Below are 42781 nucleotides of genomic sequence, written 5' to 3' on the forward strand. Positions count from 1 at the left end.
AGGACGACGTAGTCCTTGTTCGGCCCGCAGCCGCGGCCCTGCAGCACCTCCTGGACCATCGACCGGGCGACGATGTCGCGCGGCGCGAGGTCCTTGATGGTGGGGGCGTAGCGCTCCATGAACCGCTCGCCGTCGGCGTTGCGGAGGATGCCGCCCTCGCCGCGCACCGCCTCGGAGATCAGGATGCCGAGGCCGGCGAGGCCGGTCGGGTGGAACTGGAAGAACTCCATGTCCTCCAGCGGAAGGCCCTTGCGGAAGATGATGCCGAGGCCGTCGCCGGTGAGGGTGTGCGCGTTCGAGGTGGTCTTGAAGATCTTGCCCGCGCCGCCGGTGGCGAACACGATCGACTTCGCCTGGAACACGTGCAGTTCGCCGGTGGCCAGCTCGTAGGCGACCACGCCGGAGGCAATCGGGTTGCCGTCCTCGCCCTCGGACAGCACCAGGTCGAGCACGTAGAACTCGTTGAAGAACTCGGTGCCGTGCTTGACGCAGTTTTGGTACAGCGTCTGGAGAATCATGTGCCCGGTGCGGTCCGCGGCGTAGCAGGCGCGGCGCACCGCGGCCTTGCCGTGGTCGCGGGTGTGCCCGCCGAACCGGCGCTGGTCGATCTTGCCCTCGGGCGTCCGGTTGAACGGAAGGCCCATCTTCTCCAGGTCGAGGACGGCGTCGATGGCCTCTTTGGCCATGATCTCCGCGGCGTCCTGGTCGACCAGGTAGTCACCGCCCTTGACGGTGTCGAAGGTGTGCCACTCCCAGTTGTCCTCTTCGACGTTCGCCAGCGCGGCGCACATGCCGCCCTGTGCCGCGCCGGTGTGGGACCGGGTCGGGTACAGCTTGGTGAGGACCGCGGTGCGGGCGCGCTGGCCGGACTCGATGGCCGCGCGCATGCCGGCGCCGCCCGCGCCGACGATCACCACGTCGTACTTGTGGAACTGCATAGGGAAAGACTCCGCTAGCTAGTGGTGGGTGCGCCTCAGGAGGCAGGCATCTCGGGGTCGAACGTGAAGATCACCATCGTGCCGACGGCCAGGATGAGCGCCATCGAGACGTACAGCAGGATCTTCAGCCAGAACCGGGTGGAGTCCTTGCGCGCGTAGTCGTCGATGATCGTGCGCAGGCCGTTGCCGCCGTGGATCTCGGCGAGCCACAGCATCGCCAGGTCCCAGAACTGCCAGAACGGCGAGGCCCAGCGGCCGGCGACGAAGCCCCAGTTGATGCGGTGCACGCCGCCGTCGAGGATGTTCATGATGAACAGGTGGCCCAGCACCAGGATGATCAGCGCGAGCCCGGAGATGCGCATGAACAGCCAGCTGTAGAGCTCGAAGTTGCTGCGCCGGGCGGACGGACGCCGCGGCGAGCGCGGCTTGTCGAGGATCAGAGCGTCGGCCATGGGATCAGGCACCCCCGAAAAGCGTCTCGACGGTGCGCTTCAGCATGAAGAACGCACCCGGAACCATCACGACCACCCACACGACGCCGATGACCCAGAGCATCGTCTTCTGGTACTTCGGGCCCTTGGCCCAGAAGTCGACCAGCAGGACGCGCAGCCCGTTGAGCGCGTGGAACAGCACCGCGCCGACAAGGCCGACCTCGAGCAGGTTCACGATCGGCGTCTTGTACGTCTCGATGACCTGGTCGTAGGTGTTCGGCGACACGCGCACGAGCGCGGTGTCGAGCACGTGCACGAACAGGAAGAAAAAGGTCAGCACGCCGGTGATGCGGTGAAGCACCCAGGACCACATGCCGGGGTCGCCCCGGTAGAAAGTTCCCTGCCGGCGTGAGGCACCCGCCCGATCGCTAGCTCCTGCCCCGCTTTCGGTGGCAGTGCTCGCCGTGGTGGACATCGGTGAACGGCCTCCAACGTCATGACTGTCGTGCCCGGGTGACCGGTGAGGTCCGCACCCGCGGCCGGGGTCGGTCCACTGGGGACAACTCCGGCGACGGTGCCGAGATCAGGGGCCATCGAGCGTGGATGCATGGATGCTAGACCCGACCCATACGCGCGGCTCACCTCCGGGTTCCTCTCTGTGATGGACCAGACACCGGTGACCACGGCAGACCACTCGGACGTGTGGTCTGGAGCACGTCTGAGCTGGCTGTGAAGGGCTCCTTCCGGGAATCAGATTCCCTCAAGGAGTCCTTCACGGACCCTTCCCGGGCGGAAGCGGGGCCACGGTGCGTGATCGCGGAGGGCGGGGCGGCGGCTCTTGATCACGGTCGGCGCCGGAATGGTCGCGGATCGAGCCTCCGAGTAAACGTTTGTGTTACGTAGCGTGCCGTTCCTATGGCGGTTACCCGGCGGTTGGGTACGGTCTGCCAGTTGAGCCCGGGCGACCGTGACCGGGCCGTTCCTGGATCGTCCGCTGGATCAGCGGGGAGGGAGACACACGTTGCGTCGCATGCGTGGAACCGCGCTGGCCGCCGCGACCATGGCTGGGGTGCTTGCACTGGCCGGGTGCGCGAAGGACACCGGGGGAAGCAACAACAACGCGTCCGGTTCGGACGGCAACGCGGGCTCGAACTGCATTACCGCCCCGAAGCCGCCCGCCGCTCCGGCCGCCGCCACGAGCAGCAGCGCGGCCTCGGGCAAGGTCGACGGCAGCAAGCTCAAGGTCGGCCTGGCCTTCGACGTCGGCGGTCGCGGTGACGCTTCCTTCAACGACGCGGCCGCCGCGGGCACCGACCGGGCGAAGTCCGACCTCGGCGTCCCGACCGTCAACGAGAGCACCGCGAGCGCGAGCGAGAGCGAAGCCGCCAAGCAGCAGCGCCTCGAGCAGATGGCGCAGCAGGGCCTGAACCCGATCGTCGCGGTCGGTTTCGCCTACGCGCAGTCGGTCAAGGCCGTCGCCACCAAGTACCCGAACACCAAGTTCGCGATCGTCGACGACGACTCGATCACCCTGCCGAACGTCACGCCGCTGGTCTTCGCCGAGGAGCAGGGCTCGTTCCTGGCCGGCGTCGCCGCCGCGTACAAGAGCAAGAAGTGCCACGTCGGCTTCGTCGGCGGCGTGAACACCCCGCTGATCCAGAAGTTCGAGGCGGGCTTCCTGCAGGGCGCGAAGGCCGTTTCGAGCAAGATCAAGGTCGAGGACGAGTACCTGACGCCGGCCGGCGACTTCTCCGGTTTCCAGGACCCGCCGAAGGGCAACGCGAAGGCCGCCGCCGAGATCTCGCGCGGCGCGGACGTCGTCTACCACGCCGCCGGCGCCTCCGGTAAGGGCGTGTTCGACGCGGCCAAGCAGAACAACGCGCTGGCCATCGGCGTCGACTCCGACCAGTACAACCAGAAGACGGTCGCCGCCGACAAGGACATCATCATCACCTCGATGATCAAGCGCGTCGACGTCGCGGTGTTCGAGTACCTGCAGGCCGTCGCGAAGGGCGACCTGAGCACGGTGCCGAAGCGCTTCGACCTCAAGTCCGACGGTGTCGGCTACTCCACCTCCGGTGGCAAGGTCGACGACATCAAGGACGTGCTCGACGGGTACAAGGCCCAGATCGTGTCCGGCGCCATCAAGGTTTCGGACAAGCCGGCCAAGTAAACGCTCACGACGCGGCAGGGCTCGGAAGGATCTTCCTTCCGAGCCCTCACGCGTTTCGACAGAACGGGATGTCCCCTCCGATGACCGAGATCGAGGCCGAAGCCGTCCCCGACCGGGGCGTGCCGGCCGTTCAGTTGACCGGGATCACCAAGCGGTTCCCCGGCGTCGTCGCGAACTCCGACGTCAACCTCACCGTCGCGGCGGGCGAGGTGCACGCGCTGTGCGGCGAGAACGGCGCGGGCAAGTCGACTCTGATGAAGATCCTGTACGGCATGCAGCAGCCCGACGAGGGCAGCATCGCCATCAACGGCGCCGAGGTGAAACTGCGCAACCCGCAGGACGCCATCCGCACCGGGATCGGCATGGTGCACCAGCACTTCATGCTCGCCGACAACCTGACCGTCGCGGAAAACGTGTTCCTCGGCGCGGAGCCGCTGCACGGCATCGGCCGCGCGGCGCGGGCGCGGCTGGCGGAACTGTCGAAGCGGACCGGGCTGCACGCGAAGCCGGACGCGCTGCTGGAGGAACTCGGCGTCGCCGACCGCCAGCGCGTCGAGATCGTCAAAGTCCTTTACCGCGGCGCGAAAATCATCATCCTCGACGAGCCGACCGCCGTGCTCGTGCCGCAGGAAGTCGACGCGCTCTTCGCGACCGTCCGCGAGATGCAGGCCGACGGGTACACGTTCCTCTTCATCTCGCACAAGCTCGACGAGGTGCGCGCGATCGCCGACACGGTCACCGTGATCCGGCGCGGCACCACGGTCGGCACCGCGGATCCGAAGAAGATCACCAGCCGCGAGCTGGCCGAGATGATGGTCGGTTCGGAGCTGCCGAGCCCGGAGACGCGCGAGTCGACGGTGACCGACCGCGAGGTTCTGCAGGTGCGCGAGCTGCGGCTGTCCGCCGAAGGCTCCGAGCGCAACGTGCTGGACCACATCTCCTTCACCGTGCACGCGGGCGAGGTGCTCGGCATCGCGGGCGTCGAGGGCAACGGCCAGACCGAACTGGTCGAGACGATCATGGGAATGCGCAAGGCGAGCGGCGGCCACATCGAGCTGACTCCGCCGGACGGCAAGACGCACGACCTGGTCAAGCTGGGCACGCTCGCCCGGCGCGAGGCGGGCATCGGCTACATCGCCGAGGACCGCACGCGGCACAGCCTGCTGCTCACGCAACCGTTGTGGGTCAACCGGATTCTCGGTTACCAGACGCGCGAACCGGTGTCCGGCGGGCAACTGCTCAACATCGCGGGCGCGCGCGAGGACACCGAGCGGATCGTGCGCGAGTACGACGTCCGCACGCCCGGCATCGACGTTCCGGCCGCCGCGTTGTCCGGCGGAAACCAGCAGAAGCTGATCGTCGGCCGCGAATTGTCCGGGAACCCGGTGCTGCTGATCGCTTCGCACCCGACGCGCGGGGTCGACGTCGGCGCGCAGGCGTTGATCTGGGAGCAGATCCGCCAGGCGCGTGCCGACGGCCTTGCCGTGCTGTTGATTTCGGCGGACCTCGACGAGCTGATCGGGTTGTCCGACACCATTCGCGTGATGCTGCGCGGGCGGCTCGTGAGCGAGGCCAACCCCGCCACTGTCACTCCGCAGGAACTCGGTTCCGCCATGACCGGCGCCGAAGAAGGTGAAGACTCATGAGTTCGTGGCGCACGCGGCTGTTGCCGCCTCTGCTCGCGATCGCGTTCGCGGTGATCCTGTCCGCGATCGCGCTCGTCATCTCCGGCGCCGACCCGTTGCAGGCGTACGGGACGATGATCGGCCAGTTGTTCAAGGGATCCACTGCGGTCGACACGGTGAACCTCGCGACGGTGTACTACCTGTCCGGCCTGGCCGTGGCGATCGGGTTCCAGATGAACCTGTTCAACATCGGCGTCGAGGGCCAGTACCGGTTCGCCGCGGTGATCGCCGCGATCGTCGGCGGGGCGCTGCAGCTGCCGCCGGTCATCCACACCATCGTGATCCTGCTGGTGGCCATCGTTTCCGGTGCGCTGTACGCGACGATCCCGGCGGTGCTCAAGGTGACCCGCGGCGTCAGCGAGGTCATCTCGACGATCATGCTGAACTCGATCGTCGCCGGCATCATCGCGTTCCTCATCAACGCCGACCAGTTCGGCGTGCAGACCGGCAACAACATCGGGACCAGGGTGATCGCGCCGTCCGGCCGGATCCCGGGCATCCCGCTCGGTTCGGGCACGCTGTTCGGCTTCGTGTTCATCGCGATCGTGATCGGCGCCGCGTACTGGTTCATGTTGAACCGCACCAGGTTCGGCTTCGAGCTGAAGGCGAGCGGCGAGTCCTCGACGGCCGCCGCGGCCGGCGGCGTGAGCGCGAAGAAGATGACGCTCATCGCGATGCTGCTCTCCGGTGCGGTGGCCGGTCTGGTCGCCATGCCGGAACTGCTCGGCCGCGACTACAGCTACGGCATCACCGCGACCCAGATGTACGGCTTCACCGGCATCGCGGTCGCGCTGCTCGGCCGCAACCACCCCGGCGGCATCGCGTTCGGCGCGCTGCTGTGGGCGTTCCTGGACACCTCCGCGGTGTCGCTGGAGCAGATCAACGTGTCCAAGGAAATCGCGACGATCATGCAGGGCGTCATCGTGCTCTCGGTCGTCGTGGCGTACGAGATCGTGCGCCGGGCCGACCTCGCCGCGGAACAGCGAAAGGTGGGCAGGGCGCTCGCCGGCAACGGCCGCAAGGGCGCCTCGGTCGCGGAAGGCGGTGCGGTGTGACCACCACGACGGAGTTCTCCCGGCCGGGTCCGGAATCCGGGACGCCGATGCCGGTCAAGCGCAAGCGGCAGCGGATCCCCGGTTGGCTGCGCGGCGTGATCTGGGCCGTGGTCGCGATTGCGGTCATGTCCACCGCGTCGTACGCCACCGGCGTTTCGGCGCTGACGTCCAGCAACACCGCGTCGACCGCGCTGCGGCTGGCGCTGCCGATCCTGCTGTGCGCGCTGGGCGGGCTGTGGGCCGAGCGCGTGGGCGTGATCAACATCGGCCTCGAAGGCATGATGATCCTCGGCACCTGGGGCGCGGCCTGGGGTGCGTATTACGGCGGCGCGTGGGTCGGCCTGCTGGCCGCGATCGCGTTCGGCGCGCTGGGCGGGCTGCTGCACGCGGTGGCGACGGTGACGTTCAACGTCAACCACATCGTCTCCGGCGTCGCGATCAACCTGCTCGGGCTCGGCGTCGCGAAGTATCTGGCGAACCTGATTTTCGAGCCGCTGTCGGGAAACCCGCGCCAGTCGCCGCCGGTGCCGAAGTTCGACACCTATTCGGCGGCCGGGTTGTCGGACTGGCTGGGCTCGCTGGAGAACCAGCAGCGCGTCGGGCTCTCTGACGTCGCGGGCATTCTGCGCGGGCTGGTGACCGGTGTCGCGCCGCTGACCATGCTCGCGATCGTGCTGATTCCCGTGAGCTACTGGGTTCTCTGGCGCACGCGGTTCGGCCTGCGGCTGCGTTCGTGCGGCGAGAACCCGGTCGCGGCGGAGTCGCTCGGCGTGAACGTGTATCGCTACAAGTACGTCGGCGTGCTGATCTCCGGCGGCTTCGCGGGCATGGGCGGTGCTTCGCTGGTGCTGCTCAAGGGCGGCGCGGACTACCTGGAGAACCAGACCAACGGCCGCGGGTACATCGGTCTGGCCGCGATGATCTTCGGCAACTGGCGGCCGGGCGGACTGCTCGGCGGTGCCGCGCTGTTCGGGTACTCCGACGGCCTGCAGCTCGCCGGTGGCGGCGACGCGGTGCTGGCGTTGCTGTACGGCGCGGTCATTCTGCTCGCGATCATCGTGATCGTGCAGCTGATCAGGAAGCGTTGGCTCGCGGCCGCGCTCGGCGTGGTCGGCGCTGGGATTCTGTACGCGATCTACTGGACCAACGACACTCTGCCGAGCGACTTGATCCCGTACACCGCGCACTTCGTGACGCTGATCGTGCTAGCCGTTGCGTCGCAACGACTGCGGCCACCCAAGGCAGACGGTGCGCAGTACCGGCGAGGTGAGGGCGACTGATGTCCGAAGTGGACTGGGAAGCGTTGCGTGCTGAGGCGGTCAAGGCGGCTTCGCACGCGTACGCGCCTTACTCGGGACTGCACGTCGGCGTCGCGGCCATTGTGGATGATGGCCGTCAGGTGACTGGGTGCAATGTCGAAAACGCTTCGTACGGCTTGGGTTTGTGCGCTGAGTGCACAATGGCCGGTCAATTGCGACTGTCCGGCGGTGGCCGTTTGGTCGCGGTCGCTTGCCGCAGCGGCGCGGGCGAATTGCTGATGCCGTGCGGTCGCTGCCGGCAGATTCTTTTTGAACTCGGCGGATCCTCTTGTCTGGTCGACACTCCTCGCGGAGTGCTGCCGATGTCGGAGGTGCTGCCGGACGCGTTCGGGCCGGAGGATTTGCCGTGACTTTCGCTGCGGTAGACGTCATTCGGACCAAGCGTGATGGCGGACGGCTGAGCGACGAACAGATCGCCTGGGTCGTCGACGCCTACACCCACGGGGCCGTCGCGGAAGAGCAGATGGCCGCGCTGGCCATGGCGATCTTCTTGCGTGGCATGGACGACGGCGAGATCGCGCGCTGGACCGGCGCGATGATCGACTCGGGCTCGCGGCTGTCGCTGGACGTCGCGCGCCCGACCGTGGACAAGCACTCGACCGGCGGCGTCGGCGACAAGATCACCTTGCCGCTGGCTCCGCTGGTCGCGGCGTGCGGTGCCGCGGTGCCGCAGCTGTCCGGACGGGGGCTCGGCCACACCGGCGGGACGCTCGACAAACTGGAGTCGATCCCGGGTTGGCGCGCGGCTCTTTCACTGGACGAAATCGCGGCGCAGCTCAACTCGGTCGGCGCGGTGGTCTGCGCGGCGACCGAGGGGCTGGCTCCGGCGGACAAGAAGCTGTACGCGTTGCGTGATGTCACGTCGACGGTCGAGTCGGTGCCGTTGATCGCCAGCTCGATCATGAGCAAGAAGATCGCCGAAGGTGCTTCGGGCCTTGTGCTGGATGTGAAGGCTGGGTCCGGGGCGTTCATGAAGACGGTGCCGGAGGCGCAGCTTCTGGCACGGACGCTCGTGGATATCGGGACGGCGCACGGGGTGGCTTGCACGGCGTTGATCACCGACATGAGCACGCCACTCGGGCGTGCGGTCGGGAACGCGGCGGAGGTCGCGGAGGCTGTTGAGGTTCTTCGCGGTGGCGGTCCATCGGACGTGGTCGAGCTGACCGTGGCGTTGGCTCGGGAAATGCTTACGCTCGCGGGCATTTCCGTGGACCCGGCCGCGGTGCTGGCGTCCGGTGAGGCGTACGAGGTGTGGTCCCGGATGATCGCCGCGCAGGGCGGAGACCCGTCGGCTGAGCTGCCGCGTCCGGCGCACGTACACGTTGTCGCCGCGCCGGAGTCGGGAGTGCTGACCTCGCTGGACGCCTACGCGGTAGGCGTCGCGGCTTGGCGGCTCGGGGCTGGCCGGGCACGGAAGGAAGATCCGGTGCAGGCGGCGGCGGGAATCTTGTGCCACGCGAAGCCGGGCGATGCGGTGGTGGCGGGGGAGCCATTGCTGGAGCTGCATACGGACACTCCGGAGGCGATCCCGGCGGCCCTTGCTGCGTTGGAGGGCGGATTCGAGGTGGGTGCGGAGGCACCTGCCGCGACGGGGATCGTGCTGGAGACCGTTCGGCCCTGACCGCTAGAAACAACGAAGCCCCCGTCCAGAATCTGGACGGGGGCTTCGTGCAAGGAGCGTCAGTCAGTCGACTCGTCCGCGTCGCCGCCAGCCTTGGCCTTAGCGTCAGCCGCCTTGGGCGAACGCCCGTTACGCGAGCTGCGGCGCGGCTGCCGCGGGGCGGGCGGCGGCGGGGCGATCTGCTGCACGGCGGGGCCGCCGCCGAGCATCAGCTCCGCGAACGTCGCCATCGCTTCGTCCAGCTGGCCGCCGATGCGGCGGACCGATTCGTCGTTGCTGCGGCGCACCAGCGAGTCGACCGAGTCGGTGTCCGGCTGCTTCGCCAGCGTGCTTTCGACCTTCGACAGGCCGCTGCGCACGGAACCGTCCAGGTCGCCAATGCGGCCGGTGACGTCGTCCTCGACCTTGTCGATCCGGCCGGACAGGTCGTCGAGACGCTGGGTGATCGTTTCGAGCTTCGTGCCCACCGAGTCGAGGCGCGCGGCCGGGTCGATCATCTCGCCGGTGTCGGAGACCGCGCTCTTCAGCGTGTCGGTCGCGGTGGCGATGCGTTCCTTCGTCGCGCGGTCCAGTTCGTCCACGCGGGAGCGCAGTTCCTGGTCCGTGGTCTCGATCCGCTCGCGCAGCGACGTCTCGGCCATTTCGATCCGGTCGCGGATCGGGCCCTGCGTGGCCTGCGGCAGCGACTCCAGCTTCGCGTCCTGCTTGTCCAGGTGCCCGCCCAGCTCGTCGAGCCGACGGTGGATGTTCTGCAGCTTGTCCTCGAGCCCGTCCATCCGGCCCGCGACGCCCTCGAACCGCGCCGCCACGCCGTCGAGGCGTCCGTCGAGCTGGGCGAAGGGCTTCGCCAGCTTGTCGACGATGCTCTCCACCGCGTGCGTGAGCGCGGCGATCGCGTTGTCTTGGGACTCCAGCCGGGTCATCGCCTCGTCGAGGCGCTCCGCCAGCACCCCGACCTCGGTCCGGTCCGGCATTTCCGACAGCCGCTTGCGCACCGCGCCGAGGGAGTCCACCGGCGCGAGCCGGGCGTAGATGTCGTCGAGCGCGTCGAAGATCTGCTGCTGCTCGCTCTCACGAACCTCGGCCGCGCGCACCAGCATGTTGCGCATCCGGTCGAACGACGGAGCGGCAATGTGGTTGTCAGTGGTCACTGCGGTGTCCTTCGTCGGCGGGGAAAATGGAAGGGACTGACCCGAGCTTATCGATGAAGAAAATTGCTGTGCGTATGGCCCCCGGGGAACGCGGATAAGGGGCGCGCCACCCGGATGGCCGATTCCTTGCGCACAGTGCTGAGCAGAGGGTTGTTCCGGTGCTCTCGGTTACGGCCAGGTAGGGGAATGACAGCGAGGCTACCGTTGGAGCATGTCGGACGTAACCCCGCTGAGCGCGGAGATCCTGCGCCGTGCCCCCAAGGTCCTGCTCCACGATCACCTCGACGGCGGCTTGCGCCCGGCCACCGTCGCCGAACTCGCAGAGGATCTCGGCTACCGGGACCTTCCGGCGACGGATCCCGACGAACTCGGCCGCTGGTTCCGCGCCGCGGCCGACTCCGGTTCTCTCGTGTCGTATCTCGAGACGTTCGCCCATACGTGTGGTGTCATGCAAACGGAGGAAGCGCTGGTCAGGGTTGCCGCCGAAGCGGTGGAAGACCTGGCTGCGGACGGGGTCGTGTACGCCGAGCTGAGGTATGCGCCGGAGCTGTTCGTGGAACGCGGACTGTCACTCGATGCAGTGGTTGAGGCGGTCCAGGAAGGCTTCGCCGAAGGGATGCGGAGGGTAGCCGCGGGCGGTGGCCGGATCCGGGTGCGGACCTTGTTGTGCGGCATGCGCCAGCATGCCCGCGCGCTCGAGATCGCCGAACTCGCGGTGCGCTACCGCGACGCCGGCGTGGCCGGATTCGACATCGCCGGACCGGAGGACGGATTCCCGCCCACCCGAAATCTGGACGCATTCGACTATTTGCGCCGGAACAATGCGCACTTCACTATTCATGCCGGCGAAGCGTTCGGACTTCCGTCGATCGGCGAGGCAATCCAGTACTGCGGCGCGGAACGGCTCGGGCACGGCGTGCGGATCGCCGAGGACATCACCGCCGACGCCGACGGAAATGTCCATCTTGGACGGTTGGCGGGCTACGTCCGGGACCGGCGCATCCCGCTGGAAATCTGCCCGTCGTCGAATGTCCAGACCGGAACCGTACCGTCGCTCGCCGAGCATCCCATCGGCCTGCTCGCGCGGCTGCGCTTCCGCGTCACGGTCAACACCGACAACCGGCTGATGAGCGGCTGCACGATGACCAGTGAATTCGCCGCGCTGGCCGAGACGTTCGGCTTCGGCTTGGACGACTTCCGCTGGTTCACCATCAACGCCATGAAATCCGCGTTCCTCGATTTCGACGAGCGGCTCGAGCTGATCGAGAAGGTCGTCAAACCCGGGTACGCGGCGCTCGGCTGAATCCCGGCTCCCCGAACGCGGCCGCCCCCGAAAGGCGGTTGCGTTCGTTAGCTATGCCAACTATCGTTCACTATGTAAGACATATTTCTCAAATAATGAGACGGTGGGCGGAATGGCGCAGGTCGAGACCGGGGAGCAGGTGCGGCAAAAAGGCAGCTCGCGGCGGTGGCTGATTCTCGCGCTCGGCCTCGCCGCGCAGACCGCCAGCTGCTCCTTCCTTTACGGGCTGCCGTTTCTCGTGCCCGCCATGCGCGAGGCCGACCATCTGACGCTGGCGCAGGCGGGCACGGTCGTCGCGGCGCCGAGTATCGGCCTGTTGCTGACGCTCATCGCCTGGGGTGCGGCTGCGGACCGTTACGGCGAGCGCCTCATCATGGCGCTCGGCCTGGGCGTTTCGGGGTTACTCCTCGTGTACGCCGCCCTGTGGCACCACCCAGTCGGCCTTCTCTTTGGTGTGTTTCTCGTGGCCGGTGCGTGCACGGCTTCGGTGAACGCGGCGAGCGGCCGGGTCGTGATGGGCTGGTTCGCCAAATCCGAGCGCGGCGTCGCGATGGGGATCCGGCAGACGGCGCAGCCGCTGGGCGTCGGCGTGGCCGCGCTGGGCCTGCCGCCGCTGGCCGCGCAGTGGGGATTCCAGGCGGCGATGCTGCTTCCGGCCGTGCTGGCGGTGGGCGTGGCGCTCTTGGTGGCGCTGTTCGTCGTGGACCCGCCGCGGCCGCCGCGCGCGGCGAAGGGAGAGCGGCCGCCGTCGCCATACCGCAAGCCGTGGCTGTGGCGCGTGCACGGCGCGAGCGCGCTGTTGGTGGTGCCGCAGTTCGCGGTGTCCGCCTTCGCGCCGGTGTATCTGGTGTCGCAGCATCAGTGGACCGCCGCGCAGGCCGGGGTGTTCGTCGCGGTGGCTCAGGTGCTCGGCGCGCTCGGGCGGCTGGCGTCGGGGTATTGGTCGGACCGGGTCGGCAGCCGGTTGCGGCCGATGCGGCAGCTCGCCGTCGCGAGTGTGGTCGTGATGCTGCTGGTCGCGGTCGGGGATGCGACTGGGCTGTGGCTGGTGCTGGCCGCGCTGGTGCTGGCGGCGGTGATCACGGTGGCGGACAACGGTCTCGGCTTCACCGCGTCGGCCGAGCTGGCCGGCGTCGCGTGGTCCGGCCGGGCGATGGGGACGCAGAACACCGCGCAGAACATCGCCGCGTCGTTGACGCCGCCGTTGCTGGGTCTGGTGATCGGAGACAGCCGGTATGCGCTGGCTTATTGTGTGGCGGCGGTTTTTCCGCTGCTGGCAATAGGTTTGGTGCCGGTGCGCGCGGAGTCCGAAAAGGACTAAGCGCGCAGGCCGTCGAGAAAGAACGCCAAGTGCCGTCGCCAGGTCTCGGGTGATTCGCGGATCAGCTGTGACATCGCGGAGACCAGCGGAGCGAGATCCGCGGGTTCGAAATCGGCGCGCAGCTGACCGGATTCCTTTGCCCGGTCAATGATCCGTGCGGCATGCTCGAAACCGGCGCGGCATGCCTCCAATACGGCCGGGCTCAGCGGCAATCGCCGGGCGAGGGCGTCGCTGAGTCCGTGGTCCTTGGCCTGCAAGGCAAACAGTCCGTCGAGGAAGCTGGTGAAGCCCTGCCACGGGTCCGGCTCGGCCAACGCATTCGTCGCCAGATCGTCCAACGCGGCAATCTGCGCGGGCAGGATCGCGTCGACAAAGGCGTCCCGAGTCGGGAAGTGCGCGTACAGCGTGCCGATGCTGACCCCAGCGCTGCGGGCGATCTGCTCCAGCGGCGCGTCGAGGCCGTGCTCGCCGAACGCGCGCGTCGCGGCGGCCAGCAGCTTGTCGCGGTTGCGGGCCGCGTCCGCGCGCAACGGCTTCGATCCGGTGGCCATGGGTCCCATCGTACAAAGTCGAGGGCACCCTCGGGTTTTGTGGTAGCTTGGCGAACGAAGTCGAGGGTGCCCTCGATTTAATCCTGGGGAAGGACAAGCCATGACCACTCGCCCGACCGCCGTCGTCCTCGGAGCCGGACCCGGCCTCGGAATGTCGATCGCACACCGGTTCGCCGACGAGGGATACAACGTCGCGCTCGTTTCGCGTACCGCTGAGCGGCACCCGGCCTACCTGGCCGAACTCGACAACGCGGAAGCGTTCGTCGGCGACGTCCGCGCCGGGATCGGGGCGACGCTCGACGAAATCACCGAACGGTTCGGCATCATCGACGTCGCCTACTACGGCCCGGCAGCGATCGAACCGGACAGCATTCCCACGGACATCACCAAAGCGACCGCGGACGCCGTCGAGAAGGCGATGAGCTGGGTGTATCCGGCGATCGAGGTGGTCGGCAAACTGCTGCCGGGGATGCTGGAGCGCGGCAGCGGCGGATTTCTGTTCGCCGGCGGGCTCAGCGCGGTGCGGCCGATGCCCGCGCTCGGCGCGCTCGCGGTGTCGTCAGCGGCGTTGCGGAACTACGCGCGGACGCTGCACGAGGGGCTGGCCGGAACCGGGGTGTACGCGGGCAGCCTCATCATCGGCGGCCTGATCGAACGCGGCGATATTCACCGGATGGTCGTCGGGCAGCCGGAAAAATACGGCGACGCCGACGGCCGCACCCTGGATCCGGATGCGATCGCCGGCGTCGCCTGGAAGATGTTCTCCGCCGGTGACTCGGCCGAGAGCGTGTTCGACGCCCTCTAAGAGGTTCAGACCACCGTGAGGCGGTTCTCGAAGTCCTCCACCAGCTTGCGCCAGGCGCTCTGCTCGGTGTCGAACGGAGCGCTCGGCTCGAGCCGGCTCGGGTCCGGCCGCAGGACGAAGGACACCAGCCAGCCGAGGCTTTCGTTGGCCGCCAGCGCGGTTTCGACGGTGTCGTCGCCCGCCCATTCGGCGGCGTCGGTGATCAGCTCGACCGCCAGCTCCAGCTGGGTCGGGTCGATCGACTCCGGGCCCTCGGCGATGTCCTCGTCGAGGCCGGGGAAGACGTAGGTGTTGTCGGTGTCGACCTCGACCTCCAGCTCGTCGGCCGCCGCCTTCTCCCGCACCTCGTCCCAAGTGGACACGCCGGCGATGTCGGTGTCGGCCAGCTCGTCGCCCGCCTTGATCGCCTTGAGCAGCGCCTTCGGCGAGCTGAACACGTCGATCTCGCCGTCGTTGCCGAGGAACACCGGCTTGTCGTCGAGGTAGCAGCGCAGCGTGTAGTACTCCGCGCCGGAGGTGACGATCTTGATCGGGTCGATGCCGACCTCGCCCCAGAAGCCGACCGGTTCGTCTTCGACGTCCTCGTCTTCGCCGTCGACCGCTTCGAGGTCTTCCGGCCCGCCGTCCTCTTCGCCGGCTTCCGCCTCAGCGGACTCCTCGTGGAAGGCGGCCAGCTCTTCGGCGGTCTGCTCCAGCACCGCGGCGTCGACGTCCGGCACGGTCACCAGGTTGTCGATCGCGTCGAGCACGGTGTCCCACTTCTCGGAGACGGCCTTCGACAGGTCGTTCCAGAGCGCTTCGCCCTCGCGCCCGGTGAACGGCAGCCGGCCCTGCTCCAGCAGCGAGAAGCCCTCGTAGGCGTCGAGCACCTCGTGCACCTCGTCGAGCTCGCACACGTCGGCGAGCGAACGCACGATGCCGACGATCTCGGCCAGCTCGCCGATCGTCCACGAGTCCGGCTCCTCGGCGACCAGTTCGGGCACGCCGACGAGGTCGTAGGAGTGGTCGTCGTCGGGGATCAGCTCGGGCACGTTCAGCGCGGGCACCGCGTCCCACGCCGGATGGTCGAGCAGGTCGTGCTGCTCGGCCGTGCGCACGAAAGCGGCGAGGTGCGCGGCGTCCGGGAAGGCGTACAGGTCGTCCTCGTCGCCGAGGAACGCTTCCCACTCCTCGCCGTCCTCCCGCCAACGGGGGGCCCAGAGGGTGACCACGTCGCCCTGCGGCAGCCCGAGTTCGATCGGGATGATGTCCTGTGCCATTGCCGAATCCTCCGCGAGTACCGCCCGTGTGCGCGCCCGCCTGTCCGTCCCCTCCGGCAGCGCGCGGTACCGGAAGCCTACGGGTTAGGGCAAGCACCCGCGATCTCCCCTGCACCCGCGGCCGGGGACGGGATGGCACGATGGTCGACACGATGACTCTCACCGACCTCCTGCCAGCGGATCCCGACGCAGATGCCCTGTTCGAAGCCTTCACGACGTGGACGGCCGAACGGGGGATCGAGCTGTACCCCGCGCAGGAGGAGGCGGTGATCGAGGTCGTCTCCGGGGCCAACGTGATCCTGTCGACGCCGACCGGCTCCGGCAAAAGCCTCGTGGCGGTCGGCGCGCACTTCACCGCGCTCGCACACGGCAAACGCAGTTTTTACACCGCGCCCATCAAGGCGCTGGTCTCGGAGAAGTTCTTCCAGCTCATCGAGATCTTCGGGGCCGATCAGGTCGGCATGATGACCGGCGATTCGAGTGTCAACGCGGACGCCCCGATCATCTGCTGCACCGCGGAAATCTTGGCGAACATCGCGTTGCGCGACGGCGCCGACGCCCCGGTCGGCCAGGTCGTCGCGGACGAGTTCCACTTCTATTCGGAACCGGACCGCGGCTGGGCGTGGCAGGTCCCGCTGATCGAGCTGCCGAACGCGCAGTTCGTGCTCATGTCGGCCACGCTCGGCGACGTTTCGTTCTTCGAAAAGGACCTGACCCGGCGGACCGGACGGCCGACCGCGGTGGTCACCTCGGCGCAGCGGCCGGTGCCGCTCACCTTCCGGTACGCGCTCACGCCGCTGCACGAGACGATGTCCGAGCTGCTGAACGGCGGCCAGGCGCCGGTGTATGTCGTGCATTTCTCGCAGGCCGCGGCCATCGAGCGGGCGCAGACGCTGATGAGCATCAACGTCACCACTAAGGCGGAGAAGGAGGCGATCGCCGACCTGCTCGGCGACTTCCGGTTCTCCGCCGGGTTCGGCAAGACGCTCTCGCGGCTCGTGCGGCACGGCATCGGCGTGCACCACGCGGGCATGCTGCCGAAGTACCGGCGGCTGGTCGAAACGCTCGCGCAGTCCGGGCTGCTGAAGGTGATCTGCGGGACGGACACGCTCGGCGTCGGCATCAACGTGCCGATCCGGACGGTGGTGTTCTCGGCGCTGACGAAGTACGACGGCGTGCGGCAGCGGCATTTGAAGGCACGCGAGTTCCACCAGATCGCCGGACGCGCGGGCCGCGCCGGCTACGACACCGACGGTTATGTCGTCGTGCAGGCCCCGGATCACGTGGTGGAGAACGCGAAGGCGCTGGAGAAGGCGGGCGACGACCCGAAGAAGAAAAAGAAGATCGTCCGGAAGAAAGCGCCGGAGGGCTTCGTCAACTGGACCGAGAGCACGTTCGACCGGCTGATCGCGGCCGATCCGGAACCGCTCACGTCCAGCTTCCGGGTCAGCCACTCGATGCTGCTGAACGTGATTTCGCGCCCCGGCAACGCTTTCGACGCGATGCGGCACCTGCTGGAGGACAACCATTCGGACCGTCCGACGCAGCGGAAGCTGATCCTGCGGGCGATTGAGATCTACCGTTCGCTGCTGGCCGCCGGTGTCGTGGAACGGCTGCCCGAGCCGGACGCCGAGGGCCGGATTGTCCGCCTGACGGTGGATCTGCAGTTCGATTTCGCTTTGAACCAGCCGCTTTCGCCCTTTGCGTTGGCCGCGGTGGAATTGCTCGACATGGAGTCGCCGTCGTACGCGCTGGACGTGGTGTCCATTGTGGAATCCACTGTGGACAATCCGCGGCCGGTGCTGTCGCAGCAGCAGTTCAAGGCCCGCGGCGAGGCCGTGCAGGCGATGAAGGCCGACGGCATCGAGTACGACGAGCGGATGGAGCTTCTCGAGTCCGTCACGTACCCGAAGCCGTTGGAGGAGCTGCTTAACGCGGCTTACCAGTCTTATCGCGCCGGACATCCGTGGGTGGCGGATTACGAGCTGTCGCCGAAGTCGGTGGTGCGCGATATGTACGAGCGCGCGATGAACTTCGTGGAATACGTGGGCTTCTATCAGCTCGCCCGCTCTGAGGGCCTGGTGCTGCGCTACCTCGCCGACACCTACGACGCGCTGCGGCACACCGTTCCGGACGAGGCGAAGACCGAACCGCTGCAGGACCTCATCGAATGGCTCGGCGAATTGGTGCGCCAGGTCGACTCGAGCCTGCTGGACGAATGGGAAGCGCTGCGGCATCCGGACGAGGAAGGCCCGGTGTCGCATCGTCCGCCTACCGAGCCGCCCGCGGTGACGCGCAACGAGCGGGCGTTCCGGGTGCTGGTGCGCAACGAGTTGTTCCGCAGGGTGGAGCTGGCTTCGCGCCGGGCTTACGACACGCTGGGCTCGCTGGACTCCGGTTCGGGCTGGGACGCGGACGCGTGGGAAGACGCGATCGAGGACTACTTCGACGAGCACGATTCACTCGGAACCGGCCCGGATGCGCGGGGCCCGGCTTTGCTGCTGATCGAGCAGGAGCCGGACGTGTGGCGGGTGCGGCAGATCTTCGACGACCCGGCTGGGGATCATGACTGGGGGATCAGCGCGGAGGTCGATCTGCGTGCCTCGGATGAGGTTGGCACCGCAGTAGTCCGAGTCGTGAACGTCAACCAGCTCTAAAACCTGCTTCAAGTCCGTGAGGGGAACCCTGAGGGACTCAGAGTCCCTCAGGGTTCCCCTCACGGGCGTCCAAGGTGGGTGGTTGCCAGCGGGTGTAGCGCAGCATCGACCGGGCCATCAGTGATGTTGGCATGGCGCGGAACAGCAGATTCCGTACTGCGATGCCCACCGGGTTCGTCAGTTGCTGGCCCATCCGGCCGGTTTGCCGGGCAGCGAGGGCGATGGCCTGGCTGCGCGGGCGGCGTTCAGCGTCGTACCGGGTGAGTGCGGTGTCGAGGTCGGCTGACGACAAGGCATGCGCCAGTGTCACGGCGTCTTCCAGCGCTTGGCAGGCGCCCTGGCCGAGATTGGGTTGCATCGCGTGTGCGGCATCGCCGAGGAAGGCAACGCGACCGGACACATAGGACGGCAGCGGCGTCACCAGCTCGTACACATCGTGGTGCAGCACGGCTTCCGGCTCGGTCGCGTCGAGCAACTCCGGGATCGGATCGTGCCAGGAACCGAAGCGACGGCGCATTTCGGCCAGCAGGTCCGGGTATCGGGTGTCCGCTGGGATGGACAACACGGCGTGCCATTCCGCTCGGCCGTCCGCAAGGGCGATGTGGCCGAACTCGACGCCTCGCCCCCAGGTGAGGTTGAAGTCCGAAGAGGACAGTTCGATCGGTTCAGCAGTGATGGCCCGGACGACCGACGATCCACTGTAGACAGACCCTGGGTGTACGGGGAAGAAACGCTTGCGTAGTTGGCTGTTGACGCCATCGGCGGCGATGACGACGTCAGCCTCGTGGCGGCCGGACGCGGTGTGCACGGTGGTGCCCTCGACGGCGGTGACCTCATCTCGCACCACCGGCGAGGGCAGCATTGACCGCAACAACCGATGCAGTTCGTACCGTGCGATGCCGACGATCGGGGTTCCGGCGACGCGTTCTAGTTCGGCTCCGTCCATGCGGGCCAGCCAGGTGCCGCGCGGGTTGCGGGTGCTTACCGTGCGCTGGAAGCAGCCGGCGGCGCGGAGTGCGGCGCCGGCTCCCAACGCGTCCAGGGCTCGAACACCGTTGGCGGCCAGGGAAATGCCGGAACCGGCGTCGTCCAGTTCACCGGGCAGGCGTTCGAAGACCGTGACCTGCCAGCCGACTCGCGACAACCCGATCGCCGCGGCCAGACCGCCGATTCCGCCGCCGACAATGACCGCTGATCCGCCCATAGGCCACCAGGATAGGCCCGATCAGCTCGCCATGAGCATGGAACGCGCGTCCAAGCCGTCGACCCACAGGCTGATCGCCAGTCCGGCGGCGGCTTCCAGCAGGGCGGCTCGCTCCAAGCCACCAGCGGGCAGGGGAGTGCAGCCCAGGTCTTGGACCAGCTCCGTTGCCACCGCGACGGCGTCCGGGGCACCGCAGAGCGGGACACCGAGCGGGCGGCCCTCGAACAGCGGCGGGGTCATGCGCCAGACGTCCACGTGGGCGAGGTTGAACGCCTTCACCACCGACGCGCCGGGGGCGTATTCGGCGATCCGGACGGCCACCGGTTCGCCGGTCGCGCCGGGGGTGTTGGTGCAGTCGATGAGGATCTTGCCGGTCAGGTCGAGCGGCGTGAGCAGGGCTTCCAGGGCGGTGGTGGGAACGGCCAGCAGGATGGCGTCCGCTCGGGCGGCCGCGTCGGCCCAGTCCGCGGCCTCGGCGCCGAGTTCGGCTGCCAAGGCCGCAGCACCAGCAGGGGAGCGGCCCGAGACGGTCAGGTCGTGCCGGGTCCATTGACCGCCGAGGGCGGACGCCATTCCGCCGGTGCCGAAGAGGGCGATGCGCATGGGAAGGTCTCCTGTCGTCGCGTGGTTGTACGGAAGCGACGTTATGGACCAGCGCAGGAACCGAAAGGTAACCATGGAGTTCATCGCCGACTGCCGCACCCGGCTCGCGTTCGACCTGGTGGCGAACACCTGGCATCCGGTCGTGTTGTGGGCATTGAAGAACGGCCCGCTGCGGCACGGCGAACTGCGCACGCGCATCGGCGGGATCAGCGCGAAGGTGCTCACCGAGGCGGTGCGCAAGCTGGAACGCGACGGGCTCGTCGAGCGCGTGGAGGGGGCGTATCGGCTTACCGAACTGGGGGTGAGCTTCCTCGGGCCGATCGAGGGGTTCGGAAGGTGGGCGGAGGAGTACGGGGATCGGGTGGTGGAGGCGCAGACTCGGGTCTCGTGAGTGGCGGCGCCGGTTAGAACCGGCGCCAGCGCTCACGAGGGCAACGGCCTCGCCCGTGCCAGCTCCAGCAGCGGTACAGCCGCCGCGGCGTCGGTGACCAGCGTCGACACCAGCCCGGACCGCAGTACGGCGTCCACCGCCTCGGCTTTCGGGCGGCTGTAACCGATCGCGATCACCTCGGGGACCGACATCAGCTCCTCGTGGCTGATCGCCAGCACGTGGTGCGCCAGCCCGGTGCCGAGCGAGTTGCCGTCCGCGTCGAACAGCCGCGCGGCGACCTCGGCGGTCGCGCCCCGGGCGGCGATGGCGGCGCGTTCGGCCTCGTCCAGCGCGTCGTACACCGTCGATTCCCCGGCCTCCCACGAACCGATACTGACCACGGCTTTGGTGAGTTTTCCGAACTGCGCGAACGTTTCCGCGATGCCCGGCTGGTGCCGCAGGATCTCGGTGGTCCGCCGGTCGGGCAGGACGAGCGGGCCGAAGATCGGGTACGAATCGCCGCCGGACACCGACGTCACGCGGCTGACCGTCTCCACCGAGCGGCCGCGCATGTCCATTCCGGCCTGCACCCCGCACAACTGCACGATCGGGCAGCGCGGCAGGGTCCGGATCGCCTCGGTCATCGCGTTGACCGACCGCGCCCAGGACAGCCCGATGACGTCGTCCGGCGTCGCGATCTCCTCCAGCAGCCGGGCGGCCAGCGCGCCGACCTGCTTGCGGACGATCTCGCGCGGCTCCGTCTCGGATGCTCGTTCGAGCACGAGCACGCGGTCGAGCCGGTAGGCGCGGCGGATGTCGTCGGACAGTTCGACGTCGATCGGCGCGGGCAGGTCGAACTCGATCCGCACCAGTCCGGTGTCGAGTGCGGTGTCCAGCATCCGCGCGACCTTGAACCGGCTCATGCCGAACTCGTCGGCGATCTCCAGTTTCGAGGCGCCCTGCACGTAGAACCGCCTGGCCATGGTCGCCAGCAGCAGCGTTTCGGTCAGCGGCGGTGGCCCCTTTTTCCTGCTCACATGAGCAGGATAGCGCAAAAATGAGCTTTGCCGGTTGACGGATCCGCAGGCAGGGGCCTGTAATGCCTACGCATGTTACCTACGGCATAAGTCAAAATCGCTCAAATGAGCATCTTGGAAGGTGATGACGCATGCGCGCCGCGATCGTGGACCGGCCCGGGGAGATCCGGGTCGGCGAGGTTCCCGATCCGAAGCCCGGGGAGCGCCAGGTCGTCGTGAAGGTGGGTGCCTGCGGGATCTGCGGCACGGACCTGCACATCGCCGACGGGCATTTCCCGCCGACTCCGTATCCCATCGTTCCCGGGCACGAGTTCTCCGGGGAGATCGTCGAACTCGGCGCGGACGTGCCCGCCGAGTGGAAGGTCGGCGACCGGGTCGCGGTCGACCCGTCGATCTACTGCGGATACTGCACCCCGTGCCGGTCCGGGCACGGCAACCTCTGCGCGAACTGGAACGCCACCGGCGACACGGTCAACGGCGCCTTCGCCGAGTACGTCGCGGTGCCCGCCGACACCTGCTACCGGATGCCCGACTCGATGACCTGGGAGCAGGGCGCGCTGGTCGAACCCGTTTCCTGCGCGGTGCACGGCGTGCGCCGGATCGGCGTGGAGGCGGGCGAACGCTTCCTCGTGGTCGGCGCGGGCACGATGGGCCTGATCATGCAGCAGCTCCTGCTCCGCGCGGGCGCGCACGTGACGATGGTCGACCGCAACGCCGCGCGGCTGCCGAGGGCGACCGATCTCGGTGCGGCAGCGGTGGCTTCCGATGTGTCCGAATTGGACGATGAACGCTTCGACGCCGCGGTGGACTGCACTGGTGCGGCACCCGCGATCGAGGCCGCGTTCAACGCGCTTCACCGCGGCGGCCGGTTGCTCGTGTTCGGCGTCGCCCCGGCTGAGGCGCGGATTTCGCTTTCGCCGTTCCGCATCTACAACGACGAAATCACCGTCGTCGGTTCGATGGCCGTGCTGAACAGCTACGGCAACGCGCTCGACCTCGTCGCGAACGGCTACATCGACACCGAAGCGCTGATCACCGACACCCTTCCGCTCGAGCAGTACCCCGAGGCGCTCGCGAAGATGCGCAGCGGATCCGGCCTCAAGATCCAGGTGCTGCCCGGAGGTGGTGGCGGTGCGTAAACTCCTGTGCCTCCTTGCCGCGACAGCGTTGTTAGTGACGGGATGCGCCGGAGCCGGGGCGCTCGGCACCGGCGGGCGGACACTGGTCGTCGCGATCGTGTCCAATCCGCAGATGAAGGACGCCATCTCGCTCAAGGGCGAGTTCGAGCAGGCCAACCCCGGGATCAAGCTCAAATTCGTCTCCCTGCCGGAAAACGAGGCGAGGGCGAAGATCACCGCGTCCACCGCCACCCAGGGCGGCGAGTTCGACGTGGTGATGATCAGCAACTACGAGGCTCCGCAATGGGCGGCCAACGGCTGGCTGGAGAACCTCGAACCGCACATGAAGGCGACGCCGGGCTACGACGAGGCCGACTTCATCCCGAGCATCCGGCAGTCGCTGTCGTATCAGAACCAGATGTACGCGGTGCCGTTCTACGGCGAATCGTCCTTTGTGGTCTATCGCAAGGACCTGTTCCAGAAGGCCGGGCTGGACATGCCGGCGCATCCGACGTGGCAGCAGATCGCCGGTTTCGCCGCGAAACTCGACGACAAGAAGGCCGGTATCGCCGGAATCTGCCTGCGCGGCAAGCCGGGCTGGGGCGAGAGCCTCGCGCCGTTCACCACGATGGCGAACACCTTTGGCGGGCAATGGTTCGACAAGGACTGGAACGCGAAGCTGACCAGCCCGGAGTTCACCCAGGCGGCGAACTTCTACGTGAACCTGCTGCGCGACCACGGCGAGGTCGGCGCCTCCAGTGCCGGGTTCACCGAATGCGGCACGAAATACGCGCAGGGCAACGCCGCGATGTGGTACGACGCCACGTCGATGACCGGCACCACGGAAGACCCGAAGACCAGCCACGTCGGCGGCAAGAACGGCTACGTCGCCGCGCCGGTGGAGAAGACGCAGGCGAGCGGCTGGCTCTACACCTGGTCGCTGGGCATTCCGAAGGTCGGCAAGAACAAGGACGACGCCTGGAAGTTCATGGCGTGGATGACGAACAAGGAATACGCGAAGAAGGTCGGCGAGACCTACGGGTGGAACCGGGTGCCGCCGGGCACGCGCAAGTCGACCTATGAGATCCCGCAGTACAAGGAAGCCGCGAAAGCCTACGCACAGCCCACTTTGGACGGCATCGCGGCGGCCAACCAGCAGAAGACGATGGTGAACCCGGTGCCGTACCCGGGCATCCAGTTCGTCGGGATCCCGGAGTTCCAGGACCTCGGCACCCGGGTGAGCCAGCAGCTGTCCGCCGCGATCGCCGGTCAGACCTCCGTCGCCGACGCGCTCGCGCAATCGCAGAAATACGCGGAATCCGTCGGAAAGTCCTATCAGGAGGTGCAGCGATGAGCACCCTCTCCGTCCCCGCCGGAACCGCGCCGGCGACCGCGAAGCCCGCTGCGAAGAAAGTGACCGGCTCGACCGGGAAACGGCGGCTTCCGCTGCTGCCCGCGTTGATCTTCGTGATCGCGGTGACGCAGATTCCGTTCCTGCTCACCTTGTTCTACTCGTTCCAGTCGTGGAACCTGGTGCGCCCGGGCTCGCGGCATTTCGTCGGCTTCCGCAACTACGTCGACGTCTTCACTGACACGACGTTCCTCGGCGCACTGCTGAACACAGTGGTGCTCACCGTGGTCTGCGTGTTCCTCTCGCTGCTGCTGGGACTCGGGCTCGCAGTGCTGCTCGACCGGAAGTTCTTCGGCCGCGGATTCGTCCGCACGCTGCTGATCACGCCGTTCCTGATCCTCCCGGCCGCCGGTGCGCTGCTGTGGAAGACGACGGTGTTCGACCCGAGTTTCGGTTTGCTGCACTTCGTGTTCGGCACGGACACCGACTGGCTTTCGCAATTCCCGATGGCCGCGGTGATGGCACAGATCATCTGGCAGTGGACGCCGTTCATGACGCTGCTGATCCTCGCCGGGCTGCAAAGCCAGTCGAAGGAGGTGCTGGAAGCGGCGTCGGTGGACGGCGCGAGCCGCTGGCGCACCTTCGTCTCGATCACGCTGCCGCACCTGTCGCGTTTCCTGCAGTTGGCCACGCTGCTCGGCGCGATCTACATCGTGAACAGCTTCGACGCGATTTTCCTGATGACACAAGGCGGTCCGGGCACGGCCAGCACGAACCTGCCGTTCTACATCTACCAGCGCGCGTTCGAGGGCTTCGACATCGGCCAGTCGTCCGCGATGGGCGTCGTGGTGGTCATCCTGACGATGATCGTCGCGACCTTCGCGCTGCGGCTGATGTTCCGCGCGTTCTCCGTGGACGGAGGAGTCAAGTGAGCACCGCAACCGCCACCGCCTCGCCCGCCGCCACCGACACCGCGCCGCCTCCGCAGCGCAAGACGAAGCGCCGGTACGGCCCGGGCACGCTGACCGTCGCGACCTGGATCATCGCGATTCTCTTCGTTTTCCCGTTGCTGTGGATGATTCTCACCGCGTTCAAACAGGAAAACGACGCCTACACCGATCCGCCGAAGCTGTTCTTCAGCCCGACGTTCGACCAGATCTCCGGCGTGCTCAACAGCGGTTTCCTGCCGTACCTGGGAAATTCGGCGTTCGTCACGGTCATTTCGACGCTGCTCGTACTGCTGCTGGGAATCCCGGCCGCCTACGCGCTGTCGCTGGCCCCGGTGAAGGGCACGAAGAACGCGCTGGGCTTCTTCCTGTCGACCAAAATGCTGCCGATCGTCGCGGCGATCATCCCGCTGTACGTGATCTCGCAGAACACCAACCTGCTGGACACGGTGTGGGCGCTGATCATCCTGTACACCGCGATGAACCTGCCGCTGGCGATCTGGATGATGCGGTCGTTCTTCCTGGAAGTCCCCGGCGAAATGATCGAGGCGGCGCGGATCGACGGGGCGAACCTGCCGACGCTGCTGCGCAAGATCATCATGCCGGTGGTCGCGCCCGGCATCGCGGCGACCGCATTGATCTGCGTGATCTTCTCCTGGACGGAGTTCTTCTACGCGGTCAACCTCACCGCCGCCCGGGCCGGCACGGTGCCGGTGTTCCTGGTCGGCTTCATCACCAGCGAGGGCTTGTACTGGGCCCAGCTGTCCGCCGCCGCGCTGCTGGCCTCGCTGCCGGTGATGATCGTGGGCTGGATCGCGCAGAACCACCTGGTGCGCGGGCTTTCCATGGGCGCCGTGAAGTAAGGGAGAACGCAGATGTCCGCTGAAGTGATCTACGACAAGGCGTCGCGCGTCTATCCCGGCAACCCGGGCGTCCGCGCGGTCGACCAGTTGAGCCTCGAAGTGCCGGACGGCGATTTTCTCGTGCTCGTCGGACCGTCCGGCTCGGGCAAGTCCACCGCGCTGCGGATGCTCGCCGGGCTGGAGGACGTCAACGAGGGCGCGATCCGGATCGGCGACCGCGACGTCACCGACCTGCCGCCGAAGGACCGCGACATCGCGATGGTGTTCCAGTCCTACGCGCTGTACCCGCACATGACGGTCGCCGACAACATGGGTTTCGCGTTGAAATTGCGCGGTTTCTCGGCGGCCGACATCAAGAAGCGGGTCGACGAGGCCGCCACGATGCTCGACCTGTCCCGGTTCCTCGACCGCAAGCCGAAGGCGTTGTCCGGCGGGCAGCGGCAGCGGGTCGCGATGGGCCGGGCGATCGTGCGCGAGCCGAGCGTGTTCCTGATGGACGAACCACTGTCCAATTTGGACGCGAAATTGCGCGTCGAAACCCGCGCCAACATCGCGAAACTGCAGCAACGGCTCGGCACGACGACCATCTACGTGACCCACGACCAGGTCGAGGCCATGACGATGGGCGACCGGGTGGCCGTGCTGAAGGACGGCGTGCTGCAGCAATGCGACGCGCCGCGGTCGCTGTACGAGAAACCGGCGAACTCGTTCGTGGCCGGGTTCATCGGGTCGCCGGCGATGAACCTGGCGACGCTGCCGCTGTCCGACGGTGGTGTGCAGCTAGGTGACCTGGTGGTGCCGCTGCCCACTGCGGTGCGGACAGCTGCGGCCGGGCTGTCGGAGATCGTCTTCGGGATCCGGCCGGAGTCGCTGCGCCTGGTCGGCGAGGCGGACGAGGGCTTCGAACTGGTGGTGGAGCTGGTCGAGGAACTCGGCGCGGACGCGTACCTGCACGGCAAGGTCGGCGACGACCGGTTCGTGGTCCGGGTCGACGGACGGACGCCGCCGCGCATCGGCGACAACGTCCGGGTGGCGTTGCGCGGCGAGGGCGAGACGCACGCGTTCGACCCGAAGACAACGCTGCGGCTGGGCTGAGGGCTCGTGAGTGTTCGTGCCGGTTAGAACCGGCGCGAACACTCACGACCCCACTCTCACGGGGGAGGCGCTTCCCCCTCGCGCCCGATCCTTCCCGCCGCGCTCCAGGCGACGCTTGACGCATGTCGTTGAAGCAAGCCGAGCTGAGCAAATGGCCGGGTTACGCCGCCGCGGTCTGGGGAGTGTTGTTCGCGATCCCCAGCTTCGTCTGGGCGACCGGCAACACCTTCGGCGCGACCTCGACCGTGTCGCCGTCGCTGGTCAAACTCGCACAGGACCGGGTGCCGTGGTTTGTGGCTGTCCTGGTGATCACAGGTCTGCTCAAGGCTTTCGGTGCCGTGGTCGGCGTCAGCCTGACTCAACCGCGCGGCCAGTGGCTCAGCCGCACGATGGTGTTCTGCGGCGCGGCCGCGGCGATCCTGCTGACCTGGCACGGCGGGCTGTTCGTCGTACAGGGCGTGCTGGTCAAGACCGGAGCCGTCGCCATCGACCCCGCGCTGTCCGACCTGATCAACTGGTATCTCTACCTCTGGGGCCCATGGTTCATCGCTGGCGGACTCGCTTTCGCCGGGGCTGTCGCGCTGTACGTCCGGAACCGCGATGACCGGCGCACGCTGGCGCGTTACGGAGCAGCGGGCGCGCTGGGCGCGTTGGCTCTGTCGGTGGCCGCGGTCGCGACCGGCATTGGGTGAGTCAGCGGAGGGCTCCGGCGAGGACGGTGGCCGCCATCTGCCGCACCGCTTCCTCGCTCGGCGGCTCCCCGGTGCGATCGGCGAAGAGCAGATGGCCAGCCCCGATGAGCGTCGGAGCCAGCGTCCGCACGTCCGCGTCCGGAGCTAGCCGACCGAGATCTCGTTCCGCGGCAAGGTAATCCGCGAGCACGTTCGCCGCGTCGGTGGCCAGCGGAATCCCCGGGCCCGGTCGCGCGGCCCGGAGCCGGTGCCGCAGTTCGTCGCGGAAGGTGATCAGGGCGACGATCGACACCGCGACCGACGAGAAGACTTCGGTGAGTACTTCGGCCACCGTCTCGACCAGGTCGCCGGTTCCGGCCTGCAGATCGTCCGCGTGGGCTTCGAGGCGATGGATCCGGTCGAGCACCAGCGCGGCCAGGAAAGCGTCGAAATCCTCGAAATGCCGGTGCAGCACGCCCTTCGCGCAATCCGCCTCGGCGGTGACCGCGCGGCTGGTGAGGCCACTCGGGCCCGCGCGCAGCAAAACCCGTTCCGCGGCGTCGAAAAGCTGGGCGCGGACGTCGCGGAGATGGATCCCGGTGGGCACCTCGAAGGTTCCTTCCTAGCCATAGTGGGCGCTTGCCCACTATGGTGGGCACATGCCCACTTTACCCCGTCCCGAACCGCATCAGCACCGGACCATGGCGGAGTCGTTCGGCGTCGATCCCGAGCGCTACGACCGGGCCCGCCCGCGTTACCCGGACGAACTGGTGACCGCCGTCCTCGAAGCCAGCCCGGGGAACGAAATTCTCAACGTCGGCTGCGGAACCGGCATCGAAGGGCGGCAATTTCGCGCCCGCGACGCCGTGGTGCTCGGCGTGGAGCCAGACGCGCGGATGGCGGAGTTCGCCCGGCGCGGTTTCCCGGTCGAGGTCGCGAAATTCGAGGATTGGGACCCGGCGGGGCGGAGGTTCGACGCCCTCGTGTCCGGACAGGCGTGGCACTGGGTCGACCCGATCGCGGGTGCCGCGAAGGCCGCGCGGGTGCTCCGTCCGGGCGGCCGGTTCGCCGCGTTCTGGCACGTTTTCATGCCGCCGGAAGAAATCTCGCACGCGCTGGCGGACGCGTTGCGCCGGGCGATGCCGGATTCGCCGTTCAGCGGCAACTACCTGAAGAGCCCCAGCCCCGACGCCTATCAGCCGATGCTCGACAAAGCCGCGGCCGGGTTGGCCGAGACCGGCGATTTCGCCGAGGCCGAGTTCCGGCGCTACGACTGGACGCAGGACTACAGCCGCGACGAGTGGCTGGACTTGCTCGCCACCCAGGGCGGCGTCACCGTGGCGACGCCGGAGCAGCGCGACCAGGTGCTAGCCGAGGTCGCCGCGGCGATCGACGCACGCGGCGGCCACCTGACGACGAATTACTCCACCGCCGAGGTGACCGCCGTGCGTCTCGCGTCGTGAGGGTCACTCCTCCAGCGAAAGCGCTTGGCTCGGGCAGATGTTCACGGCCTCGCGCGCCTTCTCGATCAGTTCGCCGTCCGGAGTGTCGTTGAGGACGATGACCGTGCCGTCGTCCTCGCTCTGGTCGAACAGCGCGGGCTCGGTGAGCACGCACTGGCCGGCGCCGACGCACTTGCCGGTGTCCGCGATGATCTTCATGATGGCCTCTTCCTGGCTTGTGGTGGGAGCACTCTGATCTCTACCAGGTCACCGGCAACTGGTACAGGCCAAAGATCGTGGCGTCCTTCTTCACCGGCAGCTCGGCGGCCGGGAGCGTGCACGTGAGCGTCGGGATGCGGCGGAAGAGCGTGTCGAACACGATCTGCAGCTCCATCCGCGCGAGGTTCTGCCCGAGGCACTGGTGCGGCCCGAACCCGAACGCGACGTGGTGGCGCGCGCCGCGTTCGAGGTCGAGCTTCTCCGGGCTCTCGAACACCTCCGGGTCCCAGTTCGCGGCGTAGCCCAGCACGAGCACGCCCTCGCCCGCCTTGATGGTGACGCCGCCGATCTCCACGTCCTCGGTCGCGACTCGCGCGGTCGCGCCTTCGACAATCGTGAAGTAGCGCAACAGTTCCTCGACCGCGAGGAGTGTCTTGCCCGGATCGGCCTCGATCGTCGCGCGCTGCCCGGGGTTCTCCAGCAGCCCGATGGTGCCGAGCGAAATCATGTTCGCGGTGGTCTCGTGCCCGGCGACCAGCAGCAGGAAGGCCAGCCCGATCATCGCGTCGTGGTCGTAATTGCCTTCCGCGCGGCGCTTGACGATCTGCCTGCCGAGCAGGTCGTCGGTCGGGTCCTTCTCCTTCGCCGCGACGAGACCGCTGAGGTATCCGCGCAGTTCCTCGGACGCCTTCTTGCGATCCTCGATGCTGGTGCTGCGGCGGATCAGCGCCATGGTGCGCTCTTGGAAGTAGTCGTGATCGCCGTACGGGACGCCGAGCAGTTCGCAGATCACCAGCGACGGCACCGGCAGCGACAGCTTTTCCACCAGGTCCGCCGGTTTCGGCCCGGCGAGCAACTCGTCGATCAGGCCGTCGACGATCTCCTGGATCCGCGGCCGCATCGCCTCGACCCGCTTCACGGTGAACTCGCCGAGCACCTCCCGGCGGGCCTCGCCGTGCTCGGGCGCGTCCATCCCGATCATGGCTTTCTGCTTGGCGTTGGTGAGGATCGCGGCCCCGCCCTCGGCCAGGAACGGGAAATTGGGCAGGAACCGGTCGGAGGAGAACCGGCGGTCGCCGAGGATCTGCCGGGCTTCCTCGTGCCGCGCGGCGACCCAGGCCTGCTTGCCGCCGGGGATCCGCACCCGGTGGAGCGCGCTTTCCTCGCGCATCCGGACGTACTGCTCCGGCTGGGCGAACGGACAGGTGCGGGCGACCGGCATGCTGAGTTCTTCAGTGGCAGTCATCGTTTCCCCTTCACCAGGTCACCGGGAGGCAGTACAGCCCGAAGACGCCGGAGTCGTGTTTGAACGGCAACTGGTCGACCGGCGCGGCGAGACGCAGCGTCGGGATGCGGCGGAAGAGCGTGTCGAACACGATCTGCAGTTCCATCCGCGCGAGGTTCTGGCCGAGGCACTGGTGCGCGCCGAAGCCGAACGCGACGTGGTGACGGCCGCCGCGGGTGATGTCGAGCCGCTCGGGCTCGGGGAAGACGTCGGGGTCGAAGTTCGCCGCGTAGCTCAGGCCGAGCACGCCTTCTCCGGCCTTGATGGTAACGCCCGCGATGTCGACGTCCTCGAGCGCGACGCGGGTGGTGGCGAATTCCGCGATGGTGAAGTAGCGCAGCAATTCCTCGACGGCGTCGAGGGTTTTGCCCGGATCCTCCTTGATCGCGGCGAGCGCCTCCGGGTTCTCCAGCAAGGCGACGGTGCCGAGCGAAATCATGTTCGCGGTGGTCTCGTGCCCGGCGATGAGCAGCAGGAACGCCATCGACACGAGGTCGTCGTGGTCGTAGGTGCCCTCCTCGCGCTTCTTCGCGATCTGGCGGCTGAGCAGATCGTCCGCCGGTGCGGTTTCCTTCGCGGACACCAGGTCGGACAGATAGTTCTGCATCGCTTCGACCGATTTGCCGCGCTCCTCGACGCCGGTTTCCCGGTTGAGGAGCCGCGAGCTGTGCTTCTGGAAGAAGTCGTGGTCGGAGTACGGGACGCCGAGCTGCTCGCAGATCACCAGCGACGGCACCGGAAGCGAGAGCGCCGACACCAGGTCGGCGGGCTGGTCGCCGGCCAGCATCGCGTCGAGGTGCTGATCCACGATCTCCTGGATGCGCGGCTGCAGCGCCTTCATCCGCTTGACGGTGAACTCGCCGACGACGCTGCGGCGAGCCGGGCCGTGTTCCGGCGCGTCCATCGCGATCAGCGACGGGCGCAGCTTCGGACGGCGCTGCTGGCCGTCCTTGAACAGGACCGGGAAGCCGGGGTTGAAGCGGTCCGAACTGAACCGCGGGTCGTTCAGCATCGCCCGCAGGTCCTCGTGCCGGTTCAGCACCCAGGCGCGCTGACCGGTGTGTTCGAGCTCGACGTAGTGCGCGCGAGCGTCGCGGAAACGGTCGTAGTCCGGCGGCGGCGCGAACGGGCACGTCCGTTTCATGGGGAAAGCGGCTTGCTCCGGCCGGGTGCGGCTGGGCTGGGCGACTTCGGTCATCTGAACCCCCTGTGGTGGGTTTGCCCCGTTACGGAATGAATGTGGAAGATTACATTCCGGTTCAGTGCCCAAGGTACCGAAGTGGAGGATCGCCGTCCACTAGCAACGGGGTGACAATTGCTGTCCCGCCCGGCTTGCCGGCACGTTTGCGCAGTTGGCCGGGCATGCGAGAATGCGCGCCAACCGGAAGAGGGAAGGCCGGGTTATGAGTGCAGACCCCGAGACGCCGCTGCGGGCGGACGCGCAACGCAACCGCGACCAGATCATCGCCGCCGCTCGCGTCATCTTCGCCAGCCACGGTCCCGAGGTCCCGATGGAGGAGATCGCGCGCGCGGCGGGCGTCGGCGTGGGCACCCTCTACCGGCGCTTCCCGGACCGCGACGCGCTCATCCGCGCGGTGGCGGTGGACAACTTCGCGGGCGTGCTGGACAACGCCAAGCGGCTGTCGGTGGAGGCGCCGTCCGCGTGGGAAGCGTTGGTGCAGTTGCTCTACCACGGCGCGGAACTGCAGCTGTCGATGCAATTGGCGATGCTTTCGCAGCGGGCGCACGAAATTCTCAAGGACGATCCCGAGGTGGCCCACCTGCGCGAAGCGGTGTTGCTCGAGGTCGACGATCTGGTGGTCCGGGCACAGGCCGAGGGGGCGCTGCGCAAGGACGTGGGCGCGGGCGACGTCGCGGTGCTGTTCGCGCGCATCGTGCGGCAGCTGCCCGCGCACCGGCTGAAGACGCCGGAACTCGCGACCGCCCGCAGCATCGCGATCATGATCGACGGCCTGCGCGCCGGTCCGGTCACCCCGTTGCCGGGGCGGCCGCTCGGCAAAGACGACTTGATCTGAACCTTTCTTCGGACGCGGCGGGCCGTCCGGGGTTGCTCCGATAGGGGTGATCACACAACGGGCCATCGGGATCCGGGCGGGGACGTCTTATCTCGTGAAAGCCGGTGCGGAGCCGCCGGAAAACGCGAGAGGGGACGAGATCATGAAGAACATCCGCCGTATTGCCATCGCCGTCGCTGTCGCCGGGGGCGCCGCCGCGGCCTTCGCCGGGACGGCCGCCGCCACGACCGCGAGCACGGACTCTTCGGCGCTTCCGTGCACCGCGAACCAGTTCAGCACCAAGCTCGTCTACGGCGGGGCCGGCGCGGGCCAGCGCCAGGCGGCGCTGCAGTTCACCGCGAACGAGGGCGAGCGGTGCGTCCTGTCCGGCCGGGCCGACGTCAACCTGGTCGGCGCGCACGACGTCCTGGTCAACAACGAGGCGCCGGCCGACGCGCCGCCGGTGCTGATCGCGAACGGTTCGTCGGCGTACGTGCCGCTGCACTGGACCGCGATCGGGTCCGACGACGAGCAGCAGACGCCGAACGCGGTGACCATGACCGCTCCGGCCGACTCCAACCCGCACGGGGACCCGATCGACCCGAACGTGACGGTGGACTGGACCTTCGGCGCGGTGGACGCCAGCGCGGACAGCCACACCATCGACGTCGGCGCGCTGACCGCCGGTGAAGCGCCTGCGGCGTAAGGGATTACTGGGCTTGGCTGGGCGGTGCCGCGCGGGTGAGGGAATCGAGGACCCGCAGCAGCACCGCCCTGGCGGCGTCGCCCTCGGCCGCGACTGTCCACAGTAGATCCGCGACCTCGTGGTACGGGTCGGCGTCGCTCGCGATGTGCTCGCCCTCCGGGGTTTCGACCATCGCGACGTCGTCGACCACCCAGAAGTCCGCGGTGACCGGGTAGGGCAGGACGACGTCCGCGGGGATGATGCCGAAGCGGATGTTCGGGGTGCCGAGCAGCGCGAGCAGCTTGTGCACCTGCGCGATCATCACCTCGTGCGGCGCGTTCGGATAGCGCAGCGCGGCCTCGGAGGTGAGCAGTTCGATGGTCCGGCCGGGTTCGTAGAGGATCTGCTGGCGCTGCATCCGGGCCCGGACCGCCTCGGTGATGTCCTGTCCGCCGCCGTGGATCCGGGCGTGGGCGAGCAGCGTATGCCGTGCGTACTCTGGAGTTTGCAGTAATCCGGAGACAATTCGGAGGTCGACCGCGCGAATTCGTAGCGCGCGGGCCTCTCTGGCAATGGATTCCTCTTGTCTGGCGCGATGTCCGTCCCGGACTTTGTCTTTCCAGCTGGCGTGCGCGTCACGGACCCCGACGAGCTGCTCCCGCAGCTGTTCGGCCAGCTCGGGAGGCCCGCCCACGGCGGCGATCCAGGCGTCGAGGTCGTCGTCGCCGACAGTCTGCCTGCCGTTCTCGATTTTGCTGACCTTGGGCGCGTTCCAGCCGATGGCCTTGGCGAAATCCTTTCCGGTCTCGTAGCCCGCGTCGACCCGGAGCCGGCGCAGGCGGTCGCCAAGCTCTGCCCGGCGTTTCTCGAAACTGGTAGGCACTCGCCCTCGCTATCGCATGCGGAATTCCTCGAACCCGATGGCATCTTCCCACACCTGGGGTCGAGTTTCGAGAAATCCTGGGCGGCTAGTGCGTCTGAATCGCCGAGATGCCCTTGCCTTGCCTGCGCCGGTCGTCGTGCTCAGCCTTCCTGCGGGAAGAACTTGAGCAGGCCGACGGGGATTTCGACGGCCGTCTCGGTGTCCGGCAGGCCGCGTTCGCGCAGTTGCCGCAGCGCGTGGGCGTCGGTGACCCGGTACCCCTGGACGACGTACGTGCCGCGGTTGGTGCGATAAGCGTTGGGGCAGTTGCCGCCCGCGCTGGTGGTTCCGAGGAACTCGAGGGCGAGTGCTTCTTCGGGCTGAGCGGGATGCAGGGTCATGCGGAGTCCTCCTGACATGCTGACAGCGCCTGTGCCGGACACGGGGCGTCGAAATTTCCCCAATGGCACATGTTGGCAGAAAATTTCGCGAAAGGATAGAGGGGTGGCGCGAAATTTTGCCGCCGGATGGGTCCGCGCTCAGCCGAGTTCGGCGAGCGTCAGCGTCAGCGCGTCGACGAGATGGGCGCGGGTGCCGGAGTAGACGTTGATCTGCAGCCCGCCGGCGCCGTCGGGGCTGACGAAACTCAGCACGCGCCCGCGTCCGGTGAGATCGATCGCGGACAGCGGAGTGCTGTGCGTCCGGCTTCCGTCCGGCCCGCGGACGGCGACGTGCATCAGGTGCACCGCGTCGCGCCGGGCCCGCATCAGGTGCCGCAATTCGTCCGCGCTGGCCGACGATTCAGCGAGGGGATCGGCGGAGGCGCTGTCGTAGTAGTCCTTGGACACCTTGAGCGGCCGGAGTTTCGCGGGATCGCAGCAGGGCAGGAGATCGACCAGACTGCCGCCGATGTCGCGCGGAGAAACAGGTTCGAGCTGCACGGACCGGTTGTCCGTCACGAGCCGCACCGCCTCCCGCCCCGCAGCCGCGACGAGAATCGCCCCGTTGTCCCCGCGCCGATTGCCGAAATCGCTCCAGGAGTACACCTCGCGCCGCGCTTCGGCGAGAAGTTCGAGAGTGTCGCGCAGCCGCGGGCTGGGCGCGCCGCTCGCCGCGAGCCCGAACCTCGAGAGCAGGCCGTACGACTGGACGCGGAGCTTCTCGGAGAACTCGTCCGTCATGAACATCGGCGCGTGCTCGACCACGACGGGCGGGTCGCCGAGTTTCTCGTGGCTCCACACGGCGAGAAATGCCAACCGCGGCATCCGGACCGGTCTCTCGAGGATCGGCATCTCGGCGGGCCTCCTTAGCCGCCGATGGTCGGAGGCGTCGGAGGCAGTCCGGTGCGGGGGTCGACGGTGCGCTCGCCGTCGTCGTCGGTGAGGGAGAAGGCGGAGTCGGTGTCCAGGCCGTATTTGCGGCGGTGTTCTTGGGGGTCTTCGGTTTTGTCTTTGTCGCGGGGCGGGGTTGTTCCGGCCATGCCTGGGGTGCCTCGGGATCCGGTCTTGCCTTGGGTGGCGCTTGCGCCGCCGGCTGTGTTGGTTGCTGCGCGGCCCTCTGCGCCGGTTCCTCTGCCGGCCCCTGGCCGGGCCGGGCTGCCAGTGGGGCTGCGAGGTTCGCCCGCACGGTTGCTTTCCCCTGTGTTCCTACCGACGTTGCCCACGGTTCCGCGTCCGCCTTGCACGGGAATCGGTGACCATGGAGTGCTGCCACTGCCGGATTCGCCAGCGTCGGTCGTTGTAGGGGCCGGGGGACAGTTCCTGGCCATCGTTGAGTTCGATGGCGGCGGTGCCCAACCGGAAACCGCTGTCTGGCTCTCAATGCTTCCTGGCGGAGATATCGCGCTTGGCCAGGCTGTACGGTCGGGCCCGTGCGCTACATGAGGTCCGGACACTCCGTCAGAACTGTGCGCTGGTGAAGGCGTGTCGGAAGACGAGGGCAGTTCGTAGGGAGAGAGCCCGGTTCTTTTGTGCTGCGGGCCAGTATCCGGGCGCTTCTCGGGTGGGGCCTGGCCAGGGTTCGGGCCATTCACGATGTCCTGTCCGCCGAAGCTGTCGAGCTGACCGTAGTCGGTTTGCAGCTTCTCACCGTTAGCATCGGAATGCTGGACATAGGCTTGGTAACGGTCAACATTGTGCTGCGCCAGCGCGTTGTAGTAGCTGATCTCCTTCTCCGTGTCGGTCTCCCAAGGGGAGATCCGGTCGAAGAAGTTCAGATGAGGCGGGGCGGGCGGCATCTGCTCCAAGGAGGATTTCAGCGCATCGAACCCGTGTGCGATGTCGGTCAAATTAGAGCCGTTGATGCCGTAGATCGCCGCGGACACTGCCGTTGTCTCGGCGAATCGGCGGATCCGCGCCTTCGCCTCATCCGCACCCCTGCCGGTCCAGGCGGACTCCAGTCCGGCGTTCACCCGGGAGAGTAAATCGCTGGCTTCGTTGTGCCGGTTGGAGAGGGTGTTCGCCTGTTCAGCCCCGCTGTGCCAGCTGGCCGTACCCGGGCCTGTCAGGACTTTCTGGACCAGTTCGGATGCGGGCAGTGCTTCTGGGCCGGGGTCCCCATGCAAGAGCGTTGAGGCGAACTTGCCAAGGTCGTCGACGCGGTCGCCGATCCAATGGCCGGCATCTTCGATCGTCTGCAGGAAGCCCATCACGAGCCTGCCCGCTGGCGCAGATTTGTGGCTACGATCTCGGCGGCCTGCGCGGCGACCCCGCAGGGATCGACCTTTCCGATTTTGCTTTCGCCGAGTGTGATCGTCACATCGACAGACAAGTCGTCTGAAGTTCCGAAGCTGACCTGGCACGTGCTGTTGAGCCCGATGCCCTCGAAGTCGGAGAAAGCGACCGCTGGAAGTCCTTGAATCGGAGGGAGCGGCCGCCAAACCTTCACTTTCGGTTGACTGTTCTGGTAGACAGCGCTGAGTCCCTGGTGATCCTCGGTGACATAGCCCACGCGTACGGCAGCTCCGGAGTCGATGTTGTGCCAATCGCACGTCGGGCCGAGTCTTGCTGCAGTGCGCGGTTTTCCGGGAGGCGCCGTGGTGATGATGCGCCCTACTTGTGCTTCGGTCAGGGCGGTCTGGCAGGGGTCACCGGCCAGGACCGACGCGGGCAACGGGTGTTCGACTTTGGGTGCTCCGCTGTGTGGCAATGCGCTGGAGGCTGATGACGCCGGATGAGCTGCGCTGGTGGGAGCCGGTTCCGGGCCTCTGGAACAAGCTGTCGCGAGGGCGGCGAATCCGATCGCAGCGATCTGGATTAGGGCATGTCGGGGGGTCATCCCGCGAACCCTGTTGCATCCTTGCCCGAGGCGGCGTTTTGCACCGATTCGGCAGCTGTTTCTTCGGAATTCGCAGTAATCCCGAGCGCTTCTTCCAGCTTTAGCACCAGTTCGTTGGCGTAAGCATGAAGGCGGTGCACGTTCGCAATGCCGGCTCCGAATGCCCCGCTCGCGGACTCGTTGCCGAGCAGTTTCGCCTGGTAGGCATTGCTCGCAACATCGTCTGCAGGGGCAACGAGTCGAAGCAGGGACAGTGAAGCTGCGCGCATGTCGCTGAACTGTTCGCGTGCCTGTCTGGCCAGTTTGAGCATGCTGCGGGCGTCGTCGCGGCTCATAGTGAAGCCGGGGCCGGGCGGTGTTCCGGTGCCGTCGGTGATGGTGAAGTCCGGCAACCAGTTCTTGCCTGCGTTCGCGGCAGGCTGGTCCATGTCCTCCCCCTCCCCAAGACACGGCGGATGTTTCGCGCATCGGTCGGTTCGGTGCCTCGCGGCGGTATTCACCGTAACCGACGGAGCACGGTAAGTCGTGGGGGTGCAGCGCATTTGCAGGAAATCGCTGGAGGGCCGGAGAAATTGCGCGAATCCGGTCGTTTGCCCAGATGGAAGCTGCGAGAACCTTCGGCTGATAAATGGATGACTCGGCCTGCTGAGCACAGAGTAATTCACGGTAGTCCTTTCAGGGTAAGAGCCTCACCTTAGGGGCGAAAACCTGCCCACCGCGCATTTGTCTGCTGGGGTAAACAAAAACCCGCCGTCGGGCGATTAGCCCGAACGGCGGGTTGAGTGAACTCGAATGTCAGACGCCCATGGGGTGCCAGACAGTCTTTGCCTCCAGGTACCGCCGGATGCGGGACAGGTCCGGCTCCTCGGTCCAGTCCGGTTCGGTGTCAGGGACGGACAGGACTCGCTTCACCGTCCCGGCGGCTTCCTGGGCCAGGGTGACGCGGTCCGCAGGGGTGGCTCCGGTCGGGTCGAGGGCGTTGACGTCTCCGTGGGAGGCCAGCCACGGGCCCAGTTCTGCGGCTCGGCCGGTGAGGATGTTGGCCGTGCCGCCGGGGACGTCGGAGGTGGCCAGGACCTCGGACAAGGTGATGGCGGGCAGCGGGCGGTCCGCGCTGGAGACCAGGACTGCCGTCGAGCCGGTGGCCAGGACGGGAGCCAGGACCGTCACCAGGCCGAGCAGCGAGGACTCCTGCGGCGCCAGGACCCCGACGACCCCGGTGGGTTCTGGGGTGGTGAAGGAGAAGTACGGGCCGGCTACCGGGTTGGCGGCGCCAAGGACCGACGCGATCTTGTCCGTCCAGCCCGCGTACCAGACCCAGCGGTCGATGGCGGCGTCCACAATGGACTCGGCCTTCTTCGCGGCGACGCCTTCGCAGGCGGCTACCTCGGCGGCGAACTGGGCGCGGCGGCCTTCCATGACCTCGGCGACCCGGTAGAGAACCTGGCCGCGGTTGTATGCAGTTGCCGACGACCAACCCGGGAACGCCTTTCGGGCGGCGGACACCGCGTCGCGCAGATCCTTGCGCGACGCGTGGGCCGCGTTGGCCAGGAAGGCGCCCTTGGAATCGGTGACGGGGTAGACCCGGCCTGATTCCGAGCGCGGGAATTTCCCGCCGAGATAGAGTTTGTAGGTTTTCGCCACCGAAATCCGGTCAGACATTGAGGTAGGCCTCCAAACCGGTGCGTCCGCCTTCGCGGCCGAAACCGGACTCCTGGTAGCCGCCGAACGGGGCGGCCGGGTCGAAGCGATTGAACGTGTTGGCCCAGACGACGCCTGCCCGGAGCTGGTTCGCCATCCACAGAATCCGCGAACCCTTCTCGGTCCAGATGCCCGCGGACAGCCCGTACGGCGTGTTGTTCGCCTTCGCCACGGCCTCTTCCGGGGTGCGGAAGGTGAGGACCGACAGCACGGGGCCGAAGATCTCCTCGCGCGCGATCCGCATCGACTGGTGGACTTCGGAGAACACCGTCGGGGCGAAGAAGAACCCGCGGTCGGGCACAGGGCACGGACTGGTCCAGCGCTGCGCGCCTTCCGCGTCGCCGGATTCGACCAGGCCGCGGATTTTCGCCAGCTGCTCGGCCGAGTTGATGGCGCCGAGGTCGGTGTTCTTGTCCAGCGGGTCGCCGAGCCGCAGCGTCGAAACCCGGTAGCGGAGTTTCTCCAGCACCTCTTCGGCGACCGATTCCTGCACCAGCAGCCGCGACCCCGCGCAGCAGACGTGACCCTGGTTGAAGAAGATGCCGTTGACGATCCCCTCCACCGCCTGGTCCAGCGGGGCGTCGTCGAACACCACGTTCGCCGCCTTGCCGCCGAGTTCCAGGGTCAGCTTCTTGCGGGTGCCCGCGACGGTGCGCTGGATCAGCTTGCCGACCTCGGTGGAGCCGGTGAACGCGATCTTGTCGACGTCCGGATGCTCCACAATGGACGCTCCGATGTCGCCCGCGCCGGGCAGGATGTTCACCACGCCCGGCGGCAGCTCCGCCTGCTGGCAGATCTCGGCGAACACCAGCGCGCTCAGCGGGGTGGTCTCGGCGGGCTTGAGCACCACGGTGTTGCCGGTGGCCAGCGCGGGCGCGATCTTCCACGCCAGCATCAGCAGCGGGAAGTTCCACGGGATCACCTGGCCCGCGACGCCGAGCGGCTTCGGGTCCGGGCCGTAGCCCGCGTAGCCGAGCTTGTCCGCCCAGCCCGCGTGGTAGAAGAAATGCGCGGCCGCGGTGGGCACGTCGGAATCGCGCGATTCCTTGATCGGCTTCCCGTTGTCCAGCGTCTCCAGCACCGCCAGCTCGCGCGAGCGTTCCTGGATCAGCCGCGCGATGCGGAACAGGTACTTCGCCCGTTCCGTGCCCGGCATTTTCGACCAGACCGACGTGTACGCCTTGCGCGCGGCCTTCACCGCGGTGTCCACATCGGACGCCGAGGCGGTGCCGACCTCGGCGAGGATCTCCTCGGTGGCCGGGTTGACCGTCTTGAGCGGCTCGCCGGAGCCGTCGACGAATTCGCCGTTGATGAACGGCTTGTAATGCTCTTTCAGATTGGCCAGAGCGCGCGATTCCGGCGCGGGCGCGTATTCGAAGATGCCCATGTCAGTCCACCGTCACGTAGTCAGGGCCGCTGTAGTGGCCGTCCACCTGGGTGCGCCGCTGCAGCAGCAGGTCGTTGAGCAGGCTCGACGCGCCGAACCGGAACAGCTCCGGCGTGAGCCACTGCTCGCCCGCGACCTCGTGCACGGCGACGAGGTATTTGATCGCGTCCTTCGTCGTCCGGATCCCGCCCGCGGGCTTGACGCCGCGCAGTTCGCCGGTGCGCTCGTGCCAGTCGTGCACCGCCTGCAGCATCACGTGCGTGACCGGCAGCGTCGCGGCGGGCGACACCTTGCCGGTGGACGTCTTGATGAAGTCGCCGCCGGCCAGCAGCGCGAGCCAGGACGCGCGGCGCACGTTGTCGTACGTCGCCAGCTCGCCCGTTTCGAGGATCACCTTCAGGTGCGCCGAACCGCAGGCGGCCTTGACCGCGCGGATCTCGTCGAACACCTCCAGGTACCGGCCTTCGAGGAAGGCGCCGCGGTCGATCACCATGTCGACCTCGTCCGCGCCGGCTTCGACGGCCATCCGGGTGTCAGCCAGCTTCACCTCGCGGCTCGTGCGGCCCGCCGGGAAGCCGGTGGCGACGCTCGCCACCCGCACCCCGCCGCCCGCGAGCGCTTCGACGGCTGTCTCCACCAGGTCCGGGTACACGCACACGGCCGCGACGCGCGGGCAGTCCTGCCGCTCGGGGTCCGGCCGCATCGCCTTGGCGGCGAGGCCGCGGACCTTGCCGCGCGTGTCGGCTCCCTCGAGCGTGGTCAGGTCGACCATCGACACCGCGGTGTCGATCGCCCACCGCTTGGCTTCCTTCTTGATGCTCCGGGTCGCGAGCCCCGCCGCACGCTGCTCGACGCCGACCTGGTCGACACCGGGCAGCCCGTGCAGGAACCGCCGCAGGCTCGCTTCGTCGCGAGTGACGTCCGTCAGCGGCGACGGGGTTTCCGGCGCCGCTGCCGGGCTGGTGGTAGCTGTCATACCGCTGAGTGTAGGTGCGCGACAGCAGGCGCCGGAGCGCTCACCGGAATCTGTGGACAGCTGGTCACGGGCTCGCGGTTGTCCACAGCCGTCGGCCGGCGGCGGCGGTTTTTGTCGGTGCCGTGTGCAGTCGGGTTCAGGACTCGATCTGCGGCGCGTTCACGTCCTTGGCCGGCTTGCGGTAAACCACGACGCCGCCCCAGAAGCCGATGCCGTTGATCGTCACGGTCGGGGCGGTCGGCGGCGCCGGCGGCGCGCCGGACTTGTCCTCCAGCATGAACGCGCCCATGAAGCCGATGCCGGTGACGTTCACGTTGATGTCGTCGGGCACGGTGATCTCGATCCCGCCCATGATCGCGACGGCGGTGATCGTGGAGGACTTCTCCGCGAACCGCGCGCTGCGCAGGTCGATCTCGGCGCCGCCCCAGAACGCGAAAGTCGTGTGCTGCTGCGGCAGGACCCAACTGCCCTTGCGCACAGCCCCGGACATCACGCCGATCGACACGGCCGAGCCGGGATGCCCGCCGACGCGGCTGTCCGGCAGCCCGAGCGCGCGCGAGGGGGCGGGCTGCAGCGAGGCCGAAGCGGCGGTGGCGACCGCGGCGCTGCCGGGCAGGTCCGCGGTCACCGGTTTCAGGTCGGCGAACGTTTTCGCGGAGTAGACGCTGGAAAGCCGCTCTTCGAGTTCGTTGATCGTGATGCGGCCTTCGGACAGCGCCTGGTGCAGTACCTGCGCGACCTGCTCCCGATCGGCGTCCGACACGCGCATCTGGTCCGGGCCCGGCGTGGCTGGGTCTTCACTCACCTGGGGCAGCCTAGCCCTGTCGGGTCTGGCTTGGGTCCGTCGAACGGTGGATAGGGGGATCATGGCGTGATGGATTCTGCGTTGGTGGGGACTTTGGTGCTTCCTGATGGGGCACGGGTGCGGGCTCGGGGGTTGGGGAAGCCGAAGCCGGAGGGGCCGGAGCCGGAGTTCGGGTTGTATTTGGGGTCGCGGCGGATGCGGGTTAAGTACGACTCGTCGTTAGGGTGGGAGCGGCAGTGGGTGCTGTGGCCGGACTTTCTGTTGCCGAGGGATCGGGAGGGGGCTCGGCGGGAGATTTTGGGGTTGCATGAGCGGGCTGTCGCGGGGGAGGCGGTGGAGGTGGCTTGTCTTGGTGGGGTTGGGCGTAGTGGGACTGTGTTGGCTTGTTTGGTGACGTTGGGTGGGGTGGGGGCTCGGGAGGCTGTGGAGTGGGTTCGGGCGGAGCATCATCCGCGGGCGGTGGAGACGCCTTGGCAGCGGGGGTGGGTTCGGTGGTTTGCTGAGTCTCGGTAGGGGGGTGGCTCGTCGCCTGGCGGCGACCTTGCCGTGGGGGTTGCGTGGGGCACCCCGAAGCTTGATTGTGCTGACGGTCTGGGGGTG

42 protein-coding genes and 1 pseudogene (1 of these 43 running past the window's edge) are annotated in these 42781 nt (G+C 67.7%); 20 read left to right on the top strand and 23 right to left on the bottom strand.

Annotation, left to right across the window (positions count from 1 at the left end; translation table 11 throughout):
- The 3 genes in view from sdhA to sdhC are tightly spaced (at most 35 nt apart) and all read right to left on the bottom strand, a layout consistent with a single transcriptional unit that may run on beyond the window.
- Nucleotides 1-938, bottom strand: the 5' portion of a protein-coding gene (gene sdhA, locus ABD156_RS11680) for a succinate dehydrogenase flavoprotein subunit (RefSeq protein WP_344270599.1). Its footprint begins 817 nt before the window's first position; only the first 938 of its 1755 coding nucleotides appear in the window; the start codon lies at nt 936-938; its stop codon lies off the left edge, out of view.
- 35 nt (nt 939-973) lie between these two features.
- Nucleotides 974-1390 (bottom strand): succinate dehydrogenase hydrophobic membrane anchor subunit, encoded by a 417-nt coding sequence (locus ABD156_RS11685; RefSeq protein ID WP_037712346.1) that lies wholly within the window; start codon nt 1388-1390, stop codon nt 974-976.
- Nucleotides 1391-1394: 4 nt separating this feature from the next.
- Nucleotides 1395-1844 (bottom strand): succinate dehydrogenase, cytochrome b556 subunit, encoded by a 450-nt coding sequence (sdhC, locus tag ABD156_RS11690; protein ID WP_078870582.1) that lies wholly within the window; start codon nt 1842-1844, stop codon nt 1395-1397.
- Between the two features lie 555 nt (nt 1845-2399).
- Between sdhC and ABD156_RS11695 the strand changes: the two genes are divergently transcribed.
- The 6 genes from ABD156_RS11695 to ABD156_RS11720 all read left to right on the top strand — a co-directional run bounded on the left by ABD156_RS11695 (nt 2400) and on the right by ABD156_RS11720 (nt 9222).
- Entirely contained in the window at nt 2400-3542 is a 1143-nt protein-coding gene (locus ABD156_RS11695) for a BMP family lipoprotein (protein WP_344270608.1), read from the top strand.
- Between the two features lie 80 nt (nt 3543-3622).
- Nucleotides 3623-5188, top strand: coding sequence for an ABC transporter ATP-binding protein (locus tag ABD156_RS11700; protein ID WP_344270611.1), 1566 nt, complete (start codon nt 3623-3625; stop codon nt 5186-5188).
- Complete coding sequence (locus ABD156_RS11705; RefSeq protein WP_344270614.1) at nt 5185-6282, top strand: ABC transporter permease; 1098 nt, start codon at nt 5185-5187, stop codon at nt 6280-6282. The genes ABD156_RS11700 and ABD156_RS11705 overlap by 4 nt, the downstream gene beginning before the upstream one ends.
- Before the next feature lie 47 nt (nt 6283-6329).
- The gene (locus tag ABD156_RS11710; protein WP_344270746.1) at nt 6330-7562 is read left to right on the top strand and encodes an ABC transporter permease; all 1233 of its coding nucleotides are present in this window, start codon (nt 6330-6332) and stop codon (nt 7560-7562) included.
- Complete coding sequence (locus ABD156_RS11715) at nt 7562-7951, top strand: cytidine deaminase (RefSeq protein WP_067589577.1); 390 nt, start codon at nt 7562-7564, stop codon at nt 7949-7951. Before ABD156_RS11710 ends, ABD156_RS11715 begins: the two co-directional genes overlap by 1 nt.
- Nucleotides 7948-9222 carry a thymidine phosphorylase gene (locus ABD156_RS11720; RefSeq protein WP_344270622.1) on the top strand — a complete coding sequence of 425 codons (1275 nt, stop codon included), beginning with the start codon at nt 7948-7950 and terminating at the stop codon, nt 9220-9222. The genes ABD156_RS11715 and ABD156_RS11720 overlap by 4 nt, the downstream gene beginning before the upstream one ends.
- Nucleotides 9223-9281: 59 nt before the next feature.
- Here the strand turns inward: ABD156_RS11720 and ABD156_RS11725 are convergent, their stop codons facing one another.
- Nucleotides 9282-10373, bottom strand: coding sequence for a PA containing protein (locus tag ABD156_RS11725; RefSeq protein ID WP_344270625.1), 1092 nt, complete (start codon nt 10371-10373; stop codon nt 9282-9284).
- A gap of 211 nt (nt 10374-10584) precedes the next feature.
- On the opposite strand from ABD156_RS11725, the gene ABD156_RS11730 reads away from it, so the two are divergent.
- Entirely contained in the window at nt 10585-11676 is a 1092-nt protein-coding gene (locus tag ABD156_RS11730; RefSeq protein ID WP_344270628.1) for an adenosine deaminase, read from the top strand.
- Nucleotides 11677-11770: 94 nt separating this feature from the next.
- Nucleotides 11771-12997, top strand: a pseudogene (locus ABD156_RS11735) (MFS transporter); the annotation flags it as partial.
- Here ABD156_RS11735 and ABD156_RS11740 read toward each other — a convergent pair.
- Nucleotides 12994-13548 carry a TetR/AcrR family transcriptional regulator gene (locus ABD156_RS11740; RefSeq protein WP_344270633.1) on the bottom strand — a complete coding sequence of 185 codons (555 nt, stop codon included), beginning with the start codon at nt 13546-13548 and terminating at the stop codon, nt 12994-12996. The pseudogene ABD156_RS11735 and the gene ABD156_RS11740 sit on opposite strands and share 4 nt — an antisense overlap.
- Nucleotides 13549-13648: 100 nt before the next feature.
- Between ABD156_RS11740 and ABD156_RS11745 the strand changes: the two genes are divergently transcribed.
- Nucleotides 13649-14353 carry an SDR family NAD(P)-dependent oxidoreductase gene (locus ABD156_RS11745; RefSeq protein WP_344270636.1) on the top strand — a complete coding sequence of 235 codons (705 nt, stop codon included), beginning with the start codon at nt 13649-13651 and terminating at the stop codon, nt 14351-14353.
- A gap of 5 nt (nt 14354-14358) precedes the next feature.
- On the opposite strand, the gene ABD156_RS11750 is transcribed toward ABD156_RS11745, so the two are convergent.
- A complete protein-coding gene (locus ABD156_RS11750; RefSeq protein WP_344270639.1) occupies nt 14359-15612 on the bottom strand; it encodes a primosomal protein in 1254 nt (417 codons plus the stop codon).
- A gap of 152 nt (nt 15613-15764) precedes the next feature.
- Between ABD156_RS11750 and ABD156_RS11755 the strand changes: the two genes are divergently transcribed.
- Nucleotides 15765-18269, top strand: coding sequence for a DEAD/DEAH box helicase (locus tag ABD156_RS11755; RefSeq protein WP_344270642.1), 2505 nt, complete (start codon nt 15765-15767; stop codon nt 18267-18269).
- Between the two features lie 37 nt (nt 18270-18306).
- On the opposite strand, the gene ABD156_RS11760 is transcribed toward ABD156_RS11755, so the two are convergent.
- Both ABD156_RS11760 and ABD156_RS11765 read right to left on the bottom strand, forming a co-directional pair.
- Nucleotides 18307-19473: an FAD-dependent monooxygenase gene (locus ABD156_RS11760; RefSeq protein ID WP_344270644.1), complete on the bottom strand. Its 1167-nt coding sequence runs from the start codon at nt 19471-19473 to the stop codon at nt 18307-18309.
- Nucleotides 19474-19494: 21 nt separating this feature from the next.
- A complete protein-coding gene (locus ABD156_RS11765; protein WP_344270646.1) occupies nt 19495-20076 on the bottom strand; it encodes an NADPH-dependent F420 reductase in 582 nt (193 codons plus the stop codon).
- A 73-nt stretch (nt 20077-20149) separates the two neighbouring features.
- Between ABD156_RS11765 and ABD156_RS11770 the strand changes: the two genes are divergently transcribed.
- Nucleotides 20150-20467 carry a winged helix-turn-helix transcriptional regulator gene (locus tag ABD156_RS11770; protein ID WP_344270649.1) on the top strand — a complete coding sequence of 106 codons (318 nt, stop codon included), beginning with the start codon at nt 20150-20152 and terminating at the stop codon, nt 20465-20467.
- A 32-nt stretch (nt 20468-20499) separates the two neighbouring features.
- Here ABD156_RS11770 and ABD156_RS11775 read toward each other — a convergent pair whose 3' ends face one another.
- Entirely contained in the window at nt 20500-21429 is a 930-nt protein-coding gene (locus tag ABD156_RS11775) for a sugar-binding transcriptional regulator (protein ID WP_344270749.1), read from the bottom strand.
- A gap of 185 nt (nt 21430-21614) precedes the next feature.
- Here ABD156_RS11775 and ABD156_RS11780 point away from each other — a divergent pair, with 185 nt between their 5' ends.
- The 6 genes from ABD156_RS11780 (at nt 21615) to ABD156_RS11805 (ending at nt 27549) form a co-directional block, all read left to right on the top strand.
- Complete coding sequence (locus tag ABD156_RS11780; protein ID WP_344270652.1) at nt 21615-22622, top strand: zinc-dependent alcohol dehydrogenase family protein; 1008 nt, start codon at nt 21615-21617, stop codon at nt 22620-22622.
- Nucleotides 22609-23955 carry an ABC transporter substrate-binding protein gene (locus tag ABD156_RS11785; protein WP_344270752.1) on the top strand — a complete coding sequence of 449 codons (1347 nt, stop codon included), beginning with the start codon at nt 22609-22611 and terminating at the stop codon, nt 23953-23955. The genes ABD156_RS11780 and ABD156_RS11785 overlap by 14 nt, the downstream gene beginning before the upstream one ends.
- Nucleotides 23952-24884 (top strand): carbohydrate ABC transporter permease, encoded by a 933-nt coding sequence (locus ABD156_RS11790; RefSeq protein ID WP_344270655.1) that lies wholly within the window; start codon nt 23952-23954, stop codon nt 24882-24884. The genes ABD156_RS11785 and ABD156_RS11790 overlap by 4 nt, the downstream gene beginning before the upstream one ends.
- A gap of 89 nt (nt 24885-24973) precedes the next feature.
- Complete coding sequence (locus ABD156_RS11795) at nt 24974-25762, top strand: carbohydrate ABC transporter permease (protein WP_344270755.1); 789 nt, start codon at nt 24974-24976, stop codon at nt 25760-25762.
- 12 nt (nt 25763-25774) lie between these two features.
- Nucleotides 25775-26857, top strand: coding sequence for an ABC transporter ATP-binding protein (locus ABD156_RS11800; RefSeq protein WP_344270658.1), 1083 nt, complete (start codon nt 25775-25777; stop codon nt 26855-26857).
- Between the two features lie 122 nt (nt 26858-26979).
- Nucleotides 26980-27549: a DUF3995 domain-containing protein gene (locus tag ABD156_RS11805; RefSeq protein WP_344270661.1), complete on the top strand. Its 570-nt coding sequence runs from the start codon at nt 26980-26982 to the stop codon at nt 27547-27549.
- Between the two features lies 1 nt (nt 27550).
- Here the strand turns inward: ABD156_RS11805 and ABD156_RS11810 are convergent, their stop codons facing one another.
- Nucleotides 27551-28135, bottom strand: coding sequence for a TetR/AcrR family transcriptional regulator (locus tag ABD156_RS11810; protein ID WP_344270664.1), 585 nt, complete (start codon nt 28133-28135; stop codon nt 27551-27553).
- Between the two features lie 52 nt (nt 28136-28187).
- Here ABD156_RS11810 and ABD156_RS11815 point away from each other — a divergent pair, with 52 nt between their 5' ends.
- A complete protein-coding gene (locus ABD156_RS11815; protein WP_344270667.1) occupies nt 28188-28991 on the top strand; it encodes a class I SAM-dependent methyltransferase in 804 nt (267 codons plus the stop codon).
- A gap of 3 nt (nt 28992-28994) precedes the next feature.
- Here ABD156_RS11815 and ABD156_RS11820 read toward each other — a convergent pair whose 3' ends face one another.
- The 3 genes from ABD156_RS11820 to ABD156_RS11830 are packed head-to-tail and all read right to left on the bottom strand — an operon-like array spanning nt 28995 to nt 31672.
- Entirely contained in the window at nt 28995-29189 is a 195-nt protein-coding gene (locus ABD156_RS11820) for a ferredoxin (RefSeq protein ID WP_116201635.1), read from the bottom strand.
- A gap of 40 nt (nt 29190-29229) precedes the next feature.
- Nucleotides 29230-30435, bottom strand: coding sequence for a cytochrome P450 (locus ABD156_RS11825; RefSeq protein WP_344270672.1), 1206 nt, complete (start codon nt 30433-30435; stop codon nt 29230-29232).
- Between the two features lie 10 nt (nt 30436-30445).
- Nucleotides 30446-31672, bottom strand: coding sequence for a cytochrome P450 (locus ABD156_RS11830; protein WP_344270675.1), 1227 nt, complete (start codon nt 31670-31672; stop codon nt 30446-30448).
- A 205-nt stretch (nt 31673-31877) separates the two neighbouring features.
- On the opposite strand from ABD156_RS11830, the gene ABD156_RS11835 reads away from it, so the two are divergent.
- Both ABD156_RS11835 and ABD156_RS11840 read left to right on the top strand, forming a co-directional pair.
- The gene (locus ABD156_RS11835) at nt 31878-32510 is read left to right on the top strand and encodes a TetR/AcrR family transcriptional regulator (protein ID WP_344270676.1); all 633 of its coding nucleotides are present in this window, start codon (nt 31878-31880) and stop codon (nt 32508-32510) included.
- A gap of 46 nt (nt 32511-32556) precedes the next feature.
- Complete coding sequence (locus ABD156_RS11840; protein ID WP_344270678.1) at nt 32557-33195, top strand: DUF4232 domain-containing protein; 639 nt, start codon at nt 32557-32559, stop codon at nt 33193-33195.
- Between the two features lie 4 nt (nt 33196-33199).
- On the opposite strand, the gene ABD156_RS11845 is transcribed toward ABD156_RS11840, so the two are convergent.
- The 10 genes from ABD156_RS11845 to ABD156_RS11890 form a co-directional block, all read right to left on the bottom strand.
- Nucleotides 33200-34057, bottom strand: coding sequence for a helix-turn-helix domain-containing protein (locus tag ABD156_RS11845; RefSeq protein WP_344270681.1), 858 nt, complete (start codon nt 34055-34057; stop codon nt 33200-33202).
- A gap of 140 nt (nt 34058-34197) precedes the next feature.
- A complete protein-coding gene (locus ABD156_RS11850; protein ID WP_344270684.1) occupies nt 34198-34437 on the bottom strand; it encodes a hypothetical protein in 240 nt (79 codons plus the stop codon).
- Between the two features lie 138 nt (nt 34438-34575).
- The gene (locus ABD156_RS11855; RefSeq protein ID WP_344270687.1) at nt 34576-35328 is read right to left on the bottom strand and encodes an ESX secretion-associated protein EspG; all 753 of its coding nucleotides are present in this window, start codon (nt 35326-35328) and stop codon (nt 34576-34578) included.
- Nucleotides 35329-35342: 14 nt separating this feature from the next.
- Nucleotides 35343-36683 (bottom strand): hypothetical protein, encoded by a 1341-nt coding sequence (locus tag ABD156_RS11860; protein WP_344270690.1) that lies wholly within the window; start codon nt 36681-36683, stop codon nt 35343-35345.
- Nucleotides 36683-37312, bottom strand: a complete 630-nt coding sequence (locus ABD156_RS11865; RefSeq protein WP_344270693.1) for a DUF3558 domain-containing protein — start codon at nt 37310-37312, stop codon at nt 36683-36685. Before ABD156_RS11865 ends, ABD156_RS11860 begins: the two co-directional genes overlap by 1 nt.
- Nucleotides 37309-37740 carry a hypothetical protein gene (locus ABD156_RS11870; RefSeq protein ID WP_344270696.1) on the bottom strand — a complete coding sequence of 144 codons (432 nt, stop codon included), beginning with the start codon at nt 37738-37740 and terminating at the stop codon, nt 37309-37311. Before ABD156_RS11870 ends, ABD156_RS11865 begins: the two co-directional genes overlap by 4 nt.
- Before the next feature lie 367 nt (nt 37741-38107).
- The gene (locus ABD156_RS11875; protein ID WP_344270699.1) at nt 38108-38974 is read right to left on the bottom strand and encodes an aldehyde dehydrogenase family protein; all 867 of its coding nucleotides are present in this window, start codon (nt 38972-38974) and stop codon (nt 38108-38110) included.
- On the bottom strand, nt 38967-40400 hold the full coding sequence (locus tag ABD156_RS11880; protein WP_344270702.1) for an aldehyde dehydrogenase family protein: 1434 nt from the start codon (nt 40398-40400) through the stop codon (nt 38967-38969). The genes ABD156_RS11875 and ABD156_RS11880 overlap by 8 nt, the downstream gene beginning before the upstream one ends.
- A gap of 1 nt (nt 40401) precedes the next feature.
- Nucleotides 40402-41376 carry a deoxyribose-phosphate aldolase gene (deoC, locus tag ABD156_RS11885; RefSeq protein ID WP_344270705.1) on the bottom strand — a complete coding sequence of 325 codons (975 nt, stop codon included), beginning with the start codon at nt 41374-41376 and terminating at the stop codon, nt 40402-40404.
- Nucleotides 41377-41512: 136 nt separating this feature from the next.
- Nucleotides 41513-42145 carry a DUF1707 SHOCT-like domain-containing protein gene (locus tag ABD156_RS11890; RefSeq protein ID WP_344270758.1) on the bottom strand — a complete coding sequence of 211 codons (633 nt, stop codon included), beginning with the start codon at nt 42143-42145 and terminating at the stop codon, nt 41513-41515.
- Between the last annotated feature and the right edge of the window lie 636 nt (nt 42146-42781).

The sequence above is a fragment of the Amycolatopsis albidoflavus genome (genome assembly GCF_039525725.1).
GTDB lineage: Bacteria > Actinomycetota > Actinomycetes > Mycobacteriales > Pseudonocardiaceae > Amycolatopsis > Amycolatopsis albidoflava.

Bases quoted from the DNA above. Each gene is read 5' to 3' on its own strand.
- deoC (WP_344270705.1), bottom strand. From the start codon at position 41,376: ATGACAGCTACCACCAGCCCGGCAGCGGCGCCGGAAACCCCGTCGCCG.
- ABD156_RS11710 (WP_344270746.1), top strand. From the start codon at position 6,330: ATGCCGGTCAAGCGCAAGCGGCAGCGGATCCCCGGTTGGCTGCGCGGC.
- ABD156_RS11765 (WP_344270646.1), bottom strand. From the start codon at position 20,076: ATGCGCATCGCCCTCTTCGGCACCGGCGGAATGGCGTCCGCCCTCGGC.
- ABD156_RS11705 (WP_344270614.1), top strand. From the start codon at position 5,185: ATGAGTTCGTGGCGCACGCGGCTGTTGCCGCCTCTGCTCGCGATCGCG.
- ABD156_RS11830 (WP_344270675.1), bottom strand. From the start codon at position 31,672: ATGACCGAAGTCGCCCAGCCCAGCCGCACCCGGCCGGAGCAAGCCGCT.
- ABD156_RS11815 (WP_344270667.1), top strand. From the start codon at position 28,188: ATGCCCACTTTACCCCGTCCCGAACCGCATCAGCACCGGACCATGGCG.
- ABD156_RS11820 (WP_116201635.1), bottom strand. From the start codon at position 29,189: ATGAAGATCATCGCGGACACCGGCAAGTGCGTCGGCGCCGGCCAGTGC.
- ABD156_RS11750 (WP_344270639.1), bottom strand. From the start codon at position 15,612: ATGGCACAGGACATCATCCCGATCGAACTCGGGCTGCCGCAGGGCGAC.
- ABD156_RS11745 (WP_344270636.1), top strand. From the start codon at position 13,649: ATGACCACTCGCCCGACCGCCGTCGTCCTCGGAGCCGGACCCGGCCTC.
- ABD156_RS11870 (WP_344270696.1), bottom strand. From the start codon at position 37,740: ATGGACCAGCCTGCCGCGAACGCAGGCAAGAACTGGTTGCCGGACTTC.
- ABD156_RS11775 (WP_344270749.1), bottom strand. From the start codon at position 21,429: ATGGCCAGGCGGTTCTACGTGCAGGGCGCCTCGAAACTGGAGATCGCC.
- ABD156_RS11890 (WP_344270758.1), bottom strand. From the start codon at position 42,145: ATGCGCGTGTCGGACGCCGATCGGGAGCAGGTCGCGCAGGTACTGCAC.
- sdhC (WP_078870582.1), bottom strand. From the start codon at position 1,844: ATGTCCACCACGGCGAGCACTGCCACCGAAAGCGGGGCAGGAGCTAGC.
- ABD156_RS11700 (WP_344270611.1), top strand. From the start codon at position 3,623: ATGACCGAGATCGAGGCCGAAGCCGTCCCCGACCGGGGCGTGCCGGCC.
- ABD156_RS11685 (WP_037712346.1), bottom strand. From the start codon at position 1,390: ATGGCCGACGCTCTGATCCTCGACAAGCCGCGCTCGCCGCGGCGTCCG.
- ABD156_RS11800 (WP_344270658.1), top strand. From the start codon at position 25,775: ATGTCCGCTGAAGTGATCTACGACAAGGCGTCGCGCGTCTATCCCGGC.
- ABD156_RS11755 (WP_344270642.1), top strand. From the start codon at position 15,765: ATGACTCTCACCGACCTCCTGCCAGCGGATCCCGACGCAGATGCCCTG.
- ABD156_RS11730 (WP_344270628.1), top strand. From the start codon at position 10,585: ATGTCGGACGTAACCCCGCTGAGCGCGGAGATCCTGCGCCGTGCCCCC.
- ABD156_RS11805 (WP_344270661.1), top strand. From the start codon at position 26,980: ATGTCGTTGAAGCAAGCCGAGCTGAGCAAATGGCCGGGTTACGCCGCC.
- ABD156_RS11740 (WP_344270633.1), bottom strand. From the start codon at position 13,548: ATGGCCACCGGATCGAAGCCGTTGCGCGCGGACGCGGCCCGCAACCGC.
- ABD156_RS11760 (WP_344270644.1), bottom strand. From the start codon at position 19,473: ATGGGCGGATCAGCGGTCATTGTCGGCGGCGGAATCGGCGGTCTGGCC.
- ABD156_RS11835 (WP_344270676.1), top strand. From the start codon at position 31,878: ATGAGTGCAGACCCCGAGACGCCGCTGCGGGCGGACGCGCAACGCAAC.
- ABD156_RS11790 (WP_344270655.1), top strand. From the start codon at position 23,952: ATGAGCACCCTCTCCGTCCCCGCCGGAACCGCGCCGGCGACCGCGAAG.
- ABD156_RS11850 (WP_344270684.1), bottom strand. From the start codon at position 34,437: ATGACCCTGCATCCCGCTCAGCCCGAAGAAGCACTCGCCCTCGAGTTC.
- ABD156_RS11880 (WP_344270702.1), bottom strand. From the start codon at position 40,400: ATGGGCATCTTCGAATACGCGCCCGCGCCGGAATCGCGCGCTCTGGCC.
- ABD156_RS11865 (WP_344270693.1), bottom strand. From the start codon at position 37,312: ATGACCCCCCGACATGCCCTAATCCAGATCGCTGCGATCGGATTCGCC.
- ABD156_RS11780 (WP_344270652.1), top strand. From the start codon at position 21,615: ATGCGCGCCGCGATCGTGGACCGGCCCGGGGAGATCCGGGTCGGCGAG.
- ABD156_RS11855 (WP_344270687.1), bottom strand. From the start codon at position 35,328: ATGCCGATCCTCGAGAGACCGGTCCGGATGCCGCGGTTGGCATTTCTC.
- ABD156_RS11770 (WP_344270649.1), top strand. From the start codon at position 20,150: ATGGAGTTCATCGCCGACTGCCGCACCCGGCTCGCGTTCGACCTGGTG.
- ABD156_RS11695 (WP_344270608.1), top strand. From the start codon at position 2,400: ATGCGTGGAACCGCGCTGGCCGCCGCGACCATGGCTGGGGTGCTTGCA.
- ABD156_RS11715 (WP_067589577.1), top strand. From the start codon at position 7,562: ATGTCCGAAGTGGACTGGGAAGCGTTGCGTGCTGAGGCGGTCAAGGCG.
- ABD156_RS11860 (WP_344270690.1), bottom strand. From the start codon at position 36,683: ATGGGCTTCCTGCAGACGATCGAAGATGCCGGCCATTGGATCGGCGAC.
- ABD156_RS11825 (WP_344270672.1), bottom strand. From the start codon at position 30,435: ATGACTGCCACTGAAGAACTCAGCATGCCGGTCGCCCGCACCTGTCCG.
- ABD156_RS11875 (WP_344270699.1), bottom strand. From the start codon at position 38,974: ATGTCTGACCGGATTTCGGTGGCGAAAACCTACAAACTCTATCTCGGC.